We start from the raw sequence: 56185 nt of genomic DNA, 5'->3' as shown, positions 1-56185 counted from the left end.
TCGTAGTCGTATCCCAGGGCAATCAGGCGCGCTTCGCTCCATGCGGGGCCCATGAACACGATCCCCAACGGCAAGCCATCGCTGTGGCCCATGGGAATGGTGAGGCTGGGGTAGCCCGCCACGGCGGCGGCGCCGTACCCGGCCCCCGGGAAATGATCGCCGGCCTTGTGGTCGGTCAGCCAGGCAGGCCCCGTCGTCGGTGCCACCAGCACATCCAGTTGCTGCGCCTTGAGCGCGGCGTCGATGCCTTCCGGCCCCGCCAGCCGGCGTGCGCGACTGCGGGCGGCAATGTAGGCGGCTTCACCCAGGCCGCCCTTTGCGTTGGCCCGCTCGAACAGGTCCTGGCCGAAATAGGGCATCTCGGACAACCGGTATTGCTCGTTGTAGCCGATCAGCTGGGTCAACGTGGTCAACGGTGCATTGCGTTCGGCGAGATAGCGCTCCGCGCCATGCTTGAACTCGTAGAGCATCAGTTCCAGTTCGTCCGCGTTCCACTGTCCATCGGTGGGAATCTCCGCATCGACCACGATGGCACCGGCTTCGCGCATCACCTCGATGGCGCTTTCCAGGGCGGCTGCGGCGTCGGGATGGATCGCTGCCTTGCTGCGCAGCACGCCGATGCGCGCGCCCTTCAGCGCGCCGGGCGTGAGGCGTGCGCTGTAATCCAGCGTGGTGTTCCAGGCGGCCTGCATCGTGGCGGCGTCTTCGGGATCCCGGCCTGCGAGCGTGGCCAGCAGGAGTGCCGCATCCGCAACGCTGCGGGCGATCGGACCGGCGGTGTCCTGGCTGTGCGAGATCGGCAGGATGCCCTGCCGGCTGACCAGGCCGACCGTGGGTTTCAGCCCCACGACACCATTGATCGCGGCAGGGCAGAGAATGCTGCCATCGGTTTCGGTGCCCACGCTGATCGCCGCCAGGTTGGCCGATACCGCCACGGCGCTGCCGGAGCTCGAGCCGCACGGATTGCGGTCCAGCGCGTACGGGTTGCGGGTCTGGCCGCCGCGTCCGCTCCAGCCGGAGGTGGAATGCATGGATCGGAAGTTGGCCCATTCGCTCAGGTTGGCCTTGCCCAGGATGACGGCGCCTGCCTCACGCAGGCGGCGCACCAGGAACGCATCCTTCCCGGGGCGGAAATCCTTCAGTGCCAGGGAGCCGGCGGAAGTGGCCATCGGCACCGCATCGATGTTGTCCTTCAGCAGCACCGGGATACCGTGCAGGGGCCCGCGTGCCGCATTCGCGCGCCGCTCCACATCGCGGAGGGCGGCTTCCTTCAGCGCGTCGGGGTTGAGTTCGATCACCGCGTTCAACTGCGGCCCCGCCTTGTCGATGGCGGCGATGCGGTCCAGGTAGGCCTGCGTCAGGCGGCGGCTGTCCAGTTCACCGGACTGCATGCGCGCCTGCAGGTCGACGATGTCCAGTTCGGCGTAGATGAAATCGGTGGGCGCGGTCGGTGCCGCTGCATCCGGCGGCGTCGCCGGCTGGCAGGCTGCCAGGGCGAGCATCAGGCCAAGCGGCAGCAGGGATCGACGCATGCGGACACCTTCACGGAGTTGCCGCAGGCTACGCAGGCGCTGGCCCGCGCGTCAAATCCGCTTGCGGCGCCGGATATCGCGCCACAGCACCCAGACGATCACCAGGTTGACGATCAGCAGCGCCCAGGTGTGCCAGCCGGGGTGGTGGTAGAGGGCATAGAAGTCCAGCGGCAGGTAGGCCGCCGAGCCGATGCAGCCCAGCCACGAGGCCCAGGCCCGGGCGCGCCACAAGCCCCAGCCTTCCAGCAGGCGCATGCCGGCGTACACCGCAATGATCAGCACGGTGACGTGGATCGATTCGGGATTGATGCGGTCGAGCCACTGGCTCACCACGCCGGGGCCGGCGTCGGGAATGAAGCGGGTGACCACCGCCTGCACGCTCTCGCGCAGGCGGTCGGGACCCACCGCCAGCAGGCCGCCGGCGAAGGCCAGGGCCAGCACGCCCTTGGCGCCTTCGAACAGGGCAATGGCGTGCAGGCCGGGGTGCGCCCTGGGATCCGGGTTGTACGCGGATGTCTCCAAGGCGCGGTGCGACGATCAGGCGGCGCGCGAGGCGCGCTTGCGGTCGCTCTCGGTCAGGAACTTCTTGCGCAGGCGGATTTCCTTCGGCGTGATTTCCACCAGCTCATCGTCGTCGATGAAGTCCAGCGCCTGTTCCAGCGAGAACTTGATCGCCGGGGTCAGCTGGATGGCATCGTCCTTGCCCGAGGCGCGCATGTTGGTCAGCGGCTTGGTCTTGATCGCGTTGACGGTCAGGTCGTTGTCCTTGGAGTGGATGCCGATCAGCTGGCCTTCGTACACGTTGTCGCCCTCGGCGGCGAACAGCTTGCCGCGCTCCTGCAGCGGGCCGAGCGAGTAGGCCGGCGTGGCGCCCGGCGCATTGGCGATCATCACGCCATTGAGGCGCTTGGCGATGGCGCCCTGTTCCTTCGGACCGTAGTGGTCGAACACGTGGAACAGCAGGCCCGAGCCCTGGGTCAGCGTCTTGAACTCGTTCTGGAAGCCGATCAGGCCACGCGCCGGGATCTGGTAGTCCAGGCGCACGCGGCCCTTGCCGTCCGGCTCCATGTTCTTCAGCTGGCCCTTGCGGACGCCCAGCTTCTCCATCACGCCGCCTTGGTGGGTCTCTTCCACGTCGACGACCAACTGCTCGATCGGCTCCATCAGCTGGCCGTCGATTTCCTTGATGATCACTTCCGGGCGCGACACGGCCAGCTCGTAGCCCTCGCGACGCATGTTCTCGATCAGCACCGACAGGTGCAGTTCGCCGCGGCCGGAGACCAGGAACTTGTCCGCGTCTTCCAGCTGCTCGACCTTCAGTGCCACGTTGTGCACGGTCTCGCGCTCCAGGCGCTCCTTCAGCTGGCGGCTGGTCAGGAACTTGCCACCCGACAGGTCCTTGTGGCCGGCGAACGGCGAGTTGTTGACCTGGAAGGTCATCGAGATCGTCGGTTCGTCGACGGTCAGTGCCGGCAGCGCTTCCGGGGTGTCCAGCGCGCAGACGGTATCGGAGATCGTCAGGTCCTGGATGCCCGAGATGGCGACGATGTCACCGGCCTCGGCGCTGTCCTGCTCGATGCGCTCCAGGCCCAGGAAGCCCAGCACCTGCAGCACCTTGCCCTGGCGCTTCTTGCCTTCACGGTCGATCACGGCGACCGGCATGTTCTTCTTCAACGTGCCGCGCTGGATGCGGCCGATGCCGATCACGCCGACGAAGTTGTTGTAGTCCAGCTGGCTGATACGCATCTGGAAGGCGCCATCCGGGTCCACTTCCGGCTTCGGCGCGTGCTTCATGATGGCTTCGTACAGTGGCGTCATGTCGCCGCCGCGGACGGTATCTTCCAGGCCGGCGTAGCCGTTCAGCGCCGAGGCGTAGACGATCGGGAAGTCCATCTGCTCGGGCGTGGCGCCCAGGCGGTCGAACAGGTCCCACACCTGCTCCACGACCCACTCCGGACGCGAGCCGGGGCGGTCGACCTTGTTGATCACCACGATCGGCTTGAAGCCCATCGCGAAGGCCTTCTGGGTGACGAAGCGCGTCTGCGGCATCGGGCCGTCCATCGCGTCGACCAGGATCAGCACGGTGTCCACCATCGACAGCACGCGCTCGACCTCACCACCGAAGTCGGCGTGGCCCGGGGTGTCGACGATGTTGATGCGGTTGCCATTCCAGGTGATGGCGGTGTTCTTGGCCAGGATCGTGATGCCACGTTCCTTTTCCTGGTCGTTGCTGTCCATCACGCGCTCGGCCAGCACGGTGCGCTCGGAGAGGGTGCCGGACTGCTTCAGCAGCTGGTCGACGAGGGTGGTCTTGCCGTGGTCGACGTGAGCGACGATCGCGATATTGCGGAGGTTTTGGATGGACATGCCGAAGGGGCGCGAACGTGCGCGCTCAGAGTGGGGAAAGGAAGCGGCGTATTATAGCGGGCTGCGTTGCGCTAAGCACCTGATTTATCGAAAAACGCCAGAATGAACGCCGCCACCGGGGCCTGCCCTTGAAATCCCCGCCCGGCGCCGTGATCTGGCAACAGGGCCGGACCCGCATGACGGGGGCCGGCTTCACGCCTGGCAGCCCCGGCCATCGTTGGCCGGGGCGGCAGGCCTGGCGCTTCCCCTTCCTGTGCCACCGCCGCCTGAGAGCGGGGTGGGCATGGAGCGGACCCCGCCGGGACCCTGCCGTTTCCTCATTTCACCCCTGGAGAACCGTTCCATGAGTCAGCTGACCGCCACCTTCGACACCTCGCGCGGCCCGATCACGATCGAGCTGTATCCCGACAAGGCCCCCCTGACGGTGGCCAACTTCGTCAACCTGGCCAAGCGTGGCTTCTATGATGGGCTGAATTTCCACCGCGTGATCCCGGACTTCATGATCCAGGGCGGCTGCCCGGAAGGCTCCGGTCGCGGCGGCCCGGGCTACCGCTTCGAGGACGAGACCACCAACGGCGTGCGCCACGAGCGCGGCGTGCTGTCGATGGCCAATGCCGGCCCGAGCACCAACGGCAGCCAGTTCTTCGTCACCCACGTGCCCACTCCGTGGCTGGACGGCAAGCACACCGTGTTCGGCAAGGTCACCGAGGGCCTGGACGTGGTCGATGCGGTGAAGCAGGGCGACCTGATCACCAAGGTCACCATCGCCGGCGACGCCGATGCCGTGCTGGCCGCCAAGGCCGAGCGCGTGGCGGAGTGGAACCGCGTCCTGTCGGCGTGATGGAATGAAGGGCCGGCCAGCGTTGGCCGGCCCCGTCCCCGTCAGGAGCTCCAGATGAAGGATCGCCGCCGGCGCGCAACGCGCATGGCCCTGCTGCTCGCCACCGTCCTGGGGCTGGGCGCCTGCAAGAACGACGACACAATCCCGCCCATCGATCCGGCCGCAGCGACCGCCGTCGACGCATCGGCGGAGAGCTTCCAGCAGAGCCTGGAAGGCCTCTGGAGCACGGACCACAGCGAAGGCGACGATGCCGAAACCCTGTACGCCATCGCGTGGCAGCCGGACACGGGCCTGCGGATCGCACGCGACGGTGCGTGGCTGGATGGCAAGGTCGAGGATGTCGACCTGGACAACGGCACGCTGGCCCTGCACCTGACTTCCGAGACCGGGCCCAGCGAGACGGTGACCCTGCGCAAGGTGGCAGACCCGGGTGGAAACGGCTTCACCCTGCGCATCACCTGGGGCGCGGGCCAGACCGATGATCTGGGCTTCGTGCGTCGGCTGACCGAACGCGATCGCAGCGAGCTCGCCGCGGCCGTGGAGGCTGCCCACGCGCCACCCGCGCCCGCCGAGTGCGACACCGACGCCCCGGCCGGCAGCGTCCGCGCTGCGCTGGTCTGCGGGCACGAGGAGTTCGGTGCCCTGGATGCCGGCATGCGCCGGCAGTTCAAGGAACTGGCCGATCGCTACCCCGACGGCGACCGCACGGTCCAGGCAGCCACCCGGCAACTTGACGCCTGCCAGACCCCCGCGTGCCTGCGCGGCGCCTACGCGCAGTGGCAGGCCTATTTCGACGAGAACTACGACCTGGGCGACGTGGTGGATTACCAATGACGCCGTGATGCTGACCCGGCCGACGTAGACCATGGGCTAGTCGGTCGAAGTGGAGCGGCGTGATACCATTTTGCGCCGCAAAAAGACGGCGGCGACGCTCCCTGACCTTTCCACGCGAGGTTGTGCAATGCCCCTGCTTGCCCGGCGCATCGGTCGCGCCAAGCCCAGTGCGATCATGGCGGTGGCCGAGAAGGCCAAGAAGCTGAAAGCCGAAGGCCGCGACATCATCAGCTTCTCGATCGGCGTTCCCAATTTCCTGCCCGGCGACCACGTCTACCAGGCCGCGCGTGACGCGCTGTCCAAGGACTCGGGCCAGTACGGCAGCAACCGCGGCACCGATGCGCTGCTGGATGCCTTCCTGCTGCACATCGAAGCGCTGGGCCTGACCGGCTACACGCGCGCCAACGTGTCCACGGGCATCGGCGCCAAGCACATCCTGTACAACCTGGCCGAGTCGCTGCTGGACGAGGGCGACACCATCGTCTATCCGTCCCCGTACTGGACCACGTATGCCGACATCGCCGACATCGTCAACGCGAAGGCGGTGCCGCTGCCATGCCCGGCCAGCCAGGACTACAAGCTGACGCCAGCGCAGCTGGACGAAGCGCTGGCGACGCACGCGCCCAAGGTGTTCCTGTTCAACAACCCGTCCAACCCGACGGGCATGGTCTATACGCGCGAGGAAGTCGCCGCGTTGGCCGACGTGCTGGTGAAGTATCCGGACACCTGGATCGTCACCGACGACATCTACAACCGCATGCTGTTCGACGGCCTGGCGTACACCAATTTCGTGCAAGCCCGGCCCGAGCTGCGCGAGCGCACGGTGTTCGTCGATTCGCTGTCCAAGACCTACGGCATGCCGGGCTGGCGCGTCGGTTTCATGGCAGGCCCTGAAGTGGTCGCCAAGGCGCTGACCACGATGAACTCCAACCACATCACCAACGTGCCGGAAGTCGTCACCGCCGCGGCGATCGCCGCGCTGACCGGTCCGCAGGACGTGCCCACGCAGAAGAACGCCGAGTTCCAGGCCAAGCGCGACCAGGTGCTGGCGGCGATGGAAGCGATCCCGGGCGTGGTCTGCCCGCGTCCGCAGGGCGCGTTCTACGTGTTCCCCGACATCAGCTGCGCGTTCGGCAAATCGCACAATGGTGTGAAGATCGGCAACGACGTCGACTTCTGCAATGTGTTGCTCGACGCCAAGGGCGTGGCCTGCGTGCCGGGGTCGGCGTTCGGCGAGCCGCGCGCGCTGCGCATCAGCTACACCTGCCCGACGCCGCAGTTGGCGCCGGGGCTGCAACGCTTCCAGGAATTCTTTGCCGAACTGAAGTAACCGTCGCGTGGGCCTTGGCCCACCCTTTCCCCACGCGGCGGGCCTGGGCCCGCCCTACGTAACCCCGAGGATCCGCATCATGAAAACCCCCGTCCGTGTTGCCGTCACCGGCGCTGCTGGCCAGATCGGCTACGCGCTGCTGTTCCGCATCGCTTCCGGCGAAATGCTCGGCAAGGACCAGCCGGTCATCCTGCAGCTGCTGGAGCTGCCGCTGGAGAAGGCCCAGGCCGCGCTGAAGGGCGTGATCATGGAGCTGGAGGACTGCGCGTTCCCGCTGCTGGCCGGCGTCGTCGGCACCGACGATCCGGAGGTCGCGTTCAAGGACGTCGACGTGGCCCTGCTGGTCGGCGCGCGTCCGCGCGGCCCGGGCATGGAACGCAAGGACCTGCTGCTGGAGAACGCCAAGATCTTCACCGCCCAGGGCGCCGCGCTGAACAAGGTCGCCAGCCGCAACGTCAAGGTGCTCGTGGTCGGCAACCCGGCCAATACCAACGCCTACATCGCGATGAAGTCCGCGCCGGACCTGCCGTCGAAGAACTTCACCGCCATGTTGCGCCTGGACCACAACCGCGCGCTGTCGCAGCTGGCCAACAAGGCCGGCGTGGCCGTGGGCGACATCGACAAGCTGGTCGTGTGGGGCAACCACAGCCCGACCATGTACCCGGACTACCGCTTCGCGACCGTCAACGGCCAGTCGCTGAAGGACAAGATCAACGACGCCGACTGGAACGCGAATACCTTCATCCCGCAGGTGGGCAAGCGCGGCGCGGCGATCATCGAAGCGCGCGGCCTGTCGTCGGCCGCTTCTGCCGCCAACGCCGCCATCGATCACGTGCGCGACTGGGTGCTGGGCAGCAACGGCAAGTGGGTGACGATGGGCATCCCGTCCGACGGCAGCTACGGCATCCCGGAAGGCGTGATGTTCGGCTTCGCCGTCACCACCGAGAACGGCGAGTACACCATGGTCAAGGACCTGCCGGTCGACGCTTTCAGTCAGGCTGCCATCGACAAGACGCTGGGCGAGCTGGAAGAAGAGCGCAGCGGTGTGGCGCACCTGCTGGGCTGACCGCAGGACGCACGCAGTGCCGAAAACGCCGGGCCCATGCCCGGTGTTTTCTTTTGGGTGCGACGGAATGTCCCATGCGACCAAGGTAGGAAGGTGGCCGCGGCAGGGCGGGTCTATGCTGGTCCCGGCTGTCGGATCTGGGAGGATCGCATGGCATACGAAGACGTCTACCGGCGCTCGATCGAGCAGCCCGAGGCCTTCTGGGGCGAGGAGGCGCAGGCCATCCATTGGCACGTGCCACCGCAGCAGATCCTCGACTATTCCCGTCCGCCATTTCGGAGCTGGTTCGTCGGCGGGCAGACCAACCTCTGCTACAACGCGGTGGACCGGCATCTCGCCGAGCGTGGCGACCAGTTGGCGCTGGTGGCGGTGTCCACCGAAACCGATGTCACGCGTGAACTGACCTATCGCGAACTGCATCGCGAAGTGAATGCGTTCGCCGCCGTTCTCAAGCGGCTCGATGTCGGCCGCGGCGATCGCGTGGTCATCTACATGCCCAACATGGCCGAGGCGGTCTTCGCGATGCTGGCGTGCGCGCGCATCGGCGCGGTGCATTCGGTGGTGTTCGGGGGGTTCGCCGCGCACAACCTGGCGCTGCGGATCGACGACGCGCAGCCCAGGCTGTTGATCGCGGCCGATGCCGGCAGCCGCGGTGGCAAGGTTATTCCGTACAAGGCGCTGGTCGATGAAGCCTGCGCGAAGGCGGCCACGCCGCCGGCCAAGGTGCTGATCGTCTCGCGCTGGCTGGATGCCGCCGAGCCGAAGGTGGCGGGCCGCGACGAAGACTACGCCGCGTTGCGCGCCGAAGTCGGCGATGTCGACGTGCCGGTGGAGTGGCTGGAGTCGAACGAGCCGAGCTACCTGCTGTACACCTCCGGTACGACCGGCAAGCCGAAGGGCGTGCAGCGCGACGTGGGTGGCTATGCGGTGGCGATGGCGTTGTCGATGCGTACCGTGTTCGATGTCGGGCCGGGACAGGTGATGTTCTCCACCTCCGATGTCGGCTGGGCCGTCGGCCATTCCTACAACGTGTATGGTCCCCTGATCGTAGGCGCCACCTCGGTGCTCTACGAAGGCCTGCCGATCAATCCCGACGCTGGCATCTGGTGGGCGTTGTGCGAACAGTACGGTGTACGCACGATGTTCTCATCGCCGACGGCAGTGCGCGTGCTGAAGAAGCACGACATCGACTTCATCAAGCGGCACGACCTGTCCGAGCTGAAATACCTGTTCCTGGCGGGCGAGCCGCTGGACGAGCCGACGGCGCACTGGATCACCGATGCGATCGGCAAGCCGGTGATCGACAACTACTGGCAGACCGAAACCGGCTGGCCGGCGCTGACGCTGCTGCCCGGGCTGGACATGAAACCGGTGCGCTTCGGTTCGCCCGGGTTCCCGAACCTCGGTTACAGGATGAAGGTGATCGACGAGGCCACGGGGGAAGAAGTGGGGCCGGGCCAGAAGGGCGTGCTGGTGATGCAACCTCCGCTGCCGCCGGGCTGCATGACGACGATCTGGAACGACGACGCGCGCTTCCTGTCGAGCTATTTCAGCCATTTCAAGGAGCTGTTGTACAGCTCGCTGGACTGGGCGATCCGCGATGAGGACGGCTACACCTTCATCCTTGGCCGTACCGACGATGTCATCAACGTCGCCGGCCATCGGCTGGGCACGCGCGAGATCGAGGAGTCCGTCTCCGGCTACCCCGCGGTCGCGGAGGCTGCGGTGATCGGTGTCGCGGATGAACTGAAAGGGCAGGTGCCGGTGGTGTTCGCCACGCTGCGGCAGGCCACCGACGAGCCGCACGAGCGCGTACAGGCGGCCGACGGCATGCGTCGCATGGTGGAGCAGAGCCTCGGCGCGGTCGCGCGTCCGGCGCGGGTCTACATCGTCAATGCGTTGCCGAAGACACGGTCGGGCAAGTTGTTGCGGCGCTCGCTGCAGGCGCTGGCGCAGGGCGCCGATCCCGGCGATCTTTCCACGCTGGATGACCCGAACGCGCTGGAAGAGGTGAAGCGCGCGCTGCTGCGCGGGCCCGAGGTCGGCAGCTGATGCAGGTCAGCGGGCCGGCGGCGCAGGTGTCGCCGGATCCACGCTGCCATCCAGTATCCACACCACGTCGCGGCCCTGCGGGTCGCGACTCAGCACGAAGCGTGCGGTTGCGCCGGGCGTGAGCGGCAACGGTGACCGCGTCTCTTCGGCATCGTCGTCGTTGGCTTCGATGACCGTGCGTTCGCCGGCATGCCCCGGGATCGGCACGATGAACAGCCCGCGCGCGTCGATGCTGCGACGTGCCTTCTTCGTGCCGAGGTCGCCCACATCGGCAACGGCGCCGTCGGTTTCCGTCAGGGGATTGCGGAAATTGACCAGCAGGTCGGCGCGCGCGGGTGGGCGTCCTGGTACCGATAACGTGCCGCCGCGCACCAGCAGGTCCGGCCATACATCGCCGTTCTCCGGCAGGTCGCGGTACAGCGCGGGCGGCACGCCGGCATGGCTGCCGCTGGCGATGCTGTCCAATGCAGCGACCAGGCCGAGGAAGTACAGCTTGCGCAGGCGCTGCTTCTGCACATCGCCTTCTATGCCGCCGGCCTCGATCAGCACGGTGCTGGTGCCCCACTGCGTGGTGAGGTCGCCGAACGCACGTGGGTCGAAGGTTTCATCCCAGCGCGCGATGTGGCCGGCGAGATAGGGCTCCAGCGCGGAGCGGATGACGCCGGCCACCTCGATGGCGCGCGTACGCACATCGTTGACATCGGCTGCGTGGTTGTACGGCGGCGACAGCAGCGCGATGGCGGTGCCGCGGTCGGAATCGCCGGCACGGTAGCCCACGCGCTGGTCGTGCAGATTGAAGCCGTACATCGGCCTCACCTGGTCGTGCAGCGCCTTCAGCGCGCGCGCTTCGGGTGTTGCCAGCATCCGCGCATCACGGTTGATGTCGATGCCCTGTACGTTGCGGCGCTGAAAACGTGCGGCACCATCGGGATTGACGATGGGAAAGACGTGCAGCGTGGTATTCGTTTGCAGCTGCTTCACCAACGGATGGTCGGGGTGTTCGCCGAGGAAGCGGAACAGGTCCGCGAGCGCCATCGACGCCGTGCTCTCGTCGCCGTGCATCTGCGACCACAGCAGTACCGTCTTATTGCCTTGGCCCCAACGAACATGTTGCAGCGGACGGTCCTCCACGCTGCGGCCGATCCCGTCCACGCGGAAGCCGCGTCCCCGCTCCAGCAATGGTGTGGCGACCGACCACCAGTGTTCCGCAGTGAATGTGCGGTCCTCCAGTCCGGCCACGCGCAGTTCGGCGTCGTACAGCGCATCGAGTGCGGGCAGCCACGCCGGAGGTGGTGGCACGGGCGTGGACACCGCGGCCGGCGGGGACGGGCGATCGGTGTTCCGGGCGATGGTGTTGGGCGTCATCATCGTCAGCAGCAGGCACAGGGCAAGGGCAGGGCGCATCGCGGCAACGGGAGGAAATCAGGCCAGGGGAGGGTCCCCGTATGTGCGGGTGATGTCAAACGCAGGCGTGCATGCATGGCGGGCGCATCACGGCGATGTTGCTGGCGGTGTCACGCCTGCATAGCGTGCGCGCGGACGGATCAGGCGCCCCTGTGCCTGCTGTTCCAGTGCATGTGCCAGCCAGCCCGCCAGGCGTCCTGCGGCGAACATCACCAGGGCCGGCGTGGCCGGCAACCGGTTGAGATGGCAAAGCGCGGCGAGCATGAAATCGATGTTCGGGCGCAGGCCGCTGACGTCCTCGGTGGCGAGGATGAGGTTTTCCAGTGCGGCCATTTCACGCGTGCCGGCGTGCCGCTCGCGTGCGCGTGCCAGCAGTTCGGCACCACGCGGATCGCCTTGCGGATACAGGGCATGGCCGAAGCCGGGCAGGTCGTCGCCGCGCTGCCAGCGTTCGGCGATGAATGCGCGTGCGGACACGGCCTCATGTGCATCGCTGATCAGCGCGTACGCGCGCGCCGTGGCGCCACCGTGGCGCGGGCCGGACAAGGCGGCCAGCCCGCTGCATACCGTCGCGTGCAGGTGCGCACCGGTGGATGCGACCACGCGCGCGGCGAATGCCGAGACATTGAGTTCGTGGTCCGCGCAGACCACCAGTGCGGCGCGCACGAGTTCGGCGAAGCCGTCATCGCCGGGATGCCAGGCTTGCGCCAGTACGCGGTGCACCGGTACGTCCGACGGCGGCTGCGCCACAAGCAGCGCGGCGTTGTGGCGCAGCAGGCCCGCAGCGATCTCGTGGCGCACGAGCGGTGCGGAACTGAAGGAATGGCGTACCTCCAGTGCGAGTAACGGGATGGCGGCCATCGCGCGCTCCAGCGGAGGCAGCAGGGTGTTGGCGGCGAGCGGCGCGACCACATCGGGCCATCGGGTCAACGAACGTGCCGCGAAAGGATCTTCCGCGCTGCTGTCCCACAGTTGGCGGGCCACGTCTTCCAGCGTGGCGCCTTCGTGCACCATCGCGATCGCCGAGCGGCCGCGATAGTAGGGGCCATCGGGTCGGATCAGCGAGATGCGCGTCTCCAGCACCGGCAGCCCACGGTCCAGGCTCTGGGCGGCGCCACGGGCCGCGCCCCGCCCCACCTGCTTGCGCTGGGCCAGCCGTTCCACATCCTGGCGCAGGTACAGGCGACTGCGGTGGTCCTTGCCGGGGCGGGATTCCAGCAGGCCGCGGCTGACGTAGGCGTACAGCGTGGCGCGGCTGATGCCGAGCAGGCGGCAGGTATCGCGGGCGGACAGCAGATCGGTGGCGGCGGCCATGCGGAAATATTGATTCGTTCGATCAAGATTGATCAACCTGGCGGATGGTGCCAGATTTGCGGCCCGAAGAGGGGCGTACCATTCGCGCACCTCTGGCGTCCGGCGATCACGCCGGGCAGGCACGCTGATCGAGAGGAGTCCCGTCGCATGAGCCACCCGACCGCAGGCGCCAAGTTCCGCGCCGCGCTGGCCACCGAATCGCCGTTGCAGGTGATCGGCGCCATCAACGCCAACCACGCCCTGCTGGCCAAGCGCGCCGGCTACAAGGCCATCTACCTGTCCGGCGGCGGCGTCGCCGCGGGTTCGCTGGGCCTGCCCGACCTGGGCATCAACACGCTGGAGGACGTGTTGATCGACGTGCGCCGCATCACCGATGTCTGCGACCTGCCGCTGATGGTCGACATCGACACCGGCTTCGGCCCCAGCGCGTTCAACATCGAGCGCACGGTGAAGTCGCTGATCAAGGCCGGCGCGGCCGCCTGCCACATCGAGGACCAGGTCGGCGCCAAGCGCTGCGGCCATCGTCCGGGCAAGGAAATCGTGTCGGCCGGCGAGATGGTCGACCGCGTGAAGGCCGCCGCCGATGCGAAGACCGATCCGGACTTCTTCCTGATCGCGCGCACCGACGCTATCCAGGTCGAGGGCGTGGACGCCGCCATCGAGCGCGCCATCGCCTGCGTCGAAGCCGGCGCCGACGGCATCTTCGCCGAAGCCGCCTACGACCTGCCCACCTACCAGCGCTTCGTCGACGCGGTGAAGGTGCCGGTGCTGGCCAACATCACCGAGTTCGGCAAGACGCCGCTGTTCACCCGCGACGAACTTGCTTCGGTCGGCGTCGCGATCCAGCTGTATCCGCTGTCGGCGTTCCGTGCGATGAACAAGGCTGCGGAAAACGTCTACGAGGCGATCCGCCGCGACGGTCACCAGAAGAACGTGGTCGACACCATGCAGACGCGCGAGGAGCTGTACGACCGCATCGGTTACCACGCCTTCGAGCAGAAGCTCGATACCCTGTTCTCCGCAAAGAAGTAGCCCCGGCCCTTCTCCCGCCGGGAGAAGGTGGCGCGAAGCGCCGGATGAGGGTTCGGCGAAATCCGGATGGCTCCGACCTCACGGACTCCGCCGGACCCTCACCCCAACCCCTCTCCCAATGGGAGAGGGGCTCCAAATCAAGATGAGGAGTAGGAAGATGTCAGAGAGCGTTCCCTTCAAGCCCAAGAAATCCGTCGCCCTGTCCGGCACCGCCGCCGGCAACACCGCGCTGTGCACCGTCGGCCGCACCGGCAACGACTTGCACTACCGGGGTTACGACATCCTGGACCTGGCCACCACCAGCGAGTTCGAGGAAGTCGCCTACCTGCTGGTGCACGGCAAGCTGCCCAACCGCGCGGAGCTGGCCGGCTACAAGGCCAAGCTGAAGTCGCTGCGCGGCATCCCGGCCGCAGTGAAGGCCGCGCTGGAAGAGCTGCCGCCGTCCGCGCACCCGATGGACGTGATGCGCACGGGCGTGTCCGTGCTGGGTTGCGTGTCGCCGGAGAAGGACGACCACAATCACCCGGGCGCGCGCGACATCGCCGACAAGCTGATGGCCTCGCTGGGTTCGATGCTGCTGTACTGGTACCACTGGAGCCACAACGGCCGCGCCATCGATGTGGAGACCGATGACGACTCCATCGGTGGCCACTTCCTGCACCTGCTGCACGGCGAGAAACCGAAGGACAGCTGGGTGCGTGCGATGCACACCTCGCTGATCCTGTACGCCGAGCATGAGTTCAACGCGTCCACCTTCACCTGCCGCGTCATCGCCGGCACCGGCAGCGACATGCATTCGTGCATAGCCGGCGGCATCGGCGCGCTGCGCGGCCCGAAGCATGGTGGCGCGAACGAAGTGGCCTTCGAAGTACAGAAGCGTTACGAGTCACCGGATGAGGCGGAAGCCGACATCAAGGCGCGCGTCGAGCGCAAGGAAGTCGTGATCGGCTTCGGTCACCCGGTCTACACCGTCGGCGACCCGCGCAACGGCGTGATCAAGCAGGTCGCGAAGGACCTGTCGGCCGAGCAGTCGAACATGAAGATGTACGACATCGCCGAGCGCCTGGAGTCGGTGATGTGGGACATCAAGAAGATGTTCCCGAACCTGGACTGGTTCAGCGCGGTGAGCTACCACATGATGGGCGTGCCGACGGCGATGTTCACCCCGCTGTTCGTCATCGCCCGCACCAGTGGCTGGAGCGCGCATGTCATCGAGCAGCGCATCGACGGCAAGATCATCCGCCCCAGCGCCAATTACACGGGGCCTGAGGATCTGGAATTCGTTCCGCTGGACCGGCGCTGATCGAAGCCGAACCCGCATGGCACCCACTTCCCCTCTCCCGCTTGCGGGAGAGGGCAAAGGGTGAGGGCGTCTTTACATGGGCCCGGAAGACCTGGCCTTCGTGCCGATCGACCAGCGCTGAGGCAATCCGGCGCGCAGGGCGGGGCCGTTTCGACGCAGGTCGGGCGGCCCCGTGTCGTTTGTGTGACCCGTGTGGCAGCCGGGAACAGGCCGGCCGGGTTACTACTTGCGGTCGCAAGGGGTGCGTCGCAGCGAGCGGGAGGGGCCCGCCGCACGACGCTGGGGGACGCCATGCAGACCATGTGGTGCAAGACCGAAGCCGGACGCAACGAGATCCAGCAGCGCACGCGCAAGATGCCGGCGGGATTGCGTTCCATCCTGTTGCTGGTGGATGGCCAGCGCAACGACGAAGAACTGCGCGCGATGATGAGCGGGCTGCATGCGCCCGACGACGCGCTGCAGCAGTTGGCAGCCGACGGATTGATCGAGCGGCGCTCGGGTGCGGCATCGCTGCTTGCCGCCGTTGCCGCGCCGAAGGCGGGTGATGGGGTGCAGGCAACGACGATGACATCCGCCGAGCGCTACAACCTGCTTTACGCGCGGATCACCGAAGACATCCGTTCGCACATCGGGCTGAAGGGCTACTTCCTGCAGCTGAAGGTCGAGCGCTGCGCCGACGCGGACGAACTGGCCGCACTGCTGCCCGATGTGGCCACGGCGCTGACGAAGGCACGCGACCATACCTTCGCCACGCGCTGGCTGGAGGATGTGCGCGCATCGATGGCCTGACGCGCGCGCGTCGAAATCACGCCAGGCCTTCGGCCTTCAAGGCGGCCTGCACGCCGGCATCGGCATCCATCCGTTGCTTGAATGCCGCGATATTCGGCAGCCCCGAGAGGTCCACGCCGGTGCGTGCGGCCCACCGCAGCGTGATGTAGAAGTAGGGATCGGCGAAGCTGCGGAAGCCGGCCAGCCAGTCGCGTCCTTCCAGCTGTTTCTCCGCGCTTTCGAACAAGCCCCGCAGGCGCTTGCGTGCCGCGTCCTTTATCTCGTCGAATCGTGCCTCCTCGCCGATGAAGCGCGCAGGCCCGAATAGCGGATGGAAGGCCGGATGCAGATCGGAGTTGACGAACGAGAGCCAGCGCGCCGCCTGCGCACGCTGCTGCGGCGAGCCATCGCCGGCGAGGTGTGCCTGCGGATAGGTGTCGGCGATGTACCCCATGATCGCGGCGTTCTGGGTCAGCACGAAGTCGCCATCGACGATCGCCGGCACGGCGCCGGTGGGATTGATCGCCAGGTAGGCCGGTTCCTTCATCTCGTTGGCCGTCATCACTTGCACCTCGAATGGCTGGCCCGTCCACTGCAGCGCGATGTGGTCGGCGGTCGAGCAGGCGCCCGGCTTGGTGTAGAGCTTCATGCATTGTCCCAGTGGAAAAAGAAAGGCCCGCGATTATCGCGGGCCTTCAATGCTTTCTGCGTGATGCGTGGCGCAACGGATCGTCGCACCCCATTGCTTGCCGTCTCAGGAGCGCGGCTTGAGCTTCTGCACGCGCAGGAACGTGTGATCACCGATCGTCGCCACGTGGTACGCGTTGCGCCAGCTCGGGCTGGCGATCTGGTGCGCCATGAAGTGGCTGGCGCCCGGCACGATCTCCTTGCGCTGCCCGGGCGGCAGGGCCCAGTTGCGCTCGGCGTTCAGGGCCACGCTGACCGACTTGGCCCAGGCGTCCGGGTTCTTCAGGCGGGTGTTCGGGCCCACGATGGTCGGGGCGAACTGCTTGCGGGCGGTGACCACGGAGCAGACCGAGTCACCCCACAGGCCACTGTCGCGGCGTCGCAGGGCGACTTCGGCGACGGCTTGCTGCCCGCGGAGGGTCTGGTCGCGGGCTTCCAGGTACACGGTGGTGCTGAGGCAAAGCGAATCGGCGGCCGGCTGCGGCAACATCTGCGACAGCCATAGGATCCAGGCCAGTTTCATGGGAACTCCTTGCTCCGTCTTTCCCGCGCCCCTGCCTCTCCCGTTACGCAGGGAAGGACATCTGTGGGACAGCGGCTAGGGCGTCATGGGGAGGCAGCCTTCACACGGGCTGCCCGGGGACCGGCAAGGCCGGACCAGAGAGGTCCGAGCGCCGGGCTCAACCCGCCTGAGACTGGGCGGCGGGCCGGAAAGTGGGCGCAAGGTAGGCGGGGGAGACCCAACTCGGCCTGAACGGGGCGGCTTGACGGAAAGGGGGGCGGTCTGGCTGGAAAATGTGAGGCGTGTCGCACCGGCGAGGCCCCAGCGGCGCGGAAATGCGCCCGGCCAAGCCTCATCACCCGCTGCCCAGCGCAGGTGGGTGCCTGCGGGATGTCGTGCCGTCGTGGGTGCTCCGCCGGCCAGCGGCCGGCGCGTTGCTAAAGGCGGGCAGCCAGCCGGCTCCCCTGGTCGATCGCGCGCTTGGCGTCCAGCTCGGCGGCCACGTCGGCACCGCCGATCAGGTGGGGCGCCCGCCCCGCAGCGAGGAGGTCCGCCTGCAGCTCGCGGCGCGGTTCCTGGCCGGCGCAGACGACCACATGGTCCACCGGCAGCAGGTGCTCCGCACCGTCGACCTTGATGCGCAGTCCCGCGTCGTCCACGCCCAGGTACTCCACGCCGCCGAGCATCTTCACCTGCTTGGCCTTCAGCGTGGCCCGGTGCACCCAGCCACTGGTCTTGCCCAGGCGCGCACCGGGCTTGCCCGGACTGCGCTGCAGCAGCCAGACCTCGCGCGCAGGCGGTTCCGGATGGGGCCGGGCCAGGCTGCCGCGGGTCTCGAAGGCCGGGTCCACGCCCCATTCGGCCATCCAGCGGGCAGGATCCAGCGACGGCGAGGGGCCTTCGTGGGTCAGGTATTCGGCCACGTCGAAGCCGATGCCCCCGGCGCCGATCAGCGCCGCGCGCGCGCCCACCTTCACCCGCCCGGAGAGCACGTCCACGTAGCTGACCACCTTGGCGTGGTCGGCACCGGGAAGCGCGACTTGGCGCGGGGTGATGCCGGTGGCCAGTACCACCTCGTCGAAGCCGGCCAGGTCGGCCGCCGTCACGGGGGAGGAGAGCTTCACGTCCACCCGCGTTTCCTCCAGCCGGTGGCGGAAGTAGCGCAGCGTTTCGTGGAACTCTTCCTTGCCGGGAATCTTCTTGGCGTAGTTGAACTGCCCGCCGATCTCGCCCGCCGCATCGAACAGGGTCACCCGATGGCCGCGTTCGGCGGCGACCGTGGCGCAGGCCAGGCCGGCCGGGCCTGCGCCGACCACCGCGATGGTCTTGGGCGCGAAGGTCTTGGTGTAGTTGAGTTCGGTTTCAGCGCAGGCGCGCGGATTGACCAGGCAGCTGGCCATCTTGTTTTCGAAGACATGGTCCAGGCAGGCCTGGTTGCAGGCGATGCAGGTGTTGATGGCCTGTGGCGTGCCGGCGCGGGCCTTGGCCGCCCACTGCGGATCGGCGAGCAGCGGGCGTGCCAGCGACACCATGTCGGCCTTGCCGGCGGCGAGGATGCCCTCTGCTACCTCCGGCATGTTGATGCGGTTGGTGGCCACCAGTGGCACGCGCACGTGCGGCTTGAGCTTGGCGGTCACGTCCACGAAGGCCGCGCGCGGCACAGACGTGACGATGGTCGGCACGCGCGCCTCGTGCCAGCCGATGCCCGAGTTGATGATGGTGGCGCCGGCGGCTTCCACTGCCTTCGCCTGCACGACGATCTCGTCCCACTGGTTGCCGTCGTCCACCAGGTCCAGCAGCGACAGGCGATAGATCAGGATGAAGTCCGGCCCCACCGCCTCGCGCACGCGGCGCACGATCTCCACCGCGAAGCGCATCCGCTTCTCCGGCGTGCCGCCCCAGGCGTCGTTGCGCTTGTTGGTGCGCGGCGCGGTGAATTCATTGATGAAGTACCCCTCCGAACCCATGATCTCCACGCCGTCGTAGCCGGCGTCGCGCGCCAGCTTCGCCGCATTGGCGTAGGCGGAAATCTGCCGCTCGATGCCGCGGGCCGACAACGCACGCGGGGTGAAGGGGTTGATCGGTGCCTTCAGCTTCGACGGCGCCACCGTCAGCGGGTGGTAGCCGTAGCGGCCGGCGTGCAACAGCTGGGCGCAGATCTTCGCGCCGTGTTCGTGCACCGCCGCAGTGACGAACTTGTGCGGGCGCGCCTCCCAAGGCCACGACAGCTTGCCGCCGAAAGGTTTCAGCCAACCCACCAGGTTGGGCGAGAAACCTCCGGTCACGATCAGACCCACGCCGCCCGCCGCGCGCTCGGCGAAGTACGCCGCCAGGCGCGGGAAGTCCCTGGCGCGGTCTTCCAGGCCGGTATGCATCGACCCCATCAGCACCCGGTTGCGGACCGTGGTGAAACCCAGGTCCAGCGGCGTGAACAGGTGGGGGTAGGGCGAGGGGACGTTGGTGGCGATGGCGGTCATGCGGGCGGTGGATACGCTTGCGTATGGAAGAGGTAACGATGCCGCGACAAGACGCCCGGCGCAAGACGGCGCGGGCCAGGTCACGACCGGCATCCGTGGCGCGAAGCAGGGCACAGAGCCGGCCGGCTTGCAAGAGTTGTCCCGTCCCGCAGGCTCGGGGACCATAGGGTCCCCAGGTTCCCGGGCCCTCATGGACGCCGCAACACCGCCCCTGCACGATTACCTGCGCGCCGGCTTCGCCGCCGTGGACCTGCCGGACCTCCATCCCCTGCTCGGTGCCCGCGACCTGTTGCGGGCTTTCTCCACGCTGTTCCATGGCGGCGAGGAGAGCGTCATGGTGCGCCTGCTGGTCCTGCGCACCCTCGGCGAGCGCGGCGAGGCGCCGGACTGGTCGCCGCAGGAATTGCGCGACCAGTTCGCCTACCTGGATCCGGTCAAGTTCGACACCGTGCTCGGACGCCTGCGCGAGAACGACCTGCTGTTGTGGGACGGGGCCAGCCAGCGCTACCGCATCAGCCCGATCGGCCGCCAGGCACTGGCCTCGATCGGCCTGCTGCTGCAGTTCAACCGCGAAGGCGACGAGCTCGCCTACGTCACCGCGCAACTCGCCGCAGGCCAGGCCATGGGCCGGGTGGGTGCCGACGACCTGCAACATCTGTTGTCCCGGTTGAATGAACTGCGCGAGGACTTCGACCAGGCGGTGCTGAGCGGATCCGAACACCGCATCCAGTGCGCCGCCGACACGCTGCAGTCGGTCTGGCAATGGGTGGAGAAGGGCACCGAACTGATCCGCGACATCGCCGCCGACGGCGAACTGGATACCGCCACCCACCGCGTCGCCCAGCAGATCGGCCGCGCGCAGAGTGCGCTGCTGCGGCAGGCATCGGTGTTCCAGCGCGCGCTCAATCAGCTGGATCGTCATCGCGTGCATCTGGGGGCCAGCGGGCTGTCGTCGTCCGACGTCAACCGGTACCTGCGTGCGCTGGATGCCCAGGCGCTGGCGACACTGGCCGACGACGTGCTCATGCATGTGCCCCAGCCGGTGTTCGCACTGGGCCCGATCGCGCTGGACGTGGCTGAGTACGAACTGGTCGAGCGCGAACGCGCCGCGCAGGATGACGCGACGCTGCCGCCCTCGCAGGCTGCGCCGGTGGATACCCACGTGCCGGTAGCGCAGAACGAGTACGGGCACGCCGAGCAATGGCTTGACCAGTTGGCCGCCCTCGACGCCGAGGCACCGTTGTCGGACTGGGTGCCGCAGGACGGCTTCGCGCTCAGCGCGTACCGCCTGTCCCTGCTTGGCCTGATCGGCGACGCCGGCGCGGAGAACCGCCATGGCATCACCGCTTCGCTGGCGCAGCTGCCGATGCAGTGGCACGTAGGTACCGAGTTCGAACCCGTCCAGCGTGCCGGCGTGGCTTACATGAGTCGTGGCCGGCTGCTGCCGCAGATCCCCGAGGTGCCGGCACAGCCCGGGCCCCTCCGCAACAAGAAAGCCCGCACCGCATGAATGACCCCATCGCTTCCCTGATCGCACGGCTGCTGGCCGAGCGCTGGCTGCCGCGCGAGGACCGCGCCGTGCGCCAGGTGCTGGTCGACGCCGAACTGCGCGACGACCTTGATCGCCGCCTCGCCGCCGCCGGCCTGCGCCTGCTTGAGCATCCCTATGCGGCGCATGTCGCCGTCGGCGTCGCGCGTGCGCAGGAAGGCGACGTCTACGGACATGGTGACGCCTGGGCCGCCAGCAACCTCTCGCTGGGGCGCGACACGGTCGCGCTGCTGGTCGTGCTGTGGGCGCTGCTGGTGCTGCCCAAGCGCCAGCGCCAGATCGCGCGGCAGGAAGGCGAGCGCCAGCATGAGCAGGAGCAGATGTTCGCCGAGCTCAAGCCGGTGCCGGTGGGTGCGGAGCTGGTCGAACCGCTCAACGAACGCACGCTGCTGGCCGACTTCGCCGACAGGCTCGGCGGCAAGGGCCGCTTGCAGATGAACCTCGGCACGCTGCAGCGGCATGGGTTCATCGTGCGCCGCCGCGAACGCATCCACGAAGGGCCGCTGCTCGACCTGGCTTTCGACTACGAGCGCATTGCCAGCCGGGTGATGGAGGGCGCGCTGGCGCAGGTGATCGAGGAGGCGCGTGCCTCGCAGGCGAGTGCGCCCGAGGTGGCGCCGGACGAGAGTGTCGATGAAGTGAACGAGGAGCAGGCCGATGTTTGAGTTCCGCAGCCTGGAAGTCGTCCACTGGGACTACTGGCAGCGCTACACGCTGCCGCTGGATGCCTCCATCATCACCGTCGTCGGCCCGAACGGCTCCGGCAAGACCACGCTGCTGGACGCACTGCGCACGCTGCTCGCGATCGACGACCGAGACATGGCGCGCGACTACAAGACCTACCTGCGCCACAACGGCAAGCCGTATGCCTGGTTGCGCGCGGTGGTGAGCAATCCGGTCGACCGGCGCGGCAAGCGCGCGTTCTTCCCGCACATGGACGAGCAGGTGACCATCGCCTGCCGCATCCGCAAGCGTGGCGGCGACTGGTCGCGCGACTACCAGATCGTCGCGGGCGACGTGCCGGTGGAAGCGCTGGACCAGGGCGGCGACTGGCTGGGCGTGCGCGACTATCGCGTGCGGCTGGCGGGCGCCGGCCTGAGTCGGGCCATCTGCCGCGTGCTGACCCTGGAGCAGGGCGCCACCGACAAGCTCTGCCAGCTGTCGCCGCGCGAGCTGCTGCAACTGGTTTTCGACGTGTTCGAGGACAAGGCGGTGCTGGACGACTACCAGCGTGCCCGCAACGAACAGTTCGACGTGGAGAAGGAGATCGGCCAGTTGCAGCAGGGACTGGCGGAACTGCATGTCAGGCTGGAGTCATCGCGCGCGGACGTGCGGTCGTTCGAAGACGGCCTGTCCCTGCGTTCGCAGCGCAACCGGCTGCAGACCGAGATCGCGCCCAAGGTGGAGCTGGCCGACCTGCGTGCCACCATCGAAGGCGCACGGCCACGCCTGACGGGCCTGCGCCGCGCGCTGCGCGAACGCGAACGCGCCCACGCAGACCTGCTCGCCCAGGAGGTGGCCGCACAGCTGCAACGGGACCGTGCCGCTGCCGAGCTGATCGGGACGCGCGCGCAGCTGAGGCAGGCGGAAGCGATCTTCACCCAGGCGCGCGACCATGCGCGCGATGCCGAGTCTCTGGTGCGACGCCATGACGAACTGGCGAAGCTGCAGGCCGAGCGCGGCGGTGCCGACGTGGAGGCATTGAGCCGTGAACTGGAAGATGGACGCCGTCGCCAGGCCGAACTGAAGCTCGAAGCCGAACGCGATCGCCAGCGCAATGGCGAGATCGCCGCCCAGGTCGGCGCGCTCAGCGGCGGCGGCCGGGTGGTCGAACCCTTCGAGCGCGAGTTCCGCGCGGCACTGGATCGCCAGGGCATCGCGCATCGCGTGCTCACCGAGATGGTCGATGTCGTGGATGCGGACTGGGCGGTCGCGGTGGAGGCCGTGCTGGCACCCTACCGCCACCTGGTGCTGCTGGATCACCCGAAGGACGCCCGCGAGGCCTGGCGGCTTGGCGAACAGATGCAGTATCGCCACTTCGTCGTCGCCGATCGCGCGCCGGTGGAGAAGGCGACGAAAGGCTCGTTGCTGGAGGTCGTGCGGTTCTCCGGCGACCCGCCGGCATGGCTGCCCCGGCATCTCGACCGCATCCAGCGCGTTGCCGATGTCGAGGCCGGCCATCGCCTGCCGAAGGGCCAGGACTGGATCACGGCCAAGGGCTACCTGCGCGAGCAGCGCGGCGCTCGCCATGTCGGCGGCGGCGCGCATCATTTCGGCGCCGGTGCACGGCAGGCACAACTCGCGTCGTTGCGTGCGGAACACGCGATGCTGCAGGACCGTGCGCAGGTGCGTGAGGACGCACTGACCACGCTGCGCAAGCAGCTCGACGCCGCGCAGTCGCGCTTGCTGGGACTGGATGCCGGGCAGGAACTGGTGACGCGTGCGGCGGAATTCGCCGATGCCGTCGAGCGCCTGCCCGCGCTCGCGGAGGCAGCGGCCGTGGCAGGCGCTTCGCTTGCCGAGGCGCGTGCACGCTTGGACGCCCTGGAAACACAGGACAAGGTGGAGGGCATCGCGGCGGCCAGCCGTGCCGGCGAGATCAAGGCGCTGGCGACTGAGGTGCGTGAGCGCGCTCAGCAGATCGACCAGGAGCGCATGGCACTGGCCCAGCGGATTCTCGATTACCGTCGTCGCCGTGCCCAGATGCCGGTCGCGTGGCGCAGCGCGTCGGTGCTGCGTGCGGCGCGCGAGGAGTATGAGAGCGCCAGCTCGGTCCGTCGCGAACTGGAGCGGATCGAAGAGCGCATCGCGCGCGGGGGCTACGTGGAGGATGAAGGGTGCGTTGCGCTGCGCGACAAGTTCGCCGCCGACCATGCCGGGCTGGAAGCCGCCATCGGCAAGCGCGAAGCGCACCTGCATCGCGCACGTCGACTGACGGAAGAGGCGCGTGGCGCTTACATCAATGTGCTGCGCGCCACGGTGCGTCGCTACAAGCGCAACCTGGCGGCACTCGGCGAGCTGGCCGGCATCGGCGTGGATGCCGAGCTGCCCGAACTGGTGAACGAGGACACCGCATTGGCGCAGGCCGGCCTGACCGTGCGCTTCGACTTCGACCGCAAGGGCTGGATCGGCCTGGACGACGGCGAGGCCTCGGGCGGACAGCAGGTGATGAAATCACTGCTGCTGCTGGTGGCGCTGCTGCGCGACGAGGAACAGCCGGGCGGTTTCGTCTTCATCGACGAACCGTTCGCGCATCTGGACGTGGCCAACATCGAGAAGGTCGGTCGCTTCCTGCGCTCGACCGACGCGCAGTACATCCTGACCACTCCCATCACACACAACGTCAACGTGTTCGAACCGTCCGATCTGGTGCTGGCCACCAGCAAGCGGCGCGCCGCCAGTACCTGGGCGGAGCCGGTCGCCGTGCTGAAGCGCGACCGCAGCGGGGACGCCGTGGCGGCCTGACGCCGCCCCGCGTCGCCTACAGCGCTGGTCGCCGCATCCGCAGCAGGGCGATGCCCATTCCGACAAACAGCGCGCCGGTCGCGCGCCGCCAGTATCGGCGCCATCGGCCCGCAAGCCAACGCCGCAGGCGGCCTGCAGCAAGCACGTAACACAGGTGCGAAGCCACCGTGCAGGCGGCGAACGTGGAGGTCAGCAGTAGCCCCTGCAGCCAGGGGGATGTCGCCTGGTGCATGAACTGCGGCAACAGCGCGGTGAAGAACAGGATGCTCTTCGGATTGGTGACCGCCACCATCAGTCCCTGCGCATACAGCTGGCGTGCGTCGCGCGACACCGAGCCGGGAGCAGGCATGGTCGTCAGCACGGATGGCGCGCGCCATTGGCGGATGCCCAGGTAGACCAGGTAGGCGGCGCCCGCCATCTTCAGTATCGCGAATCCCGTTGCGGAGGTGCGCAGCAGGGCGCCCAGCCCAAGCAGTGCGGCCAGCGCGACCAGGAACACGCCGGTGGCATTGCCTGCCGAACCAAGCAGCGCGCGCCGCGCGCCCTGCGTCGCCGTATTGGACACCGCCAACAGCACCGCAGGGCCGGGGCTGAACGCCGTGGCCAGGCACAGCGTGCAGAACCACCACCACGCGTTCGTCGTCATCGTTGCGGCCCCCGCATGGGCATCACCAGCCTGCGACCACCAGCTTGCCGATGGTCGTGCCGGACTCCAGCCGGCGGTGTGCTTCGCGCAGGTTGGCGGCATTGATCGGTGAAAGCGTCTCCGTCAGCGTGCCGCGCAGAACGCCGGCATCGATCAGGTCCGCCACGCGGTCCAGCAATGCACCTTGTTCGCCCATGTCGGCGGTGCGGAAGCGCGGGCGCGCGAACATCATTTCCCAATGGATACCGATGCTCTTCGCCTTGTAGGGATCACCGATGCGCAGCTCGCCACGCGGTTCGACGATCAGGCCGACATGGCCCAGCGGCGCCAGCAGCTCGCCGAGTTCGCTCCAGTAGCGGTCGGTGTCGGCCAGGTTCAATGCGGCGTCGAGGGTGTCCACACCCAGCGCCTTGAGTTGCGGGCCGAGCGGTTCGCGATGGGTGATCACGTGGTCGGCGCCCAGCGCCTTGCACCAGTCGATCGTGTCCTGTCGCGACGCGGTGGCGATGACGGTGAAGCCGGCGAGCTTCGCCAACTGGATCGCGATTGACCCCACGCCGCCAGCGCCGGCGATCACCAGCAACGACTTGCCCGCACCGCCGCCGTCCAGTGCGTAAGACATGCGGTCGAACAGCAGCTCCCACGCGGTGATCGTGGTCAGCGGCAGCGCGGCGGCCTGTGCGAAGTCCAGCGACGCGGGCTTGTGGCCCACGATGCGTTCGTCGACGAGCTGGAACTGCGCGTTGCTGCCGGGCCGGGTGATGTCGCCCGCATAGTAGACGGCATCGCCGGGCTTGAATCGCGTCACTGCCTCGCCGACGGCTTCGACCACACCGGCGGCGTCGTAGCCGAGCACCTTCGGCTGGGCTTCGATCTGCGGTTTCGGCGAGCGCACCTTGGTGTCCACCGGATTCACGGAGACGGCCTGCACGCGCACCAGCAGGTCGTGGCCGGCGGGCGAGGGCGTGGGAAGTTCCACATCGGAAAGCGATTGCGGATCGTCGATGGGCAGGTAACGGGTAAGCGCGACAGCTTTCATGGTGCGGCTCCGGCATGTGGGGGAAAGGCCTGGACGGGCAACGGACTGCGTTCGGAGAAATGCCCGCGCCAGTACGGATAGTAGGGATACGGCGTCTCCACGGCGCTGGCAGCATCCAGGCGCGCGATCTGGTCGGACGACAGCTGCCAGCCGATGGCGCCCAGGTTCTGTCGCAGCTGTTCCTCGGTGCGTGCGCCGATCAGCACCGTCGACACGGTGGGACGCTGCAACAACCAGTTGATGGCGATCTGCGGGATCGACTTGCCGGTTTCCCCGGCGACCACGTCCAGCGCATCGATGATGCGGAACAGGCGCTCCTGTTCCATCGGCGGCCCGATGTCGGCGGTGTCGTGCAACCGGCTGGTGGCAGGCAGCGGTTGCCCGCGTCGCAGCTTGCCGGTCAGCCGGCCCCAACCCAGCGGGCTCCACACCACCGCGCCTACTCCCTGGTCGATGGCCAGCGGCATCAGTTCCCATTCGTAGTCGCGGCCCACCAGCGAGTAGTAGGTCTGGTTGGCGACATAGCGCGTGTAGCCGTAGCGTTCGGCGATGCCCAGGGATTTCATCAATTGCCAGCCGGCGTAATTGGACACACCCAGGTACCGCACCTTGCCCGCACGGACCAGGCCATCGAGCGTGGACAGCGTTTCCTCGACCGGCGTCAGCGCGTCGAAGGCGTGCAGTTGCAGCAGGTCGAGATAGTCGGTGCCGAGCCGCTGCAGCGACGCATCCACCGCCTTCAGCAGGCGGAAGCGCGACGCGCCGGCATCGTTGGGGCCTTCGCCCAGGCGCAGGCCAGTCTTGCTGGACAGGATGACCTGGTCGCGCCGGCCTTTCAGGGCCGCGCCCAGGATCGATTCGGACGCACCGTCCGAATAGACATCGGCGGTGTCGAAGAAAGTGAGGCCCGCGTCCAGGCTGATGTCGATCATGCGGCGCGCCTGCGCGGTGTCGGTGTTGCCCCAGGCGCCGAACAGCGGCCCCTTGCCGCCGAACGTGCCGGCGCCGAAGCCCAGCGCCGAGACCTTCAAGCCGGAACGGCCGAGAAAACGGGTTTCCATGGAGGAGTCCTGATGAGGGAGGAGGAGCGGGTCAGGTGCCGGCGGCATCGCTGACGAGTACGAGACGCTGGCTGCGGCGTTCCAGCCCCAGCGCCCACAACGCAACGGCGAAGGCGGCTGCCGGCACCAGCGCAGCCACCCACGGCAGCGCCGACAGACCCAGGCCCTGCGAGATCACTACGCCACCCAGCCACGCGCCGAGTGCATTGCCGAGGTTGAAGGCGCCGATGTTGAGGCTGGATGCCAGGCTCTGCGCGCCACTCGCTTTCTGCAGCACCCAGAGTTGCAACGGTGACACGGTAGCGAAGGCGGCAGCGCCGAGCAGCCCGGTGAACGCGATCATTGCCCAGGGGCTGCGCAGCGCAAGCGTCATCGCGCCCATCACCAACGCCAGCAATGCCAGCGTGCCCAGCAGGGCCGGTGCCAGGCGGCGGTCGGCGAAGCGGCCACCGAGCAGATTGCCGACGATCATGCCAACGCCGAAAACCAGCAGGATGGGCGATACCGCAGCGTCAGTGAAGCCGGTCACCTGCGTCAGCAGCGGCTGGATGTACGTGTAGACGGTGAACATGCCGCCGAAGCCCAGCACCGTCATCAACAGGCCCAATAACACCTGCGGGCGTGCGACCACGCGCAGTTCGTCGCGGAACGGCAGCGGCATCGGCGCGCTGCGATCGGCCGGCACCAGCGTCGCGATGATGACCGTCGCCAGCACGCCGATCGCGGTCACCGCCCAGAACGTCGCACGCCAGCCGAACTGCAGGCCCAGCCAGGCACCCGCCGGCACGCCGAGCAGCGTGGCGACCGTGAGGCCGGTGAACATGATGGAGATGGCGGAGGCCTTGCGGTCTTCGCTGACCATGCCGGTGGCGACCACGGCGCCCACGCCGAAGAACGTGCCATGCGCCAGCGACGTGACCACGCGCGCGGCCATCAGCAGCTCATAGCTCGGTGCGAGCGCACAGGCGAGGTTGCCCAGCGTAAACACGATCATCAGTGCCACCAGCACTGCCTTGCGCGGCATCCGGCTGGTCGCGGCGGTCAGAAGGGGCGCACCGACGAACACGCCCAGCGCGTAGCCGGAGATCAGCAGGCCGGCGGCGGCGATGGATACGTGGAGGTCGGCGGCGACCTGCATCAGCAGGCCCATGATGACGAACTCGGTGGTGCCGATGCCGAAGGCACCGGCGGTGAGCGCATACAGACCCAGAGGCATCCGGGCGGCGGGGGAGGTGGCGGGAGGCATGGGGGCGTTCGTGAGGAAACGGGGCGTGCAGCTTGCGGCTTCCCTTCGTTGTGAAAAACAGTGAATATGCCGAATCACTATCAACAGAATATTGATAATGGATCGAGTCGGTGACCTGGCCCTCTTCCTGCGCGTCCTCGACCTGGGCTCGATCACCGCAGCCGCGCACAGCCTGGACCTGTCCGTGGCCGTCGCCAGCCAGCGGCTGAAGCGGCTGGAGAAGGAACTGGGCGTACGCCTGCTGCACCGGACCACCCGCCGACTGCATCCCACGCCGGAGGGGGCCGCGCTGGCCGAGCAGGGCAGGGTGCTGGTGGAGGAACTGGAGACGCTGGGCACCGGCCTGCGCGAGGCTGCGCGCGAAGTCGCCGGCACGTTGAGGGTGACCACGTCCGCGTCGTTCGGGCGCCAGTACGTCTCGCCGCTGCTACCCGCTTTTCTCGCACGGCATCCGAAGCTGCGGCTGAGCATCCATCTGAGCGACAACGTGGTGGACCTGGTCAGCGAGGGCTTCGACCTGGCGATCCGCATCGGGGCGTTGGACGATTCGCGCCTGGTCGCGCGGCGCATCGCGCCCAACCGACGCGTGCTGTGCGCATCGCCCGACTACCTGCGCCGAAGAGGTCGACCGCGCGTGCCTGAAGAACTGGCCCAGCATGATTGCCTGCTGCTGTTCGGCAGCGGCGGCCGCCAGGATGTGTGGCGGCTGGGCACTCCGGCGGGCAGCGAGATCGCGGTGCGGGTGCAAGGGCGCTTCGAGAGCAACTTCGGCGAGGTGCTGCGCGACGCTTCGCTGGCGGGCGAAGGCGTGGTCATCCACTCGCTGTGGCACGTCGCCGACGACCTGCGTGCCGGTCGGCTGGAGGTGGTGTTGCCCGACTACCCGCTGGCGACGACTGCGATCAGCGCGGTGATGCCGCAGCGCCGCCTCGTGCCGCCGCGCGTGCGGGCCTTTACCGACTTCCTGATCGAGCAGTTCGGCGACAACCCGCCCTGGGAGCGCGGACTGTAGGCCGGGTCAGGCGGCGTCGAAGGCAAACGCGTCCAGCGCCAGCCCTCCCATTTCCACGTCGCGATGCAGGAGCCGCCCCTTGGCACCCGCACCACCGGCTCCCAGCGCCACGTACAGCGGGAACAGGTGCTCGGTCGTCGGATGATTGCGATGGGCCTCGGGCAGTGCGGTCCAGTCGAGTGCCCCCGCGACGTTGCCGGCCAGCAGGTGCTCGCGCAGCGCATCGGTGAATGCGGCGACCCAGGCATAAGGCGTCGCGTGCGCGTGCTGCCAGTCCAGCGCACGCAGATTGTGCGAGAACCCGCCGGATCCGATCACCAGGACGCCTTCCTCGCGCAGCGGTGCCAGCGCCCTGCCCACTCGGTAATGCCAGTCCGCGCTCTGCGCCGGGTTGACGGACAAGGCCACCACCGGGATGTCCGATGCCGGGTACATCCGGCGCAGCGGCACCCATACGCCGTGGTCCAGGCCGTGATGGTCGTCGACCTGTGCTTCGAAGCCCGCCACGGCGAGGCGGCGCGCGACATCCCCGGCCAGCGCAGGTGCCCCGGCCGCCGGATACTGGATTCCGTAGAGCGCCTCGGGAAATCCGCCGAAGTCATGGATCGTGCCCGGCCGGGGTGCCGCAGTAAGCGTGGGATGGGCGTGGACGAAGTGCGCGGACGCCACCACGATCGCGCGGGGCCGCGGCAACAAGCCCCCCAAGCGGTCGAGGAAGCGGCCGGTAGGGGAATCCTCGAGGGCCAGCATCGGCGAACCATGCGAGAGGAAGAGGCTGGGGAGGTGTACGGTGGAGGTGGGCAGGTTCATGATGCGAGCATCGGGCGCCCCGGACGACTTACCAAGAGGCATCCGTGCACCGGTGTGTTGCCCACGGGAGTATCGCCACGGGGCGAGCAGCGGGTGGGCGTTCAGCGCGGTGGGCCGCGTGAAGATCTGCGCCAGTTCCCTTCAGGAGTGTTAACCTTGCCCGACTTGTTATGGTACCGTTAACACAGTCTTCACGTACCCGCGCATAATCTGTTCAGCAAGGCGATGGGTCCCTGTCGTCTCGAATAACAACTAGAAACGCCGGAACCACCGCAACAGACGTATTTCGGTTTCTCTACAACTGAACTTTTACAAGGAAAGGAGCTGCAAATGAACAAGAAGATTCTCTGCGCCGCGCTGCTGGGCGGCCTGAGCCTCGCTAACCACGCGATGGCGCAGGAGTTCGACGACCGTTGGTACCTCACCGGCTCCGCCGGCTTCAACCTGCAGGACGACGATCGCCTCACCCGCAACGCCCCGTTCCTGGGCCTGGGCCTTGGCAAGTTCATCAGCCCCAACTGGTCGCTGGACGGTGAGCTGAACTACCAGAACCCGAAGTTCGAAGACAACCGTGACGCCCTGTGGAGCCAGTACGGCATCTCGCTGGACCTGCGTCGCCACTTCGTGCAGGAAGGCCGTGGCTGGAACCCGTACATCGTCGCCGGCCTGGGCCTGCAGCGTTCGGAAGAAGAGTCGCTGATCAACGCGTCGAACCAGAACCGTGACAACAACCTGGCTGCCAAGCTGGGTGTCGGCCTGCAGACCACGCTGGACAAGCGCGTCGGCGTTCGCGCCGAACTCGCTTACCGCGCCGACTTCAACGACCAGAGCGCTGCCGCTCCGCAGGAAGACTGGTTCGGCGACGTGCTGGCCTCGGTTGGCGTCGTGATCCCGCTGGGTCCGAAGGCTGAAGCCGCTGCCCCGCCGGCCCCGCCGGCTGCGCCGAGCTGCGCGGACCTGGATGACGACGGTGACGGCGTCAACAACTGCGACGACAAGTGCCCCGGTTCGCAGGCTGGCCAGACCATCGGTCCGGACGGCTGCCCGGTGCAGGTTTCGATCGACCTGAAGGGCGTGAACTTCGACTTCGACAAGTCGACCCTGCGTCCCGACGCGATCGCGATCCTCAGCGAAGCCGCCGAGATCCTGAAGCGTTACCCCGACCTGCGCGTCGAAGTGGCCGGCCACACCGACCTGTGCGGTGCCGATGCCTACAACCAGTCGCTGTCGCAGCGTCGTTCGCAGACTGTGTACGACTACCTGACCAGCAACGGCGTGGATGCTTCGCGTCTGGTGGGCCCGGTGGGTTACGGCGAGAGCCGTCCGCTGGAGCCGACCGCGCAGACGCTGCCGGGCTGCAAGAGCGAGCGTAACCGTCGTACGGAACTGAACGTCCAGAACTGATCGGACGCTCTTCCCGCAACACACGAAGCCCGGCCAAGTGCCGGGCTTCGTTTTTTCGGCAGGCGTAGGCGCGATTTGCGTGACCGCGTTTCCGTCTTGCGCAACGCAGGACGTGGGTGACTTGCAATTCCTTGCCATGCCTGGAGGGCGTGCCTAAACTCGCCGCACGAACAGGAATACTCAGGAGTCATCACGATGCGCCGTCATGTCCTCGCCAGCCTGCTGTGCATCGCCGCGATTCCTGCCGCCCATGCCGCGCCCGACTGCACGGGCAGTCTGGTGCCGCCGCCGTTGAAGGCATCGAACACCGTGATCGCGCCGGTCGCACCGGAGTTCACCGCCACGGCCACCCAATTGGGCGCGCCGTCTGGGGTGCTGGCGTCGCATGCTTTCGACGAATCGCAATCGGTGGACCGTGTGCTGATGCGCCTGCGTATCGAGGGGTGCCGCAACATTGCCAAGGCGTTGCCCGCACCGGGGGCTACTTCTGCCGCGGCAGCCACCGCGAGCCCGGCGGCATATCAGCCGAAGACCGCGCATGACAACTCGCCCTGGCGTTTCGACATGAGCCAGAACGGCAAGCGGATGACGGCAGACGAGTTCGATGCGTGGATGAAGTCGCGTGGCGTGCGCGTGGTCAAGGCGCCCGGTGCGCCGGCCGCTGCACCCGCGCCGGCTCCCGCCGAGCCGCCCAAGAAGAACTGATCGACGAACGGCCGGCATTCCCGGCCGTTTTTCCGCCGGACACCACCATGACTGAGCGCAGACCGCCTCGCGATACGCGGACGACCGCGCGCCGCGGCGTGTCCGGCAGTCCCGCAGTACGACATGGATTGGCACGCATCCTGTCCAAGCAGGGTGTCTGTTCGCGCACGGAAGCCGCGCGCTGGATCACCGACGGCAGGGTGTCCGTCGACGGGCGCATCGTTCGCGATCCGGAATTCCCGGTGGTCGCCGGCCGTGCTGTCGTGCGCGTGGATGGCCAGGCGGCTGCGGCGGCGGATCGCCACTACCTGATGCTCAACAAGCCTCGCGGACTGGTGACGACGACGCGCGACGAACGCGGGCGCGACACCGTCTACCGTTGCCTGGAAGGTGCCGGCCTGCCATGGACCGCGCCGGTGGGGCGGCTGGACAAAGCCAGCGAGGGTCTTCTGCTTTTCACCAACGACCCGGAATGGGCCGCACGCGTCACGGATCCGGCATGCGGGCCCGACAAGACCTATCACGTGCAGGTCGATCGGGTGCCCGATGAAGCATTGCTGCGCGCGCTGCAGGCGGGGGTGCACGTCGGAGGGGAACATCTGGCTGCCCGCCAGGCACGCCTGTTGCGTGCCGGCGAACGCAATGCCTGGGTGGAGATCGTTCTCGACGAAGGCCGCAACCGGCAGATCCGTCGACTGCTTGAGGCCTTCGACATTCGCGTGCTGCGGCTGGTCCGGGTCGCCATCGGTCCGTTGCTCCTGGGCACGCTGGCGAAGGGGGCATGGCGCATGCTCGATGCAGCGGAACGCGAAGCGCTGGCACGATGATCGGCTGCTGATTGCGCGACCGCGGTCAGGGTTCGCTGCCGTGTGCTTGCCTACACTCGCTCACGCCTGACCACTGGGGAATTGCCATGCTCGACCTGACGGCGCGCCTGCCTGCGCGTTTCGTTGTTCTGTTTGTCATCGGCATGGCGGCGGGCTGCGCCTCGAAGCCGCCACACGCCAACACCGCTGATGTGAAGGAAGAGGTCGTCAGCGTGCGCCCGGGGCCGCATGGCCACCGCTTCGACATGCAGCAGAATGGCCGCAAGATGACGGCGGAAGAGTTCGATGCCTGGATGAAGGCGCGCGGCATCCGCGTCGCCAAGGGCGCGCCCGCCAGGCCGAAGGCTTCCGCTGTCGCCAAGCGCGCCCGCTGATCGCGGGCGCACAGGCTTCGGCTACGCCTTCAACACGCCCAATTCGCGGCCGATGCGGATGAAGGCGTCGATTGCGCGATCCAGGTGTTCGCGTGTATGCGCCGCACTCATCTGCGTGCGGATGCGGGCCTGGCCCTTCGCGACCACCGGGAAGAAGAAACCGATCGCATAGATGCCCTCCTCCAGCAGTCGCTCGGCGAAGCGCTGTGCGAGCGGTGCGTCGTACAGCATCACCGGACTGATGGGGTGCACGCCGGGCCTGATGTCGAAGCCGGCAGCCGTCATGCGTTCGCGGAAATACGCCGTGTTCTGTTGCAGGCGTTCGCGCAGTTCGCCGGCGGAGGACAGCATGTCGAAGGCCTTGATGCCCGCGGCCACCACGTGCGGCGGCAGCGAGTTGGAGAAGAGGTAAGGCCGGGAGCGCTGGCGCAGCAGTTCGATCACTTCCCTGCGCGCGGTCGTGAATCCGCCCAATGCGCCGCCCATCGCCTTGCCGAGCGTGCCGGTGATGATGTCGATCCTGTCCAGCACGCCCTTCACTTCCGCCGAGCCGCGGCCGGTCGCGCCGAGGAAGCCGGTGGCGTGGCATTCGTCGATGTGCACCAGCGCGTTGTACTTCTTCGCCAGCGCCGTGATCTCGTCCAGCGGCGCAATGAAGCCGTCCATCGAGAACACGCCGTCGGTGGTGATCAGCTTGGTCTTGCATCCTGCGGCGTCGGCGGCCTGCAGCTGCTTTTCCAGGTCGGCCATGTCGCAGTTGGCGTAGCGGAACCGCTTGGCCTTGCACAGGCGTACGCCGTCGATGATCGATGCGTGGTTCAGTGCATCGGAGATGATCGCGTCGTCCTCGCCCAGCAAGGGTTCGAACAGGCCGCCGTTGGCGTCGAAGCAGGCGGCATAGAGGATGGTGTCCTCGGTACCGAAGAAGTCCGCGATCGTCTGCTCTAATTGCTTGTGCAGGTCCTGCGTGCCGCAGATGAAGCGCACCGACGCCATGCCGAAGCCATGCGTATCCAGCGCGTCCTTCGCCGCCGCGATGATGTCCGGATGGTCGGCCAGGCCCAGGTAGTTGTTGGCGCAGAAGTTCAGCACCGTGCGGCCGTCCGCCAGCGTGATCTCGGCCGACTGCGGGCCGGTGATGATCCGCTCGGCCTTGAACAGGCCTTGGGCGCGGATCTCATCGAGGGTGGTGGCGTAATGGACGGTCAGTGGACTGGACATGGGCGCGGGAATCAGGGGAAGGCGACCATTCTAACCGGCCGTCTCCGCGGCCTCTGCCGTTATGCAGCTGGGGAATAAGCGTCCGCCGTTTCCTCATTTCCCTGCCTGCATGTGCGCCCGCAGCATCGCCTCTCCGGCCGATCAAGGCCATCACGCGGGGATATGCGGTCATGCGGACACATTCGGGGCTCGGCAAGCGAAGAGGCAAGGGCGTCGCCATCCTGGGCGCACTGGCCTGTTCGCTGGCCTTCCCGGTGTCCGCGCAGACCCAGCCGACCGTGCAGGAATTGCTGCAGCGGCTGGAAGCGCTGGAACGACGCGTCGGAGAGGCGCCGGCGCCGGTCGCGGCGGAAGGCGAATCCGCGCCGTCCACCCTGGGCGACCTGGACCAGCGGCTGCGCATCCTGGAGCGCCGCCTCGAACTGCAGCAGGAAGAGACCGCTGCCAAGGCCAAGGAGGCGCCGGTGGTCGCGGTCAACGACAAGGGCGCGTCGCTGAAATCGGCCAATGGCGATTTCGAGTTCAAGCTGCGCGGGCTGGTGCAGGGTGATGCGCGCTTCTTCTTCGATGACGATGCGGTGCCGCAGAACGACACGTTCTTGTTCCGCCGCATCCGCCCCACGATCGAAGGTTCGCTGGGCAAGCTGGTCGCCTTTCGGTTGACGCCCGAGTTCGCCGGCGACAGCGCCACCATCGTCGATGCCTACGTCGACGTGAAGCTCGATCCCGCCTTCACGCTGCGCGCGGGCAAGGTCAAGGGTCCGGTCGGACTTGAGCGGTTGCAGTCCGGCAGCGCGATCGAACTGATCGAGCGCAGCTTCCCCACCGAGTTGGCGCCCAACCGCGACCTGGGCATCCAGGCGCAGGGCGAATTGGCCGAAGGACGCGTCAGCTATGTAGCGGGTGTCTACAACGGCGCGCCGGATGGACGCGACGCCGCCACCACCAACCCGGATGACGAGTTCGAGTACGCTGGCCGCCTCTTCTTCGAGCCCTTCAAGAACACCAGCAGTTCGTGGTCGGGACTCGGCTTCGGCATCGCCGGCAGCATCGGCGACAAGCGGGGCATCGGCAACAATTTCCTGCCGCGCTACCGCACGCAAGGCCAGGCACAGTTCTTCAACTACCGTAGCGCGATCGCGGCCGACGGCGAACACAGCCGCATCTCGCCGCAGGGCTACCTTTACCGTGGCCGGTTCGGCTTGCTGGCCGAATACATCTCGTCGAAACAGGAACTGCTCGTCACCAGCGGCGCCACCGCGGGCACGCGCGCGGACCTGGAAAACACTGCATGGCAGGCGACCGCCAGCTGGGTATTGACCGGCGAAGACGCCAGCTATCGAGGCGTGGTCAAGCCTTCCAGGCCGTTCAGTCCCGACGGCGGCTGGGGTGCATGGGAAGTCGTCGGGCGGTATGGTGAGCTGGAGATCGACGATGGCGCTTTCCCGGTGTTCGCCGATCCGGCCGTTTCGGCGCGCCGCGCCAAGGCATGGACGCTGGGCGTCAACTGGTATCTCACCAGCAATCTGAAGCTGGTCGTCAATTACCTGGACACGCAATTCGAGGGCGGGGCCGCCGCAGGCGCGGACCGTGAAGACGAAAAGGCCGTGTTCTCGCGACTGCAGGTCGCCTTCTGATTCCCGGAGACATCGCATGAAGACACCATCCATCCGACGCCACGTCCGCACCGCCTTGCTCGCCTTCGGCCTGACGCTGACCGCAGCGGCCGGCGCCAAGGACATCAAGCTGCTCAACGTGTCCTACGACCCGACGCGCGAGTTCTATCGCGAGTTCAATACCGCCTTTGCCGCCGAGTGGCAGAAGACCAAGGGACAGAAGGTCAGCATCGAGACCTCGCATGGCGGCTCGGGCAAGCAGGCGCGTTCGGTGATCGATGGCCTCGAGGCGGACGTGGTGACGCTCGCCCTGGCCTACGACGTGGATTCCATCGCACAGCGGGCCAAGCTCTTTCCCGCCAACTGGCAATCGCGCCTCCCCGAGAACAGCGCGCCGTACACCTCGACCATCGTGTTCCTGGTGCGCAAGGGCAATCCGAAGAAGATCCGCGACTGGCACGACCTGGTGAAGCCGGGCATCTCCGTCATCACTCCGAATCCGAAGACTTCCGGTGGCGCGCGCTGGAACTATCTTGCGGCGTGGGCCTATGGTCTGAAGATCTTCAAGGGTGACGAGGCGAAGACGCGCAACTTCGTGCGTGGCCTGTTCCGCAACGTGCCGGTGCTGGACACCGGCGCGCGGGGGTCGACCACGACGTTCGTCCAGCGCGGCATCGGCGACGTGCTGCTGGCGTGGGAAAACGAGGCCTTCCTGTCGATCGAGGAGCTGGGCCCCGACAAGTTCGACATCGTAGTGCCATCGCTGTCGATCCTGGCCGAGCCGCCGGTGGCGCTGGTGGATCGCAATGTCGACAAGCACGGCACGCGCGAAGCGGCGCAGGCCTATCTGAAATACCTGTACTCGCCAACGGGCCAGCGGCTCGCGGCCAAGCATTACTATCGACCGCGTTATCCGCAGCATGCGGCGCCTGCAGACATCGCGCGCTTCCCGAAGCTGGAGCTGGTCACCATCGACGGCGTCTTCGGTTCCTGGGCGAAGGCGCAGGCCACGCATTTCGCGGACGGTGGCGTGTTCGACCAGATCCAGGCGAAGTAAGGTGGCGGCAGTGCAATCCTGGCCGGGGAAGGTGCGCGCACGGCGCGTCATTCCCGGTTTCGGCCTCAGCCTGGGCTATACGCTGGCCTGGCTGGGGCTGATCGTCCTGATTCCGCTGGTGGGTGTGTTCGCCAAGGCCAGCGGGTTGGGTCCGGCGGGCATCTGGGCGATCTGGACGGAGCCGCGCGTGCTGGCGGCGTTGCGCATCAGCTTCGGCACCGCGCTCGCGGCGGCGGCATTCAATGCGGTCATGGGCACCCTGGTGGCCTGGGTGTTCGTGCGCTACCGATTTCCCGGCAAGCGCGTGTTCGACGCGATGATCGACTTGCCATTCGCGCTGCCCACCGCCGTGGCCGGCATTGCGCTGACGGCGCTGTACGGCCCGACCGGCTGGATCGGCCAATGGTTGGAAGCCGTCGGCATCAAGGTCGCTTACACGCCACTCGGCATCACCGTGGCGCTGGTATTCATCGGCCTGCCTTTCGTGGTGCGCGTGGTGCAGCCGGTGCTTGCGGAAATCGAGACGGAACTGGAAGAGGCCGCCGCCACCCTGGGCGCCGACCGCTGGCAAGCGGTGCGTCACGTGGTGCTGCCCACGCTGTGGCCGGCCGTGCTGGCTGGCTTCGCGCTGGCGTTCGCGCGTGGCGTGGGCGAATACGGCTCGGTGATCTTCATCGCCGGCAACCTGCCCGGGGTGTCCGAGATCGCGCCGCTGCTGATCACGATCAAGCTGGAGGAGTTCGACTACGAGGGCGCCACGGCGATCGCGGCGGCCATGCTGCTGCTGTCGTTTGCGCTGCTGCTGCTGATCAACACGCTGCAGGCGCGGCTGCAGCGTACCGGCAAGCGGGCAGGGGGCTAACATGGGCGACGCCATCTCCGCCGTCATCGCCATCCCCCCGGAGTCGTCCTTCGTGGAAGCGCCTGCACGCCCTGTCCGCCGCCATGCGGCCACCACCGAGCCCCTCTGGGTGCAGGTGCTGCTGGTGTTGGGCGCGCTTGGTTTCCTGCTGTCGTTCCTGTTGCTGCCGCTGGCGCTGGTATTCGTGGAAGCGCTGCGTGGCGGTTGGGCGGCGTTCGCATCCGCGGTGACCGAGGCCGATGCGCTGGCGGCCGTGCAGTTGACGCTGCTGGTAACGGCGATCGTCGTGCCCCTCAACCTCGCCTTCGGCGTGGCCGCCGCATGGTTGGTCAGCAAGCATGAGTTCCGTGGGAAACGCTGGCTGGTCACGCTGATCGATCTGCCGTTCGCGGTGTCGCCGGTGGTGGCCGGTCTGATCTACGTGCTGATCTTCGGCGCGCAGGGCTGGGCTTATTCACTGATCGACGAAGGCTGGCGTTTCTCCCTGCCGCTGCTGGGCGACCTGCACCTGCAGTTGCCGAAGATCATCTTCGCGCTGCCGGGCATCGTGCTGGCGACGATCTTCGTGACGTTCCCGTTCATCGCGCGCGAGCTGATGCCGCTGATGGAACAGCAGGGTACGGACGAGGAACTGGCGGCACTCAGCCTGGGCGCGAATGGCTGGCAGACCTTCTGGCGGGTAACGTTGCCGAACATCCGTTGGGCGCTGCTGTACGGCGTGTTGCTGTGCAGTGCGCGCGCGCTGGGCGAGTTCGGCGCGGTGTCGGTCGTGTCCGGCCACATCCGCGGACGCACCAACACGCTGCCGCTGCATGTGGAGATCCTCTACAACGAGTACGCATACAGCGCGGCGTTCGCGGCGGCCTCGCTGCTGGCGCTGACCGCGCTGGTGACGCTGGCGTTGAAGACCTGGCTTGAATGGCGGCACGGCGAAGCGCTGGCTGCCAACCACCGTCACTGAGAAGACATCATGGGTATCAGGATCGAACACCTGGGCAAGCGGTTCGGCAACTTCGTCGCGCTGGACGAGGTATCACTGGACATCCGCCAAGGCGAGCTGCTGGCGCTGCTCGGGCCGTCCGGCTCCGGCAAGACCACCTTGCTGCGCATCATCGCCGGGCTGGAACACGCCGATGCGGGCAAGGTCTGGTTCGATGGCGAAGACGCTTCGCGATTGAGCGTGCAGGCGCGGCGTGCGGGCTTCGTTTTCCAGCACTACGCGCTGTTCCGCCACCTGACGGTGGAGGAGAACATCGCCTTCGGCCTGCGCGTACGGCGCGGTCGCGAGCGCGTGTCCGATGCCACCATCCGGGCGCGCGTCGCGGAACTGCTTTCGCTCGTGCAACTGGAGGGATTCGGCACGCGGTATCCGGCGCAGCTGTCCGGCGGCCAGCGGCAGCGCGTGGCATTGGCGCGTGCGCTGGCGATCGAGCCGCGCGTGCTGCTGCTGGACGAGCCGTTCGGCGCACTCGACGCACAGGTCCGGCGCGACCTGCGCCGCTGGCTGCGGGAACTGCACGACCGCACCGGTCTGACCACCGTGTTCGTGACGCACGACCAGGAAGAAGCGCTTGAGCTGGCCGACCGCGTAGCGATCCTCAACCGCGGGCGCATCGAACAACTCGGCAGCCCGGCCGATACCTACGATGCGCCGGCCTCGCCCTTCGTCTACTCCTTCGTCGGTGCGGTTAACCGCCTGCCAGCTCACTGGGAAGCAGGCGCGCTGCAGGCCGCAGGGTTGCCGCTGCGGTCACGTGAGCAGGCGGGGCAGGGGCAGGCCGAGGTCTTCGTGCGCCCGGAGGATCTGCAGGTGGTGGAAGAGGGCCCCGGCTGGCCGGCGACGATCATCGTCGCGCAGCGGAACGGTCCGCGGTTGCGCCTGCGGGCGCGGCTCCAGGACGATGCCATCGAGGTCGACGTGGACTTGCCCGCCGACCACGAGAGCCCTGCAACGGCGCCCGGACAGCCGGTGCGCTTGGCACCAAAACGGTTCGGATGGTTTCCCCGAAATGGTGCGGAGGCACCAACGTGATGCGACGTAAGCTGCTGAATTAATTGAAAAAGAAACCAATTATCCGGCATGCGGACAGGCACTTGACGACGGCGATTGTTGCGGCGCACTATCGGGGCGCAGTTAAAAAACCGTGAAGCTGCGATTACGGTCTCACGACCGGCAATCCCCGCCACGCCAGCCACCACCGTCCGCCCATCGATCAGGAGAATCCGGATGAAGCCCGTCAAGCTCTGCACCGCCCTTGCCACTGCCCTGTTGCTGGCGCTTCCGCTGTCCGCCTTCGCCCAGGATGCCGAGGAAGAAGCATCCTCTCCGTTCAGCGCGACATTCGCGGTGACCACGGACTACGTGTTCCGCGGCGTTTCCCAGACCGACAACGAGCCTGCGTTCCAGGCGGGTGCGACATATTCCGCGCCGTTCGGCCTGTATGCCGGCGCATGGGCATCGAACGTGGATTTCGGCGAGGGTGGCCCCGACTTCGAAGTCGACTACTTCGTCGGCTGGAACAAGGACCTCAGCGACAGCTGGAACCTCGACCTGGGCGTGAACCGTTACACCTATGAAGGCGCTTCCGACGGGTACGGCGACATCGACTACAACGAGTACATCGCGAAGGTGACCTGGAGCGGCCCCGTCACCGTGGGCGGCATCCTGGCGTACGCCGACGACTACAGCAACACCGGCGCGGAAGAGATCTATGCAGGCGTGTCGGCCAGCTACGACATCGGCGATTCGGGCTTCTCGCTGGGTGCCACCACGGGTTACACCTCCATCGACGCGGGCAGCGATGGCCGCGCCGATTTCTACGATGGCTCCGTCACGCTCTCCAAGGGCTTCGGTCCTGCGACCGCGACATTGGGCTACTACGACACCTTCGGTTCGGACGCGTCCGAGCTGCGTCGTGGCTCGGATATCTACAAGCCCGGCGTGGTGTTCACGATCGCGGTTGCGGTTCCCTGATAGGGCACGCAACAGGAAAAAGGCGCCGCAAGGCGCCTTTTTCTTTGCGCGGACTGGAGCGTGCGCGTCAATTCCAGCTCAGCACCACCTTGCCGGCCTTGCCCTGTTCCATCAGGTCGAAGCCCTTCTGGAAATCGTCGATTGGCAGCTGGTGCGTCAGCACCTTGCCCAGCGGGAAGCCGCTCAGCACGAGCTGCGTCATCTTGTACCAGGTCTCGTACATCCTGCGGCCGTAGATGCCCTGCACGGTCAGGCCCTTGAAGATGATGCGGTCCCAGTCCACGCCGGCGCCCTTGGGCAGGATGCCAAGCAGCGCGATCTTGCCGCCGTGATACATGCAGTCGAGCATGTCGTTGAAGGCGCGCGGGTTGCCGCTCATCTCCAGGCCCACGTCGAAGCCCTCCATGTGCAGGTCGGCCATCACGTCCTTGAGCGACTGGTTGGCCACGTTGACCACGCGGGTCGCGCCCATGTCGGCGGCCAGCTTCAGGCGGAAGTCGTTCACGTCGGTGACCACCACGTTGCGGGCGCCGATGTGCTTGCAGATGCCGGCGGCGATGATGCCGATGGGGCCGGCACCGGTGATCAGCACGTCCTCGCCGACCACGTCGAACTCCAGCGCGCAGTGCGCCGCGTTGCCGTAGGGGTCGAAGAATGCCGCCAGTTCCGACGGAATCTGGTCCGGGATCGGCCACAGGTTGCTGGCCGGCATCACCATGTACTCGGCGAAGGCGCCGTTGCGGTTCACGCCGATGCCCACGGTGTTCGGGCACAGGTGCTGTCGGCCGCCGCGGCAGTTGCGGCAATGGCCGCAGACGATGTGGCCTTCGGCCGATACGCGCTGCCCGACGTCGTACCCGGTCACGGCGGACCCGAGTTGCGCGATGCGGCCGACGAACTCGTGGCCGATGGTGAGGCCGGGCTTGATCGTGCGCTGGCTCCATTCGTCCCACAGATAGATGTGCAGGTCCGTGCCGCAGATGGCGGTCTTCTCCAGCTTGATCAGCACTTCGTTGGGGCCGGGCTGCGGGACGGGCAGTTCCTCCATCCAGATGCCTTTGCCGGCCTCGCGCTTCACCAGCGCCTTCATCGTCTGTGCCATCGGGCGTCGATCCAGGGGTTGAGGGCGCGGATTATACGCGCCGCCTCGGTGGCGCCCTGTTGCAGGGCGCCTTGACACGCCGGAGCGTCCGCATGCCCGTCTTCCTAGGACGAAAGTCATGGGTCGGCGGCGGTGACAGGTTCATTACAATCGGAACTTTCTTGTCCGTACCGGGGTTTCCATGCGTCCGAACCTGCTCGCCGCCGCCATTGCGGTTCCGTTGTCCCTGCTCGCCGCCCAGTTCGCCCATGCCGGCGAGGGCATGTGGGTACCGCAGCAGCTGCCCGAAATCGCCGGACCGCTGAAGAAGGCCGGCCTGGAACTGTCGCCGCAGCAGCTTTCCAACCTGACCGGCGATCCGATGGGCGCGGTGGTCGCGCTGGGTGGCTGTACCGCCAGCTTCGTCTCGCCGAACGGCCTGGTGGTCACCAACCATCACTGCGCGTATGGCGCCATCCAGCTGAACTCCACGGCCGAGAACAACCTGATCAAGAACGGCTTCAACGCACCGACGGCGGGCGATGAAGTCAGCGCAGGCCCCAATGCGCGCGTGTTCGTGCTGGACGAGATCACCGACGTGACCAAGGACGCGCAAGCCGCCATCGCCGCGGCAGGCAATGATGCCCTGGCGCGCACCAAGGCGCTGGAGACGTTCGAGAAGAAGCTCATCGCCGACTGCGAAGCCGACGCCGGCTTCCGCTGCCGCCTCTACAGTTTCTCCGGTGGCAACACGTATCGCCTGTTCAAGAACATGGAAATCAAGGACGTGCGCCTGGCGTACGCACCGCCGGGGAGCGTGGGCAAGTACGGTGGCGACATCGACAACTGGATGTGGCCGCGCCACACCGGTGACTTCGCGTTCTACCGCGCCTATGTGGGCAAGGACGGCAAGCCGGCCGCATTCTCCAAGGACAACGTGCCCTACCAGCCGAAGCACTGGCTGAAGTTCGCCGACCAGCCGCTGGGTGCCGGTGATTTCGTCATGGTGGCGGGCTATCCGGGTTCCACCAACCGCTACGCGCTGGCGGCCGAATTCGACAACACCGCTGCGTGGACCTATCCGACCATCGCGCGCCACTACAAGAACCAGATCGCGATGGTGCAGGACGCCGGCAAGAAGAACGCCGACATCCAGGTGAAGTACGCCAACACCATGGCGGGCTGGAACAACACCAGCAAGAACTACGACGGCCAGCTGGAAGGCTTCAAGCGCATCGACGCCGCTGGCCAGAAACAGCGCGAGGAAGCCGCCGTCCTGGCCTGGCTGAAGGGGCAGGGCGCCAAGGGCCAGGCGGCGCTGGACGCGCACGCCCAGCTGCTCGCCCTGCTGGAACAGAACAAGGCCACGCGCGAGCGCGACCTGACCCTGGCGATGTTCAACAACACCGCGATGGTCGGTTCCGCCACGCAGCTGTACCGGCTGTCGATCGAGCGCGAGAAGCCCAATGCGGAACGCGAGTCCGGTTACCAGGAACGCGACCTGCCCGCCATCGAAGGTGGCCTGAAGCAGCTTGAGCGCCGCTACGTGGCCGCGATGGATCGCCAGTTGCAGGAGTACTGGTTGAACGAGTACATCAAACTGCCCGCTGCCCAGCGCGTCGACGCCGTGGATGCATGGCTGGGCGGCAACGATGCCGCAGCGGTGAAGCGGGGATTGGATCGTCTGGCGGGCACGAAGCTCGGCAGCACGGATGAGCGCCTGAAGTGGTTCGCCGCAGACCGTAAGACATTCGAGGCCAGCAGCGATCCGGCGATCCAGTACGCGGTGGCGGTGATGCCCACGCTGCTGAAGCTGGAGCAGGAGCGCAAGACGCGCGCCGGCGAGAATCTGGCCGCGCGCCCCGTCTACCTGCAGGCGCTGGCGGACTACAAGAAGAGCCAGGGTCAGTACGTCTACCCGGATGCCAACCTGTCGCTGCGCATCACCTTCGGCAACGTGATGGGTTACGCGCCGAAGGACGGCGTGGAATACATCCCGTTCACGACGCTGGAAGGCGTGGTGGCCAAGGAAACCGGGCAGGACCCGTTCGACTCGCCGAAGGCGTTGCTCGATGCGGTCGCGGCCAAGCGCTACGGCGGTCTGGAGGACAAGCGCATCGGCTCCGTGCCGGTGAACTACCTGTCCGACCTGGACATCACCGGCGGCAACTCCGGCTCGCCGGTGCTGGACGCACACGGCAAACTGGTCGGCCTGGCCTTCGACGGCAACTGGGAGTCGGTCAGCTCCAACTGGGTGTTCGACCCCAAGATGACGCGCATGATCGCCGTGGATGGCCGCTACCTGCGCTGGATCATGCAGGAGGTATATCCGGCGCCGCAGTTGCTGAAGGAAATGGGCGTCGGCAAGTAACACCTGCAACTTAGCGGCAGGCACGGGACGGGAGCGGGTATGATCCGCTCCCGTCTTCGTTTCCGGCTTCCGGAAGCGGGGCCGCTTCCCTCGAATGGACACACCGACGCATGCGCATCCTGCTTGCCCGTCACGGCGAAACGCCGTGGAACGCCGAAGGCCGTTACCAGGGCCAGATCGACATCCCGCTGTCGCCGGTCGGCGAAGGCCAGGCCACCGCGCTGGGCCAGCGGCTGAAGGACGTACGCATCGATCGTGCAGTCGCCTCGCCGCTGTCGCGGGCGCAGCTCACCGCGAAGCTCGTGTTGGGCGATGCACGCGCCGACCTTCTGCAGACCGATGTGGATCTGCAGGAAATCGCGCATGGCGAATGGGAAGGTCTTCTGGCCAGCGAGATCCAGGACAAGGATCCCGCCCGCCTGCTGGCGTGGCGCGAGGAGCCCGATACCGTCCTCATGCCGGGTGGCGAATCGCTGCGCCAGGTGCTGGACCGTTCCTGGCGCGGGCTCGCACGCGCCGCGGAGGGACTGGGCGATGACGACACCCTGCTGATCGTGGCGCACGATGCAGTCAACCGCGTCCTGCTGTGCCGCATCCTGGGCCTGCCGATCGCAAAGCTCTGGACGTTCCGCCAGGCGCCGACCACGCTCAACCTGCTGGAAGGCCCCTCGGTCGACCAGCTCGAAGTCGTGCGCCTCAACGACTGCGCGCACCACACGCCATTCTTCGGCGAAGCGAAGCATCGGGCGCTCTAGAGTCCGGCGGCAGCGGCGACGTTCTGCGAGCGCACATGGGCTGGAAAGCGGTCTGGTTCGGCTCGGACACGCCTGCGCCTGGTCAGGTCACCGCGACCGTGGCGGTCCTTGGCACCTGTGCGTTGGCGCTGACGGGTCTGTTCGTCGACTTCGTGCCTGCGCCCGCCTTGCACGGCCTCCATGTCGCCCTGTTGTTCCTGGTCGGTGGCGTGATCGGAACGGCGTTGTTGATCGGCCATGCCCGCCGCCATGGACGCATGGCCCTCCTGCTCGACCAAGGGTTCCTCAAGTTCCTGTTCCTTCTTTGCGGGATGCCCGTGATGCTGGGCCTCGTCGGCTGGCTGGTGCTGGCCAGGTCCTTGCCCTGGGCGTGGACGTGCGTGTTCGGCGAGGCATTCCGCGAATCCCACATCATGCAGACGCACTACACCCCGAGCCGTCGTGCATGCGATTACCGATTGCGAGGCGCCCCGATGGAGCGGGGCTTTCCGAGCTACTTGTGCATCCGTGAAGCGTTCTATCATCGCCATCCCGAGCAACAGGTGTCGGTGGTGCTGAGCGGCCGACGGTCGCTGTTCGGCTCCAGCATCCGGCATATCGAATCCGGCAACTGACATGTCACGCGCACTGCATACCCTCGACGACTGGCTCGAGTACATCGAGCAACAGCATCCCAGGTCCATCGACATGGGCCTGGACCGCGTGCGCGAAGTCGCAATGCGACTGGCGCTCGGCAAGCCCGCCGCCCGCGTCATCACCGTCGGCGGCACCAATGGCAAGGGCTCCACCGTGGCCTTCATCGAGGCCATTGCGCGTGCCGCAGGCTGGAAGGTCGGGGCGTATACCTCGCCACACCTGCTGCGCTACAACGAGCGCGTGCGCATCGATGGCATCGACGCCGATGACGCGTCACTGGTGGAAGCCTTCGAAGCGGTCGAAGCTGCGCGTTCTGGCCCTTCCCCCTCCGGGAGCTGGGTTGGGGAGAGGGAACGGGGAGGCGATGATGGTCTGGACGTCAGCGAATTCGCCGACCCCTCATCCGGCGCTGCGCGCCACCTTCTCCCGGGGGGAGAAGGGAACACGATCCCGCTGACCTATTTCGAATTCGGTACGCTGGCCGCACTGTGGCTGTTCGAGCGCAGCGGGCTGGACCTGGCGGTACTCGAGATCGGCCTGGGTGGAAGGCTGGACGCGGTGAATATCGTCGACCCGGATGTCGCCGTCATCACCACGGTCGACATCGACCACACCGACTGGCTCGGCAACGACCGCGAGGCCATCGGCGCCGAGAAGGCCGGCATCGCGCGGGCGTGGACGCCGCTGGTGCTCGGCGAGGTGGACTCGCCGTCCAGCGTGTTGCGCCATGCCTATGCCATCGGAGCGAATGCACTCCGGCTGGGCAGTGACTTCTTCCATGAGCCCATCGACAGCCAGCGCTGGCGCTGGCGTGAAGTGGGGGCAGAACTTGAACTGCCGGTGCCGGCGCTGTCCGCGCCTTCGCAGCGTGCGAACGCCTCCACGGCGATTGCTGCATTGCGCGCGTTGCCAGGAGACGTCATTCCCGACAGCGCCTTCGCGGAAGGCGTGGCCAAGGCAGCGCTTCCAGGCCGACTGCAGCAGTTCGAGCGCGATGGCGTGCACGTGGTGCTTGATGTCGGCCACAACCCGCAGGCGGCGCGTGAACTGGCCGCATGGCTGCAGATCCATGCCGGTGGTGGCGTGACCCGCGTGGTGTTCGCCGCGCTGGCAGACAAGGATGTGCGAAGCGTGGTCGACGCCTTTGCCGGCATGACCCTGCAATGGCATCTGGCCGGCCTGGACATGGGGCCGCGCGCACAGACCGCCGGACAGCTGGCCGCGCGCCTGCGGGGCACTGACGCGGATGGCGCCGTCCTGCACGGCCATGTCGGCGACGCGCTGCAAGGCGCGCTTGCGGCATCGGCGCCGGGCGACCGCGTGCTGGTGTTCGGTTCGTTCCACACCGTGGCCGACGCATTGCACGTGCTGCATTCAGGTCGATGAGGGGGAGCGCGGTGGGACGCGCCGTATAATCGCGCCGGCACTCCTGCCTCATCTCCCGTGGACCTGGATGGATACTGCCCTGAAACAGCGCCTGATCGGCGCCGTCGTGCTGGTGGCGCTGGCCGTCATCTTCCTGCCCATGCTGGTGAAAGGCCCCGCGCCCGATAGCGGCGTGTCGGACGTGCCGCTGGATGTTCCGCCAGCCGCCGATGGCGAATACGAAACACGTGAGCTGCCGCTGGTCGCCCCGAGCAGCCCCCCCGCGAATGGCGCGGTCGGCATGCAGGGCCAGGTCGCCGCGCCCGCAGCGGAACCGCTCCCGGCGGCCGGCGTGTCGCAGTCCGCCGCCACCGCTGCCGGCAACTTCGCCGTCAGCTTCGGCGCCTACGCCACGCAGGCCGATGCCGATGCCGTGCTGGCCCGCGTGAAGCAGGCCGCGCTGCCGGGCTTTGTCGAGCCGGCGACGATCAATGGCAAGCAGGCATTCCGCGTGCGCGTCGGTCCCTATGCCGATCGCCCGCAGGCCGAATCCGCGCGTCTGGAGGCCATCAGGATCCGGGGCGATGTCAACGCCCAGGTCGTCACGCTGGACGCTGCGGCGACCACTGCGCCCACTCCCTCCGCCACGCCTGTGGCACCGACGCCTTCATCGGTGGCCGCCGCCGCTCCCACTCCGGCGATCACCACGCAGGCGCTGCCGCCGGAACCCAAGCCCGCGGCACCGGCACCGAAGCCGGGCACCACGCCGCCGCCCGCCGAACCCAAGCCGACCGTCGCCGCGAGCAAGCCCGTCGCGCCCGCACCCAAGCCAGCCGAAGCAGCAAAGCCTGCCGCGTCCGGCGTGGGCTTCGCCGTGCAACTGGGGGCATTCTCCAGCGCGGCGGATGCCAACGCATTGCGTGATCGCGCCCGCGCTGCCGGTTTCAGTGCGTTCGTCGAACAGGTCCGCACCGACAAGGGCACGCTCAGTCGCGTGCGCGTGGGGCCGGTGGCAAGCCGTGCCGACGCGGACCGGCTGAAGGCGCAGGTAGCGGCGAAGGTCGGTGTCGATGGCATGGTGCGCCCGCATCCTTGACCGGCATCGGCATCGCCACTGAATCCGGGTGTGGGCGGGCGCGCGCATGAGTGCGCTCGATCTGACACTGCTGGGCATCATCACCGTCTCGGCGCTGTTCGGGCTGATGCGCGGGCTCGTCAGCGCCGCAGCATCGATGGTCGCCTGGGTGCTGGCCGGCTGGGTCGCTTTCCACTACGGCGCGCAGGTGGCCGTCTGGCTTTCCGACGATGGGCCGCCCACCGCCAGCGAATTGCTGGGGGGGTACGCGCTCAGCTTCGTCGGCGTCATGCTCGTGGTCGGCGTGACCGGCTGGATCGTGCGTCAACTCGTGAAGACCGTGGGCCTGTCGGGACTCGATCGTGTGCTGGGGCTCGGCCTGGGCGTGTTGCGTGGTGCCTTCGTGGCCTGCGTGCTGCTGTTGCTGGTGGCCTTCACCGACCTGCCGCGCGAACCTGAATGGCAGCGGTCATCCGTCGTGCCGCTGCTCCTGCCCGGCGCGGAATGGCTTGCGCAGTGGTTGCCGGAATGGACTGTGCAGGAACTGGACTTTGGCAATGGGCGTCCGGCGGGCGATAATGCGCGCCTGCAAAACTTGCCCCTGCCGCTGCAAGAGTCCGGCGCCCCGCCGGAGCGCGTCTCCCCGCCAGCGTCGCCCGAGTCGAAACCGGAGTAGGTCCACCATGTGCGGCATCGTCGCAATCGTCGGCAACCAGAATGTTGCCGGCCAGCTTTATGACGGGCTGACCGTCCTCCAGCACCGCGGGCAGGACGCCGCCGGCATCGCCACCGCCGACGGCACGCGACTGCGCGTGCACAAGGACAACGGGCTGGTGCGGGACGTGTTCAACGCCAAGGCGATGAGCGTGCTGGAAGGCCGCGTGGGCATCGCGCATTGCCGCTATCCGACCGCCGGCTCCGAGGGCATGGACGAGGCGCAGCCGTTCTACGTGAACTCGCCCTACGGCATCGCGCTGGCGCACAACGGCAACCTGATCAACACCGAGGCCCTGCGCCAGGACGTGTTCGCCCAGGACCGTCGCAACATCAACACCGATTCGGACAGCGAAGTGCTGCTGAACGTGTTCGCGCACGAGCTGGACCTGCAGCGCACGCTCAGTCCGGAAGCCGCCATCCGCGCGGTCGCCGGCGTCCATCGCCGCGTCAAGGGCGGATATGCGGTGGTCAGCGTGGTGCTGGGCCTGGGCCTGGTGGCGTTCCGCGACCCGCATGGCATCCGTCCCCTGGTGCTGGGCAAGCGCGAGCACAGCGAAGGCACCGAGTACATCATCGCGTCCGAATCCGCCGCGCTCGACATCCTGGGATTCACCCGCATGCGCGACGTGCAGCCGGGCGAAGCCATCGTGATCACCGCGCGCGGCGAGCTGTTCAGCGAAATCGTCGCCGAACCGCAACACCATGCGCCGTGCATCTTCGAGTACGTGTACTTCGCGCGTCCCGATTCGATGATCGACAACGTGTCGGTGCACAAGGCGCGCATGCGCATGGGCGTGAAGCTGGGCGAGAAGATCCTGCGCCTGCGCCCGGACCACGACATCGACACGATCATCCCGATCCCGGACACCTCGCGCGACGCCGCGCTGGAGATCTCCAACGTGCTGGGCGTGAAGTACCGCGAGGGCTTCATCAAGAACCGCTATGTCGGCCGCACGTTCATCATGCCGGGGCAGGGGGAGCGGGTGAAGTCCGTGCGTCGCAAGCTCAACCCGATCAACCTGGAATTCCGCAATCGCGTGGTGCTGCTGGTGGACGACTCCATCGTGCGCGGCACGACCTCCAAGCAGATCGTGCAGATGGCGCGCGACGCCGGCGCGCGCAAGGTCTACCTGGCCAGTGCCGCGCCGCCGGTGCGCCATCCCAACATCTACGGCATCGACATGCCGGCTGCCGATGAGCTGGTGGCGCACGACCGCAGCATCGAAGAGATCGAGACGCTGCTCGGCTGCGACTGGCTGATCTACCAGGACCTGGAAGATCTCGAGGCGGCTGTGCGCGAAGGCAATCCGCAGCTGGCCGATTTCGACTCCTCCTGCTTCGATGGCAAGTACGTCACCGGCATCGAGCCGGGATATTTCGAGCGCATCGAGCAGATGCGTTCGGACGAGGCCAAGCGCAAGCGCCGCGTCGGCTGATCCGGCGCGCACCCCATGGCCACGCTGTTCGAGGCCGCGCGTGCCTGCCTGGACGCAACGGACGTGGACGACAAGGTCGCGCTGACGCAGCGATTCGCTGGCGCCTTCAAGCGCGGTGAGCTGGCCATTCCGGCGGACGCGCCGGCACCCGAATCGATCCGCATGCCGGGGCGACCGGTGAAGCCGACCCTTGTGCATCCGCGCGAGTTGCCGCGTCGCGGGCTCGGCAGCGTGCCGGGCAGGGCGGCCTTCATCCATGCCATCGCGCATATCGAACTGAATGCCATCGACCTGGCCTGGGATGCGGTGTATCGCTTCCGTGGAATGCCGGTGGCGTTCCATGCCGACTGGGTCAGCGTGGCCAACGATGAGTCGCGCCACTTCGTCCTGCTGCGCGACCGCCTGCGCGAACTGGGTTACGACTACGGGGATTTCGATGCGCACAACGGTCTTTGGGAGATGACCGAGAAGACCGCGCACGATGGTCTTGCGCGGATGGCGCTGGTACCGCGCGTGCTGGAGGCGCGCGGCCTGGACGTCACGCCAGGCATGATCGTCAAGCTGCGCGATCTGGGAGACGAAGCCACCGTCGGGATTCTCGACCTGATCCTGCGCGAGGAAGTCGCGCATGTCGCCGCCGGTTCGCGCTGGTATCGCTGGTACTGCGAGCAGCGTGGCATCGAACCGCGCGCACGCTTCCGCGAACTGCTGAGGGAATACGCCAGCGGCTACCTGCATGGCCCGTTCAATATCGAGGCGCGGCTGTTGGCAGGGTTCGACGAAGATGAACTCGCGGCGCTGGAAGCCCCGTAGGGGGCTTGGGCGACCTGTGGACGGAATACACATGAGGGTGTGGGAGCGATGTAAGTCGCGATGAGCTACCGCGGAAGCATCATCGCGACTTACATCGCTCCCACATCAAAGACCTACAGACGCTCCAGCGTCATTCCATGCGGTTCCACCCGCAGCACCGAGCCCTGCTCGTACCAGTCGCCCAGCACCACGCGGCGGCACGCCCGTTCGCCAACAATCAGTTCGTGGATCGCAGGCCGGTGCGTGTGGCCATGGATCAGCATGTCGATGCCGAACTGCGCCAGTGTCACGTCCACGGCCGCTGGCGCCACGTCGGTCAATGTTTCGAACTGCGCCTTGTCGCTCTGCTTCATGCCGCCCTGGTGCGCGGCACTGGCAGCGCGCGCCTGCGCGGCGAAGGCGAGCCGGGCCACCAGTGTCTGCGACAGGAACTGCGCCTGCCAGGCGGGATTGCGCGTCTGCGCGCGGAACGCCTGGTAGGCCGTGTCGCCCGTGCACATCAGGTCGCCATGCATGAGGATCGCCGGCTTTCCGTACAGCATGACAACGGCCGGATCGGGCAGGATGCGCATGCCGGCGCGGCGGGCGAAGGCATTGCCGAGCAGGAAATCGCGGTTGCCACGGATGAAGAACACCGGTACGCCGGCATCGGCGACCTCGCGGATGCGGGCCTCGACGTAGGCACCCGTTTCCGATGGATCGTCGTCGCCCACCCAGGCCTCGAACAGGTCGCCCAGGATGTACAGGGCGTCGGCCGCGACGGCTTCCCGCTGCATGAACGCGCCGAACAACTCGGTGACGGCAGGGCGTTCGGGATCCAGATGTAGGTCGGAGATGAAGAGCGTGGTCATGCGGCGATTCTAAGCCCTCCCCAACGGGCTTCTTGTATCGGAAAGGCCTTCCGGGCGCCTCGCCTAGCGGGCGCGCTGCGGCGCGTTCGGGCCGGCGAGCGCGGCAGAACCGTCGCGGCGCGGTAAAATCGTCGGACTACGTACCTTGAGCTCCTCCATGACCTGCCGTACCCGCTTCGCTCCCAGTCCCACCGGCTACCTGCACATCGGCGGCGCCCGCACGGCGCTGTACTGCTGGCTGGAAGCGCGCCATCGCGGCGGCGACTTCATCCTGCGCATCGAGGACACCGACCGCGAGCGCAGCACGCAGGCCGCGATCGACGCGATCCTGGACGCCATGGACTGGCTGGGCCTGGACTACGACGAAGGCCCGGTCTACCAGACCCAGCGCATCGACCGGTATCGCGAGGTCGCTGAACAACTCGTCGCGGCCGGCAAGGCCTACTACGCCTACGAGACACGCGAGGAGCTCGACGCCATGCGCGAAGCCGCGATGGCGAAGCAGGAGAAGCCGCGCTACAACGGCGCCGCGCGCGAGCAGAACCTGCCGCACCGCGACGACCCGAACCGCGTGATCCGCTTCAAGAACCCCCCCGATGGCGTGGTCGCCTTCGACGACCTGATCAAGGGTCGCATCGAGATCGCCAACAGCGAGCTGGACGACATGGTGATCTTCCGTCCGGACGGCTATCCCACCTACAACTTCGCCGTGGTGGTCGATGACTGGGACATGGGCATCACCGAGGTGATCCGCGGCGACGACCACATCAACAACACGCCCCGGCAGATCAACATCTACGAAGCGCTGGGTGCGCCGGTGCCGAAGTTCGCGCACATGCCGATGATCCTGGACGAGCAGGGCGCCAAGCTGTCCAAGCGCACCGGTGCGGCCGACGTGATGCAGTACAAGGACGCCGGCTACCTGCCGCACGCGCTGATCAACTACCTGGCGCGGTTGGGCTGGTCGCACGGCGACCAGGAGCTCTTCTCGCGCCAGGAGCTGATCGACCTGTTCGACGTGAAGGACGTGAATTCCAAGGCCGCGCGCCTGGACATGGCCAAGCTGGGCTGGGTGAACCAGCACTACCTGAAGACCGATGCGCCTGCGGACATCGCGCCGCACCTCGTTTACCAGTTGGAGAAGCTGGGCATCGACCTGACCGCCGGTCCGGCGCCGGCCGACGTGGTGGTCGCGCTGCGCGATCGCGTGCAGACGTTGAAGGACATGGCCGAGAAGGCGGTGGTCTGGTACCAGCCGCTGACGGTGTACGACGATGCTGCAGTAGCCAAGCATCTGGGCGCCGCCGCGCATGCCCCGCTGGCCAAGGCCCGCGAAAGCCTGGCGGCGCTGGCGGAGTGGAGCGCGGAAAGTGTGTCCGTCGCCCTGCACGAGGCCGCAGCGGCGCTCGAAATCGGCATGGGCAAAGTGGCGCAGCCTTTGCGCGTGGCCATCACCGGGACGCAGGTCAGCCCGGACATTTCCCAGACGGTCTACCTTGCCGGTCGCGATGAAGCCTTGAAACGCATCGACGCAGCACTTATCAAGACAAGTACGGCCGCCTGATCACAGATCGCCCATGCCACACGCCTGCACCGACCCGAACCACCATGTCCATGACGCGCAGGCGTTCGTGGTCGCAGTGGAGCGCGCGTGCCAGGAGCGCGGCCTGCGGCTGACGCCGATCCGTGCGCGCGTTCTGCAGCTGATCGCCGAAGCCGGCAAGCCGGTGAAGGCCTACGAATTGCTCGAGTGGGTGCGTGCCACGAAGGGCGTGGGCGCCGACGCGCCGCCAACGGTGTATCGCGCGCTGGATTTCCTGATGGCCAATGGCTTCGTGCACAAGCTCGAATCCGTCAATGCGTTCGTCGCCTGCCACCATCCGAACAGCGCCCAGCACTCGGTGCCGTTCCTCATCTGCGACCGCTGCCACAGCGCGGTGGAACTGGAAGATCGCGACGTGGTGGCGGCGCTGGACGCGCGCGCCAAGGCACTGGGTTTCCAGCCACAGGCGCAGACGCTGGAAGTGCATGGCCTGTGCGCGCGCTGCGCTGCCGCGTAGCGGATTTGTTGTTGTAGGAGCGACGTAAGACGCGACCGCGGATTTCGCTGGCCGGGAGCCGATCATCGCGCTAGGTCTTCCGGGCAAGAAAGAAGCTGCGCCAGCTGAAGTTTCCGGTAAGTGTTGGCGTGCGGTCGCGACTTACGTCGTTCCTACAGTTGCTCCTACAACGGATTTGCTCACGCCGCCGCCGGCACAGCTTTCGGTGGCGTTTCCCGGATAGGCAGGTTCGCTGCTGCCGCGATCAATGCCAACGCCATGTCCGCGTACCACATCCACGTGTAGTCGCCGAAGCGCTCCAGCGCCAGCCCGCCGAGCCACGCACCGAAGAAGCCGCCGATCTGGTGCGACAGCAAGGTCAGTCCGAACAGGGTGCCCAGGTAGCGCGGACCGAACAGCTTGCCGACCAGGCCGGCCGTAGGCGGCACCGTCGCCAGCCAGGTGAAACCGAGTGCTGCCGCGAACACGTAGAACGTCAATGGCGTCGGAGGCGCCAGCAGATACAGCGCGATCATCACTGCGCGACTGGCGTACATCACCGCGAGGATCCACTTCATCCGCACGCGCTGGCCCAGTGCACCGGCCACCAGGCTGCCGGCCACGTTGAACAGGCCGATCAGCGCGATCGACACCGCCGACACGCTGGGCGACAGGCCGCACAACGCGATTTCGCCCGGCAGGTGCGTCACCAGGAAGGCGATGTGCACGCCGCACGTGAAGAAGCCCAGGTGCAGCATCCAGTAGCTGCGGTCACGCAGGGCGATGGCGATCTGCTGCTTGAGCGAGATGTCGCCGACCGCGGTGGCCGGTGTTGAGCCCGTCGAAGACGCCAGCTTCCTGCGCAACGGGAAGGCCAGCGGAATCGCCAGCAGCGATGCGATGGCAAGCGTGTACATCGCGCTGGCCCAGCCGGCGAGGGCGATGACGGCCTGTACCAGCGGCGCGAAGACGAACTGTCCGAGCGAACCCCCCGCGTTGATGAAGCCCGCGGCGAACGAGCGCTTCTCGGGTGCCAGCTGTTGTGCGGTGGCGCCGATCAGGATGGAGAAGCTGCCCGCGCCTGCGCCCGCCGCCGTCAACAGGCCCAGCGTGAACATCAGCCCCCAGGACGAGGTGAGATGCGGTGTCAGGGCCAGCCCCAGCGCCAGCAGGACGCCACCGACCACCAGCACGCCGGTGGAACCGCGCTTGTCGGCGATGGCGCCGAAGATCGGCTGCACGGCTCCCCACGTGAACTGGCCGATCGCCAGCGCGAAGCTGATCGCGGCGATACCGATGCCGGTGTCCTGGTGGATCGGTGAAACGAACAGCCCGGTGGTCTGGCGCGCGCCCATGGTGATCATCAGCGTCGCTGCGGCGGCCAGCAACAGGCCCCAGTGCATGCGTGGAGCGGGCGTCGGGGTAGCGGGGTTCATGCGGCTTCTCCCAGGTGCTGGCGCAGCAGGTCGTCGAGGTGGTCCAGGTCGCGATGCAATCGTTTGACGCCGGCCTCGCCGAGCATCCCGTCGATGACCGCCTGCGCATGTCGCCAGAGGGGCTTCGCGGCAGCGAGTCGGTCGCGGCCCGGCGGGGTCAGCGCGATCAGGCGCTGGCGCGCGTCGTGGCCGCGGACGATGTCCACCAGGCCTGCATCCACCAGCGGCGACAG

Annotated in this window: 50 protein-coding genes (2 of these 50 only partly in view); 32 read left to right on the top strand and 18 right to left on the bottom strand. The window is 67.3% G+C overall.

Annotated features, from left to right (window positions below; all coding sequences use genetic code 11):
• The 3 genes in view from IB223_RS11125 to typA are tightly spaced (at most 51 nt apart) and all read right to left on the bottom strand, a layout consistent with a single transcriptional unit that may run on beyond the window.
• Nucleotides 1-1532, bottom strand: partial view of an amidase gene (locus IB223_RS11125; RefSeq protein WP_192201765.1) — the 5' portion only. Its footprint begins 70 nt before the window's first position; the window shows 1532 of its 1602 coding nt (coding positions 1-1532); it begins with the start codon at nt 1530-1532; the stop codon falls past the left edge of the window.
• A gap of 51 nt (nt 1533-1583) precedes the next feature.
• The gene (locus IB223_RS11120; RefSeq protein ID WP_192201763.1) at nt 1584-2054 is read right to left on the bottom strand and encodes a DUF2127 domain-containing protein; all 471 of its coding nucleotides are present in this window, start codon (nt 2052-2054) and stop codon (nt 1584-1586) included.
• Between the two features lie 15 nt (nt 2055-2069).
• Nucleotides 2070-3899, bottom strand: coding sequence for a translational GTPase TypA (gene typA / locus IB223_RS11115; protein WP_192201761.1), 1830 nt, complete (start codon nt 3897-3899; stop codon nt 2070-2072).
• A gap of 343 nt (nt 3900-4242) precedes the next feature.
• Between typA and IB223_RS11110 the strand changes: the two genes are divergently transcribed.
• The 5 genes from IB223_RS11110 to prpE all read left to right on the top strand — a co-directional run bounded on the left by IB223_RS11110 (nt 4243) and on the right by prpE (nt 10022).
• Nucleotides 4243-4740, top strand: coding sequence for a peptidylprolyl isomerase (locus IB223_RS11110; protein ID WP_192201760.1), 498 nt, complete (start codon nt 4243-4245; stop codon nt 4738-4740).
• Nucleotides 4741-4794: 54 nt separating this feature from the next.
• Nucleotides 4795-5574, top strand: coding sequence for a hypothetical protein (locus IB223_RS11105; RefSeq protein ID WP_192201758.1), 780 nt, complete (start codon nt 4795-4797; stop codon nt 5572-5574).
• A 127-nt stretch (nt 5575-5701) separates the two neighbouring features.
• Entirely contained in the window at nt 5702-6904 is a 1203-nt protein-coding gene (locus IB223_RS11100) for a pyridoxal phosphate-dependent aminotransferase (protein WP_192201756.1), read from the top strand.
• Nucleotides 6905-6983: 79 nt separating this feature from the next.
• On the top strand, nt 6984-7970 hold the full coding sequence (locus IB223_RS11095) for a malate dehydrogenase (protein WP_142124578.1): 987 nt from the start codon (nt 6984-6986) through the stop codon (nt 7968-7970).
• A 150-nt stretch (nt 7971-8120) separates the two neighbouring features.
• Nucleotides 8121-10022, top strand: a complete 1902-nt coding sequence (prpE, locus tag IB223_RS11090; RefSeq protein ID WP_192201754.1) for a propionate--CoA ligase — start codon at nt 8121-8123, stop codon at nt 10020-10022.
• Nucleotides 10023-10028: 6 nt separating this feature from the next.
• On the opposite strand, the gene IB223_RS11085 is transcribed toward prpE, so the two are convergent.
• The gene (locus IB223_RS11085) at nt 10029-11426 is read right to left on the bottom strand and encodes a M14 family zinc carboxypeptidase (RefSeq protein ID WP_192201752.1); all 1398 of its coding nucleotides are present in this window, start codon (nt 11424-11426) and stop codon (nt 10029-10031) included.
• A gap of 87 nt (nt 11427-11513) precedes the next feature.
• On the bottom strand, nt 11514-12740 hold the full coding sequence (locus IB223_RS11080; RefSeq protein WP_192201750.1) for a citrate synthase family protein: 1227 nt from the start codon (nt 12738-12740) through the stop codon (nt 11514-11516).
• A gap of 147 nt (nt 12741-12887) precedes the next feature.
• On the opposite strand from IB223_RS11080, the gene prpB reads away from it, so the two are divergent.
• The 3 genes from prpB to IB223_RS11065 all read left to right on the top strand — a co-directional run bounded on the left by prpB (nt 12888) and on the right by IB223_RS11065 (nt 15864).
• On the top strand, nt 12888-13772 hold the full coding sequence (gene prpB / locus IB223_RS11075; RefSeq protein ID WP_192201748.1) for a methylisocitrate lyase: 885 nt from the start codon (nt 12888-12890) through the stop codon (nt 13770-13772).
• A 157-nt stretch (nt 13773-13929) separates the two neighbouring features.
• Nucleotides 13930-15075 carry a 2-methylcitrate synthase gene (prpC, locus tag IB223_RS11070; protein ID WP_192201746.1) on the top strand — a complete coding sequence of 382 codons (1146 nt, stop codon included), beginning with the start codon at nt 13930-13932 and terminating at the stop codon, nt 15073-15075.
• A gap of 291 nt (nt 15076-15366) precedes the next feature.
• Nucleotides 15367-15864 carry a hypothetical protein gene (locus IB223_RS11065; RefSeq protein WP_192201744.1) on the top strand — a complete coding sequence of 166 codons (498 nt, stop codon included), beginning with the start codon at nt 15367-15369 and terminating at the stop codon, nt 15862-15864.
• A gap of 16 nt (nt 15865-15880) precedes the next feature.
• Here IB223_RS11065 and IB223_RS11060 read toward each other — a convergent pair whose 3' ends face one another.
• The 3 genes from IB223_RS11060 to IB223_RS11050 all read right to left on the bottom strand — a co-directional run bounded on the left by IB223_RS11060 (nt 15881) and on the right by IB223_RS11050 (nt 19509).
• The gene (locus tag IB223_RS11060) at nt 15881-16492 is read right to left on the bottom strand and encodes a glutathione S-transferase N-terminal domain-containing protein (RefSeq protein WP_192201742.1); all 612 of its coding nucleotides are present in this window, start codon (nt 16490-16492) and stop codon (nt 15881-15883) included.
• Between the two features lie 105 nt (nt 16493-16597).
• Nucleotides 16598-17053, bottom strand: a complete 456-nt coding sequence (locus IB223_RS11055; protein ID WP_093296426.1) for a cell wall hydrolase — start codon at nt 17051-17053, stop codon at nt 16598-16600.
• A 416-nt stretch (nt 17054-17469) separates the two neighbouring features.
• A complete protein-coding gene (locus IB223_RS11050) occupies nt 17470-19509 on the bottom strand; it encodes an NADPH-dependent 2,4-dienoyl-CoA reductase (RefSeq protein WP_192201740.1) in 2040 nt (679 codons plus the stop codon).
• A gap of 190 nt (nt 19510-19699) precedes the next feature.
• On the opposite strand from IB223_RS11050, the gene IB223_RS11045 reads away from it, so the two are divergent.
• Genes IB223_RS11045 through IB223_RS11035 form a run of 3 tightly spaced genes read left to right on the top strand, consistent with a single transcriptional unit; the run spans nt 19700 to nt 24523 of the window.
• Nucleotides 19700-21019 (top strand): hypothetical protein, encoded by a 1320-nt coding sequence (locus IB223_RS11045; RefSeq protein ID WP_192201738.1) that lies wholly within the window; start codon nt 19700-19702, stop codon nt 21017-21019.
• Nucleotides 21016-21723 carry a hypothetical protein gene (locus IB223_RS11040; RefSeq protein WP_192201736.1) on the top strand — a complete coding sequence of 236 codons (708 nt, stop codon included), beginning with the start codon at nt 21016-21018 and terminating at the stop codon, nt 21721-21723. The genes IB223_RS11045 and IB223_RS11040 overlap by 4 nt, the downstream gene beginning before the upstream one ends.
• Nucleotides 21716-24523, top strand: a complete 2808-nt coding sequence (locus tag IB223_RS11035; protein WP_192201734.1) for an AAA family ATPase — start codon at nt 21716-21718, stop codon at nt 24521-24523. The genes IB223_RS11040 and IB223_RS11035 overlap by 8 nt, the downstream gene beginning before the upstream one ends.
• A 16-nt stretch (nt 24524-24539) precedes the next feature.
• Here IB223_RS11035 and IB223_RS11030 read toward each other — a convergent pair whose 3' ends face one another.
• From IB223_RS11030 to IB223_RS11015, 4 genes are read right to left on the bottom strand one after another with little or no spacing between them, the layout of a single operon-like run.
• A complete protein-coding gene (locus IB223_RS11030; protein WP_192201732.1) occupies nt 24540-25169 on the bottom strand; it encodes a LysE family translocator in 630 nt (209 codons plus the stop codon).
• 22 nt (nt 25170-25191) lie between these two features.
• Nucleotides 25192-26208, bottom strand: a complete 1017-nt coding sequence (locus tag IB223_RS11025; protein WP_192201730.1) for a zinc-binding alcohol dehydrogenase family protein — start codon at nt 26206-26208, stop codon at nt 25192-25194.
• The gene (locus tag IB223_RS11020) at nt 26205-27269 is read right to left on the bottom strand and encodes an aldo/keto reductase (RefSeq protein WP_192201727.1); all 1065 of its coding nucleotides are present in this window, start codon (nt 27267-27269) and stop codon (nt 26205-26207) included. The genes IB223_RS11025 and IB223_RS11020 overlap by 4 nt, the downstream gene beginning before the upstream one ends.
• A 31-nt stretch (nt 27270-27300) precedes the next feature.
• Nucleotides 27301-28515: an MFS transporter gene (locus IB223_RS11015; RefSeq protein WP_225591009.1), complete on the bottom strand. Its 1215-nt coding sequence runs from the start codon at nt 28513-28515 to the stop codon at nt 27301-27303.
• A gap of 97 nt (nt 28516-28612) precedes the next feature.
• Between IB223_RS11015 and IB223_RS11010 the strand changes: the two genes are divergently transcribed.
• Entirely contained in the window at nt 28613-29527 is a 915-nt protein-coding gene (locus IB223_RS11010) for a LysR family transcriptional regulator (protein WP_192201725.1), read from the top strand.
• A 6-nt stretch (nt 29528-29533) separates the two neighbouring features.
• Here the strand turns inward: IB223_RS11010 and IB223_RS11005 are convergent, their stop codons facing one another.
• Complete coding sequence (locus IB223_RS11005) at nt 29534-30337, bottom strand: class III extradiol ring-cleavage dioxygenase (RefSeq protein WP_192201723.1); 804 nt, start codon at nt 30335-30337, stop codon at nt 29534-29536.
• Nucleotides 30338-30667: 330 nt separating this feature from the next.
• On the opposite strand from IB223_RS11005, the gene IB223_RS11000 reads away from it, so the two are divergent.
• From IB223_RS11000 to IB223_RS10985, 4 genes are all read left to right on the top strand, one after another.
• Nucleotides 30668-31741: an OmpA family protein gene (locus IB223_RS11000; protein ID WP_192201721.1), complete on the top strand. Its 1074-nt coding sequence runs from the start codon at nt 30668-30670 to the stop codon at nt 31739-31741.
• 195 nt (nt 31742-31936) lie between these two features.
• Entirely contained in the window at nt 31937-32446 is a 510-nt protein-coding gene (locus tag IB223_RS10995) for a hypothetical protein (protein WP_192201720.1), read from the top strand.
• Between the two features lie 47 nt (nt 32447-32493).
• Nucleotides 32494-33273, top strand: coding sequence for a pseudouridine synthase (locus IB223_RS10990; protein WP_192201718.1), 780 nt, complete (start codon nt 32494-32496; stop codon nt 33271-33273).
• A gap of 86 nt (nt 33274-33359) precedes the next feature.
• Nucleotides 33360-33647 (top strand): hypothetical protein, encoded by a 288-nt coding sequence (locus IB223_RS10985; protein ID WP_192201716.1) that lies wholly within the window; start codon nt 33360-33362, stop codon nt 33645-33647.
• Nucleotides 33648-33668: 21 nt separating this feature from the next.
• On the opposite strand, the gene kbl is transcribed toward IB223_RS10985, so the two are convergent.
• The gene (gene kbl / locus IB223_RS10980; protein ID WP_192202399.1) at nt 33669-34883 is read right to left on the bottom strand and encodes a glycine C-acetyltransferase; all 1215 of its coding nucleotides are present in this window, start codon (nt 34881-34883) and stop codon (nt 33669-33671) included.
• Nucleotides 34884-35038: 155 nt separating this feature from the next.
• Between kbl and IB223_RS10975 the strand changes: the two genes are divergently transcribed.
• The 6 genes from IB223_RS10975 (at nt 35039) to IB223_RS10950 (ending at nt 41377) form a co-directional block, all read left to right on the top strand.
• Nucleotides 35039-36505: a porin gene (locus IB223_RS10975; RefSeq protein WP_192201714.1), complete on the top strand. Its 1467-nt coding sequence runs from the start codon at nt 35039-35041 to the stop codon at nt 36503-36505.
• Between the two features lie 16 nt (nt 36506-36521).
• The gene (locus IB223_RS10970) at nt 36522-37541 is read left to right on the top strand and encodes a sulfate ABC transporter substrate-binding protein (protein ID WP_192201712.1); all 1020 of its coding nucleotides are present in this window, start codon (nt 36522-36524) and stop codon (nt 37539-37541) included.
• A 10-nt stretch (nt 37542-37551) separates the two neighbouring features.
• The gene (gene cysT / locus IB223_RS10965) at nt 37552-38403 is read left to right on the top strand and encodes a sulfate ABC transporter permease subunit CysT (RefSeq protein WP_343227188.1); all 852 of its coding nucleotides are present in this window, start codon (nt 37552-37554) and stop codon (nt 38401-38403) included.
• Nucleotide 38404: 1 nt separating this feature from the next.
• The gene (cysW, locus tag IB223_RS10960) at nt 38405-39364 is read left to right on the top strand and encodes a sulfate ABC transporter permease subunit CysW (RefSeq protein WP_192201708.1); all 960 of its coding nucleotides are present in this window, start codon (nt 38405-38407) and stop codon (nt 39362-39364) included.
• A 9-nt stretch (nt 39365-39373) separates the two neighbouring features.
• Entirely contained in the window at nt 39374-40435 is a 1062-nt protein-coding gene (locus IB223_RS10955) for a sulfate/molybdate ABC transporter ATP-binding protein (RefSeq protein WP_192201707.1), read from the top strand.
• Between the two features lie 195 nt (nt 40436-40630).
• Complete coding sequence (locus IB223_RS10950; RefSeq protein WP_192201705.1) at nt 40631-41377, top strand: TorF family putative porin; 747 nt, start codon at nt 40631-40633, stop codon at nt 41375-41377.
• A gap of 67 nt (nt 41378-41444) precedes the next feature.
• Here IB223_RS10950 and tdh read toward each other — a convergent pair whose 3' ends face one another.
• Nucleotides 41445-42479, bottom strand: coding sequence for an L-threonine 3-dehydrogenase (gene tdh, locus IB223_RS10945; protein WP_192201702.1), 1035 nt, complete (start codon nt 42477-42479; stop codon nt 41445-41447).
• A gap of 181 nt (nt 42480-42660) precedes the next feature.
• On the opposite strand from tdh, the gene IB223_RS10940 reads away from it, so the two are divergent.
• From IB223_RS10940 to IB223_RS10905, 8 genes are all read left to right on the top strand, one after another.
• Nucleotides 42661-44829, top strand: a complete 2169-nt coding sequence (locus IB223_RS10940) for a S46 family peptidase (protein ID WP_192201700.1) — start codon at nt 42661-42663, stop codon at nt 44827-44829.
• Nucleotides 44830-44939: 110 nt separating this feature from the next.
• Complete coding sequence (locus IB223_RS10935) at nt 44940-45584, top strand: histidine phosphatase family protein (RefSeq protein WP_192201698.1); 645 nt, start codon at nt 44940-44942, stop codon at nt 45582-45584.
• Between the two features lie 35 nt (nt 45585-45619).
• Nucleotides 45620-46198: a hypothetical protein gene (locus tag IB223_RS10930; RefSeq protein WP_192201696.1), complete on the top strand. Its 579-nt coding sequence runs from the start codon at nt 45620-45622 to the stop codon at nt 46196-46198.
• A 1-nt stretch (nt 46199) separates the two neighbouring features.
• Nucleotides 46200-47606, top strand: a complete 1407-nt coding sequence (locus IB223_RS10925; RefSeq protein WP_225591008.1) for a folylpolyglutamate synthase/dihydrofolate synthase family protein — start codon at nt 46200-46202, stop codon at nt 47604-47606.
• Nucleotides 47607-47673: 67 nt separating this feature from the next.
• Nucleotides 47674-48681 carry an SPOR domain-containing protein gene (locus tag IB223_RS10920; protein WP_192201694.1) on the top strand — a complete coding sequence of 336 codons (1008 nt, stop codon included), beginning with the start codon at nt 47674-47676 and terminating at the stop codon, nt 48679-48681.
• Nucleotides 48682-48727: 46 nt separating this feature from the next.
• The gene (locus IB223_RS10915; RefSeq protein WP_192201692.1) at nt 48728-49336 is read left to right on the top strand and encodes a CvpA family protein; all 609 of its coding nucleotides are present in this window, start codon (nt 48728-48730) and stop codon (nt 49334-49336) included.
• Nucleotides 49337-49343: 7 nt separating this feature from the next.
• On the top strand, nt 49344-50813 hold the full coding sequence (gene purF / locus IB223_RS10910; protein WP_192201690.1) for an amidophosphoribosyltransferase: 1470 nt from the start codon (nt 49344-49346) through the stop codon (nt 50811-50813).
• Between the two features lie 15 nt (nt 50814-50828).
• On the top strand, nt 50829-51626 hold the full coding sequence (locus tag IB223_RS10905) for a ferritin-like domain-containing protein (protein ID WP_192201688.1): 798 nt from the start codon (nt 50829-50831) through the stop codon (nt 51624-51626).
• 113 nt (nt 51627-51739) lie between these two features.
• On the opposite strand, the gene lpxH is transcribed toward IB223_RS10905, so the two are convergent.
• Nucleotides 51740-52477 carry a UDP-2,3-diacylglucosamine diphosphatase gene (gene lpxH, locus IB223_RS10900; protein ID WP_192201686.1) on the bottom strand — a complete coding sequence of 246 codons (738 nt, stop codon included), beginning with the start codon at nt 52475-52477 and terminating at the stop codon, nt 51740-51742.
• Between the two features lie 157 nt (nt 52478-52634).
• On the opposite strand from lpxH, the gene gltX reads away from it, so the two are divergent.
• The gene (gltX, locus tag IB223_RS10895; protein WP_192201684.1) at nt 52635-54041 is read left to right on the top strand and encodes a glutamate--tRNA ligase; all 1407 of its coding nucleotides are present in this window, start codon (nt 52635-52637) and stop codon (nt 54039-54041) included.
• 13 nt (nt 54042-54054) lie between these two features.
• Nucleotides 54055-54537, top strand: coding sequence for a Fur family transcriptional regulator (locus IB223_RS10890; RefSeq protein WP_192201682.1), 483 nt, complete (start codon nt 54055-54057; stop codon nt 54535-54537).
• 179 nt (nt 54538-54716) lie between these two features.
• Here IB223_RS10890 and IB223_RS10885 read toward each other — a convergent pair whose 3' ends face one another.
• Nucleotides 54717-55952 (bottom strand): MFS transporter, encoded by a 1236-nt coding sequence (locus IB223_RS10885; protein ID WP_225591007.1) that lies wholly within the window; start codon nt 55950-55952, stop codon nt 54717-54719.
• Nucleotides 55949-56185: the 3' portion of a MarR family winged helix-turn-helix transcriptional regulator gene (locus IB223_RS10880; protein ID WP_192201680.1), read on the bottom strand. The gene runs 219 nt beyond the window's last position; the window shows 237 of its 456 coding nt (coding positions 220-456); its start codon lies beyond the right edge, outside the window; it ends in the stop codon at nt 55949-55951. Before IB223_RS10880 ends, IB223_RS10885 begins: the two co-directional genes overlap by 4 nt.

It is taken from the genome of Pseudoxanthomonas sp. PXM03 (genome assembly GCF_014852005.1).
GTDB lineage: Bacteria > Pseudomonadota > Gammaproteobacteria > Xanthomonadales > Xanthomonadaceae > Pseudoxanthomonas_A.
The sequence above is the reverse complement of the archived record's forward strand: the minus strand, read 5'-3'. Positions and strand labels throughout refer to the sequence as shown.

What these genes read in the sequence shown, in the direction of transcription:
- typA (WP_192201761.1), bottom strand. Translation starts at nt 3,899, where the DNA reads ATGTCCATCCAAAACCTCCGCAATATCGCGATCGTCGCTCACGTCGAC.
- IB223_RS11110 (WP_192201760.1), top strand. Translation starts at nt 4,243, where the DNA reads ATGAGTCAGCTGACCGCCACCTTCGACACCTCGCGCGGCCCGATCACG.
- IB223_RS11105 (WP_192201758.1), top strand. Translation starts at nt 4,795, where the DNA reads ATGAAGGATCGCCGCCGGCGCGCAACGCGCATGGCCCTGCTGCTCGCC.
- IB223_RS11100 (WP_192201756.1), top strand. Translation starts at nt 5,702, where the DNA reads ATGCCCCTGCTTGCCCGGCGCATCGGTCGCGCCAAGCCCAGTGCGATC.
- IB223_RS11095 (WP_142124578.1), top strand. Translation starts at nt 6,984, where the DNA reads ATGAAAACCCCCGTCCGTGTTGCCGTCACCGGCGCTGCTGGCCAGATC.
- prpE (WP_192201754.1), top strand. Translation starts at nt 8,121, where the DNA reads ATGGCATACGAAGACGTCTACCGGCGCTCGATCGAGCAGCCCGAGGCC.
- IB223_RS11085 (WP_192201752.1), bottom strand. Translation starts at nt 11,426, where the DNA reads ATGCGCCCTGCCCTTGCCCTGTGCCTGCTGCTGACGATGATGACGCCC.
- IB223_RS11080 (WP_192201750.1), bottom strand. Translation starts at nt 12,740, where the DNA reads ATGGCCGCCGCCACCGATCTGCTGTCCGCCCGCGATACCTGCCGCCTG.
- prpB (WP_192201748.1), top strand. Translation starts at nt 12,888, where the DNA reads ATGAGCCACCCGACCGCAGGCGCCAAGTTCCGCGCCGCGCTGGCCACC.
- prpC (WP_192201746.1), top strand. Translation starts at nt 13,930, where the DNA reads ATGTCAGAGAGCGTTCCCTTCAAGCCCAAGAAATCCGTCGCCCTGTCC.
- IB223_RS11065 (WP_192201744.1), top strand. Translation starts at nt 15,367, where the DNA reads ATGCAGACCATGTGGTGCAAGACCGAAGCCGGACGCAACGAGATCCAG.
- IB223_RS11060 (WP_192201742.1), bottom strand. Translation starts at nt 16,492, where the DNA reads ATGAAGCTCTACACCAAGCCGGGCGCCTGCTCGACCGCCGACCACATC.
- IB223_RS11055 (WP_093296426.1), bottom strand. Translation starts at nt 17,053, where the DNA reads ATGAAACTGGCCTGGATCCTATGGCTGTCGCAGATGTTGCCGCAGCCG.
- IB223_RS11050 (WP_192201740.1), bottom strand. Translation starts at nt 19,509, where the DNA reads ATGACCGCCATCGCCACCAACGTCCCCTCGCCCTACCCCCACCTGTTC.
- IB223_RS11045 (WP_192201738.1), top strand. Translation starts at nt 19,700, where the DNA reads ATGGACGCCGCAACACCGCCCCTGCACGATTACCTGCGCGCCGGCTTC.
- IB223_RS11040 (WP_192201736.1), top strand. Translation starts at nt 21,016, where the DNA reads ATGAATGACCCCATCGCTTCCCTGATCGCACGGCTGCTGGCCGAGCGC.
- IB223_RS11035 (WP_192201734.1), top strand. Translation starts at nt 21,716, where the DNA reads ATGTTTGAGTTCCGCAGCCTGGAAGTCGTCCACTGGGACTACTGGCAG.
- IB223_RS11030 (WP_192201732.1), bottom strand. Translation starts at nt 25,169, where the DNA reads ATGACGACGAACGCGTGGTGGTGGTTCTGCACGCTGTGCCTGGCCACG.
- IB223_RS11025 (WP_192201730.1), bottom strand. Translation starts at nt 26,208, where the DNA reads ATGAAAGCTGTCGCGCTTACCCGTTACCTGCCCATCGACGATCCGCAA.
- IB223_RS11020 (WP_192201727.1), bottom strand. Translation starts at nt 27,269, where the DNA reads ATGGAAACCCGTTTTCTCGGCCGTTCCGGCTTGAAGGTCTCGGCGCTG.
- IB223_RS11015 (WP_225591009.1), bottom strand. Translation starts at nt 28,515, where the DNA reads ATGCCTCCCGCCACCTCCCCCGCCGCCCGGATGCCTCTGGGTCTGTAT.
- IB223_RS11010 (WP_192201725.1), top strand. Translation starts at nt 28,613, where the DNA reads ATGGATCGAGTCGGTGACCTGGCCCTCTTCCTGCGCGTCCTCGACCTG.
- IB223_RS11005 (WP_192201723.1), bottom strand. Translation starts at nt 30,337, where the DNA reads ATGAACCTGCCCACCTCCACCGTACACCTCCCCAGCCTCTTCCTCTCG.
- IB223_RS11000 (WP_192201721.1), top strand. Translation starts at nt 30,668, where the DNA reads ATGAACAAGAAGATTCTCTGCGCCGCGCTGCTGGGCGGCCTGAGCCTC.
- IB223_RS10995 (WP_192201720.1), top strand. Translation starts at nt 31,937, where the DNA reads ATGCGCCGTCATGTCCTCGCCAGCCTGCTGTGCATCGCCGCGATTCCT.
- IB223_RS10990 (WP_192201718.1), top strand. Translation starts at nt 32,494, where the DNA reads ATGACTGAGCGCAGACCGCCTCGCGATACGCGGACGACCGCGCGCCGC.
- IB223_RS10985 (WP_192201716.1), top strand. Translation starts at nt 33,360, where the DNA reads ATGCTCGACCTGACGGCGCGCCTGCCTGCGCGTTTCGTTGTTCTGTTT.
- IB223_RS10975 (WP_192201714.1), top strand. Translation starts at nt 35,039, where the DNA reads ATGCGGACACATTCGGGGCTCGGCAAGCGAAGAGGCAAGGGCGTCGCC.
- IB223_RS10970 (WP_192201712.1), top strand. Translation starts at nt 36,522, where the DNA reads ATGAAGACACCATCCATCCGACGCCACGTCCGCACCGCCTTGCTCGCC.
- cysW (WP_192201708.1), top strand. Translation starts at nt 38,405, where the DNA reads ATGGGCGACGCCATCTCCGCCGTCATCGCCATCCCCCCGGAGTCGTCC.
- IB223_RS10955 (WP_192201707.1), top strand. Translation starts at nt 39,374, where the DNA reads ATGGGTATCAGGATCGAACACCTGGGCAAGCGGTTCGGCAACTTCGTC.
- IB223_RS10950 (WP_192201705.1), top strand. Translation starts at nt 40,631, where the DNA reads ATGAAGCCCGTCAAGCTCTGCACCGCCCTTGCCACTGCCCTGTTGCTG.
- tdh (WP_192201702.1), bottom strand. Translation starts at nt 42,479, where the DNA reads ATGGCACAGACGATGAAGGCGCTGGTGAAGCGCGAGGCCGGCAAAGGC.
- IB223_RS10940 (WP_192201700.1), top strand. Translation starts at nt 42,661, where the DNA reads ATGCGTCCGAACCTGCTCGCCGCCGCCATTGCGGTTCCGTTGTCCCTG.
- IB223_RS10935 (WP_192201698.1), top strand. Translation starts at nt 44,940, where the DNA reads ATGCGCATCCTGCTTGCCCGTCACGGCGAAACGCCGTGGAACGCCGAA.
- IB223_RS10930 (WP_192201696.1), top strand. Translation starts at nt 45,620, where the DNA reads ATGGGCTGGAAAGCGGTCTGGTTCGGCTCGGACACGCCTGCGCCTGGT.
- IB223_RS10925 (WP_225591008.1), top strand. Translation starts at nt 46,200, where the DNA reads ATGTCACGCGCACTGCATACCCTCGACGACTGGCTCGAGTACATCGAG.
- IB223_RS10920 (WP_192201694.1), top strand. Translation starts at nt 47,674, where the DNA reads ATGGATACTGCCCTGAAACAGCGCCTGATCGGCGCCGTCGTGCTGGTG.
- IB223_RS10915 (WP_192201692.1), top strand. Translation starts at nt 48,728, where the DNA reads ATGAGTGCGCTCGATCTGACACTGCTGGGCATCATCACCGTCTCGGCG.
- purF (WP_192201690.1), top strand. Translation starts at nt 49,344, where the DNA reads ATGTGCGGCATCGTCGCAATCGTCGGCAACCAGAATGTTGCCGGCCAG.
- IB223_RS10905 (WP_192201688.1), top strand. Translation starts at nt 50,829, where the DNA reads ATGGCCACGCTGTTCGAGGCCGCGCGTGCCTGCCTGGACGCAACGGAC.
- lpxH (WP_192201686.1), bottom strand. Translation starts at nt 52,477, where the DNA reads ATGACCACGCTCTTCATCTCCGACCTACATCTGGATCCCGAACGCCCT.
- gltX (WP_192201684.1), top strand. Translation starts at nt 52,635, where the DNA reads ATGACCTGCCGTACCCGCTTCGCTCCCAGTCCCACCGGCTACCTGCAC.
- IB223_RS10890 (WP_192201682.1), top strand. Translation starts at nt 54,055, where the DNA reads ATGCCACACGCCTGCACCGACCCGAACCACCATGTCCATGACGCGCAG.
- IB223_RS10885 (WP_225591007.1), bottom strand. Translation starts at nt 55,952, where the DNA reads ATGAACCCCGCTACCCCGACGCCCGCTCCACGCATGCACTGGGGCCTG.